The 57,671-nt window shown below is 29.8% G+C and carries 57 protein-coding genes (2 of these 57 cut by a window edge); 6 read left to right on the top strand and 51 right to left on the bottom strand.

The window, feature by feature from the left end:
• From V7Q02_RS04015 to V7Q02_RS03870, 30 genes are all read right to left on the bottom strand, one after another.
• A protein-coding gene (locus V7Q02_RS04015; RefSeq protein ID WP_333859693.1) for a rod shape-determining protein crosses the window boundary here: on the bottom strand, positions 1-406 show its beginning. It extends 626 nt beyond the left edge of the window; only the first 406 of its 1,032 coding nucleotides appear in the window; the start codon lies at positions 404-406; the stop codon falls past the left edge of the window.
• A 97-nt stretch (positions 407-503) separates the two neighbouring features.
• Positions 504-758 (bottom strand): sporulation transcriptional regulator SpoIIID, encoded by a 255-nt coding sequence (gene spoIIID, locus V7Q02_RS04010; protein WP_012104000.1) that lies wholly within the window; start codon positions 756-758, stop codon positions 504-506.
• A 2-nt stretch (positions 759-760) separates the two neighbouring features.
• Entirely contained in the window at positions 761-997 is a 237-nt protein-coding gene (locus V7Q02_RS04005) for a hypothetical protein (protein ID WP_333859691.1), read from the bottom strand.
• A 24-nt stretch (positions 998-1,021) separates the two neighbouring features.
• Positions 1,022-1,753: a M23 family metallopeptidase gene (locus tag V7Q02_RS04000; protein WP_333859690.1), complete on the bottom strand. Its 732-nt coding sequence runs from the start codon at positions 1,751-1,753 to the stop codon at positions 1,022-1,024.
• A gap of 131 nt (positions 1,754-1,884) precedes the next feature.
• On the bottom strand, positions 1,885-2,922 hold the full coding sequence (spoIID, locus tag V7Q02_RS03995) for a stage II sporulation protein D (RefSeq protein ID WP_333859689.1): 1,038 nt from the start codon (positions 2,920-2,922) through the stop codon (positions 1,885-1,887).
• Positions 2,923-3,059: 137 nt separating this feature from the next.
• The gene (gene murA, locus V7Q02_RS03990) at positions 3,060-4,319 is read right to left on the bottom strand and encodes a UDP-N-acetylglucosamine 1-carboxyvinyltransferase (protein ID WP_333859688.1); all 1,260 of its coding nucleotides are present in this window, start codon (positions 4,317-4,319) and stop codon (positions 3,060-3,062) included.
• Between the two features lie 458 nt (positions 4,320-4,777).
• Positions 4,778-5,512, bottom strand: coding sequence for a hypothetical protein (locus V7Q02_RS03985; protein ID WP_333859687.1), 735 nt, complete (start codon positions 5,510-5,512; stop codon positions 4,778-4,780).
• 292 nt (positions 5,513-5,804) lie between these two features.
• Positions 5,805-6,203: a F0F1 ATP synthase subunit epsilon gene (locus V7Q02_RS03980; protein ID WP_333859686.1), complete on the bottom strand. Its 399-nt coding sequence runs from the start codon at positions 6,201-6,203 to the stop codon at positions 5,805-5,807.
• A gap of 50 nt (positions 6,204-6,253) precedes the next feature.
• Complete coding sequence (gene atpD / locus V7Q02_RS03975; protein WP_333859685.1) at positions 6,254-7,648, bottom strand: F0F1 ATP synthase subunit beta; 1,395 nt, start codon at positions 7,646-7,648, stop codon at positions 6,254-6,256.
• A 12-nt stretch (positions 7,649-7,660) separates the two neighbouring features.
• Positions 7,661-8,512: an ATP synthase F1 subunit gamma gene (gene atpG / locus V7Q02_RS03970; protein ID WP_333859683.1), complete on the bottom strand. Its 852-nt coding sequence runs from the start codon at positions 8,510-8,512 to the stop codon at positions 7,661-7,663.
• A 26-nt stretch (positions 8,513-8,538) separates the two neighbouring features.
• Positions 8,539-10,053: a F0F1 ATP synthase subunit alpha gene (atpA, locus tag V7Q02_RS03965; RefSeq protein WP_333859682.1), complete on the bottom strand. Its 1,515-nt coding sequence runs from the start codon at positions 10,051-10,053 to the stop codon at positions 8,539-8,541.
• Between the two features lie 4 nt (positions 10,054-10,057).
• Positions 10,058-10,603 carry a F0F1 ATP synthase subunit delta gene (locus tag V7Q02_RS03960; protein WP_333859681.1) on the bottom strand — a complete coding sequence of 182 codons (546 nt, stop codon included), beginning with the start codon at positions 10,601-10,603 and terminating at the stop codon, positions 10,058-10,060.
• Positions 10,604-10,607: 4 nt separating this feature from the next.
• Positions 10,608-11,087 (bottom strand): F0F1 ATP synthase subunit B, encoded by a 480-nt coding sequence (locus V7Q02_RS03955; protein ID WP_333859680.1) that lies wholly within the window; start codon positions 11,085-11,087, stop codon positions 10,608-10,610.
• A gap of 61 nt (positions 11,088-11,148) precedes the next feature.
• A complete protein-coding gene (gene atpE / locus V7Q02_RS03950) occupies positions 11,149-11,394 on the bottom strand; it encodes an ATP synthase F0 subunit C (protein WP_333859679.1) in 246 nt (81 codons plus the stop codon).
• A 48-nt stretch (positions 11,395-11,442) separates the two neighbouring features.
• Positions 11,443-12,126 carry a F0F1 ATP synthase subunit A gene (locus V7Q02_RS03945; protein WP_333859678.1) on the bottom strand — a complete coding sequence of 228 codons (684 nt, stop codon included), beginning with the start codon at positions 12,124-12,126 and terminating at the stop codon, positions 11,443-11,445.
• A gap of 29 nt (positions 12,127-12,155) precedes the next feature.
• Positions 12,156-12,530, bottom strand: coding sequence for an ATP synthase subunit I (locus V7Q02_RS03940; RefSeq protein WP_333859677.1), 375 nt, complete (start codon positions 12,528-12,530; stop codon positions 12,156-12,158).
• Between the two features lie 547 nt (positions 12,531-13,077).
• Positions 13,078-14,253 carry an acetyl-CoA C-acetyltransferase gene (locus tag V7Q02_RS03935; RefSeq protein ID WP_333859676.1) on the bottom strand — a complete coding sequence of 392 codons (1,176 nt, stop codon included), beginning with the start codon at positions 14,251-14,253 and terminating at the stop codon, positions 13,078-13,080.
• A 906-nt stretch (positions 14,254-15,159) separates the two neighbouring features.
• Complete coding sequence (locus V7Q02_RS03930; protein WP_333859675.1) at positions 15,160-16,335, bottom strand: acetyl-CoA C-acetyltransferase; 1,176 nt, start codon at positions 16,333-16,335, stop codon at positions 15,160-15,162.
• Positions 16,336-16,761: 426 nt separating this feature from the next.
• Positions 16,762-17,910: a non-hydrolyzing UDP-N-acetylglucosamine 2-epimerase gene (gene wecB / locus V7Q02_RS03925; RefSeq protein ID WP_333859674.1), complete on the bottom strand. Its 1,149-nt coding sequence runs from the start codon at positions 17,908-17,910 to the stop codon at positions 16,762-16,764.
• Between the two features lie 51 nt (positions 17,911-17,961).
• Positions 17,962-18,990, bottom strand: coding sequence for an MraY family glycosyltransferase (locus V7Q02_RS03920; protein WP_333859673.1), 1,029 nt, complete (start codon positions 18,988-18,990; stop codon positions 17,962-17,964).
• Between the two features lie 150 nt (positions 18,991-19,140).
• Positions 19,141-19,557: a deoxycytidylate deaminase gene (locus tag V7Q02_RS03915; RefSeq protein ID WP_333859672.1), complete on the bottom strand. Its 417-nt coding sequence runs from the start codon at positions 19,555-19,557 to the stop codon at positions 19,141-19,143.
• A gap of 193 nt (positions 19,558-19,750) precedes the next feature.
• Positions 19,751-20,380 carry a uracil phosphoribosyltransferase gene (gene upp / locus V7Q02_RS03910; protein WP_333859671.1) on the bottom strand — a complete coding sequence of 210 codons (630 nt, stop codon included), beginning with the start codon at positions 20,378-20,380 and terminating at the stop codon, positions 19,751-19,753.
• A gap of 75 nt (positions 20,381-20,455) precedes the next feature.
• On the bottom strand, positions 20,456-20,905 hold the full coding sequence (gene rpiB / locus V7Q02_RS03905; RefSeq protein ID WP_333859670.1) for a ribose 5-phosphate isomerase B: 450 nt from the start codon (positions 20,903-20,905) through the stop codon (positions 20,456-20,458).
• A gap of 97 nt (positions 20,906-21,002) precedes the next feature.
• Positions 21,003-21,461 (bottom strand): low molecular weight protein arginine phosphatase, encoded by a 459-nt coding sequence (locus tag V7Q02_RS03900; protein WP_333859669.1) that lies wholly within the window; start codon positions 21,459-21,461, stop codon positions 21,003-21,005.
• Positions 21,462-21,481: 20 nt separating this feature from the next.
• Positions 21,482-22,534 carry an L-threonylcarbamoyladenylate synthase gene (locus V7Q02_RS03895; RefSeq protein ID WP_333859668.1) on the bottom strand — a complete coding sequence of 351 codons (1,053 nt, stop codon included), beginning with the start codon at positions 22,532-22,534 and terminating at the stop codon, positions 21,482-21,484.
• Between the two features lie 65 nt (positions 22,535-22,599).
• Entirely contained in the window at positions 22,600-23,310 is a 711-nt protein-coding gene (locus tag V7Q02_RS03890) for a ZIP family metal transporter (RefSeq protein WP_333859707.1), read from the bottom strand.
• Between the two features lie 84 nt (positions 23,311-23,394).
• Positions 23,395-24,030: a hypothetical protein gene (locus V7Q02_RS03885; RefSeq protein WP_333859667.1), complete on the bottom strand. Its 636-nt coding sequence runs from the start codon at positions 24,028-24,030 to the stop codon at positions 23,395-23,397.
• Between the two features lie 61 nt (positions 24,031-24,091).
• On the bottom strand, positions 24,092-25,165 hold the full coding sequence (gene prfA, locus V7Q02_RS03880) for a peptide chain release factor 1 (protein ID WP_333859666.1): 1,074 nt from the start codon (positions 25,163-25,165) through the stop codon (positions 24,092-24,094).
• A 105-nt stretch (positions 25,166-25,270) separates the two neighbouring features.
• Positions 25,271-26,134 carry a peptide chain release factor N(5)-glutamine methyltransferase gene (gene prmC / locus V7Q02_RS03875; protein WP_333859665.1) on the bottom strand — a complete coding sequence of 288 codons (864 nt, stop codon included), beginning with the start codon at positions 26,132-26,134 and terminating at the stop codon, positions 25,271-25,273.
• On the bottom strand, positions 26,134-27,021 hold the full coding sequence (locus tag V7Q02_RS03870; protein ID WP_333859706.1) for a DUF1385 domain-containing protein: 888 nt from the start codon (positions 27,019-27,021) through the stop codon (positions 26,134-26,136). Before V7Q02_RS03870 ends, prmC begins: the two co-directional genes overlap by 1 nt.
• Before the next feature lie 311 nt (positions 27,022-27,332).
• Here V7Q02_RS03870 and V7Q02_RS03865 point away from each other — a divergent pair, with 311 nt between their 5' ends.
• On the top strand, positions 27,333-29,333 hold the full coding sequence (locus V7Q02_RS03865; RefSeq protein ID WP_333859664.1) for a methyl-accepting chemotaxis protein: 2,001 nt from the start codon (positions 27,333-27,335) through the stop codon (positions 29,331-29,333).
• Between the two features lie 125 nt (positions 29,334-29,458).
• Positions 29,459-29,671 (top strand): 50S ribosomal protein L31, encoded by a 213-nt coding sequence (gene rpmE / locus V7Q02_RS03860; RefSeq protein ID WP_012104031.1) that lies wholly within the window; start codon positions 29,459-29,461, stop codon positions 29,669-29,671.
• 60 nt (positions 29,672-29,731) lie between these two features.
• Here rpmE and rho read toward each other — a convergent pair whose 3' ends face one another.
• From rho to ypeB, 6 genes are all read right to left on the bottom strand, one after another.
• Entirely contained in the window at positions 29,732-31,159 is a 1,428-nt protein-coding gene (rho, locus tag V7Q02_RS03855) for a transcription termination factor Rho (RefSeq protein ID WP_373844392.1), read from the bottom strand.
• A gap of 219 nt (positions 31,160-31,378) precedes the next feature.
• Entirely contained in the window at positions 31,379-31,723 is a 345-nt protein-coding gene (locus V7Q02_RS03850; protein ID WP_333859662.1) for a hypothetical protein, read from the bottom strand.
• Between the two features lie 237 nt (positions 31,724-31,960).
• The gene (locus V7Q02_RS03845) at positions 31,961-33,574 is read right to left on the bottom strand and encodes a CTP synthase (RefSeq protein WP_333859661.1); all 1,614 of its coding nucleotides are present in this window, start codon (positions 33,572-33,574) and stop codon (positions 31,961-31,963) included.
• A 246-nt stretch (positions 33,575-33,820) separates the two neighbouring features.
• Complete coding sequence (locus V7Q02_RS03840; protein WP_333859660.1) at positions 33,821-34,129, bottom strand: ribose-5-phosphate isomerase; 309 nt, start codon at positions 34,127-34,129, stop codon at positions 33,821-33,823.
• A 122-nt stretch (positions 34,130-34,251) separates the two neighbouring features.
• Entirely contained in the window at positions 34,252-34,665 is a 414-nt protein-coding gene (locus V7Q02_RS03835; RefSeq protein WP_333859659.1) for a DUF1934 domain-containing protein, read from the bottom strand.
• A gap of 470 nt (positions 34,666-35,135) precedes the next feature.
• Positions 35,136-36,506 carry a germination protein YpeB gene (ypeB, locus tag V7Q02_RS03830; protein ID WP_333859657.1) on the bottom strand — a complete coding sequence of 457 codons (1,371 nt, stop codon included), beginning with the start codon at positions 36,504-36,506 and terminating at the stop codon, positions 35,136-35,138.
• A gap of 270 nt (positions 36,507-36,776) precedes the next feature.
• On the opposite strand from ypeB, the gene V7Q02_RS03825 reads away from it, so the two are divergent.
• Positions 36,777-37,985: an MGDG synthase family glycosyltransferase gene (locus V7Q02_RS03825; protein ID WP_333859656.1), complete on the top strand. Its 1,209-nt coding sequence runs from the start codon at positions 36,777-36,779 to the stop codon at positions 37,983-37,985.
• Between the two features lie 164 nt (positions 37,986-38,149).
• On the opposite strand, the gene spoIIR is transcribed toward V7Q02_RS03825, so the two are convergent.
• From spoIIR to V7Q02_RS03770, 11 genes are all read right to left on the bottom strand, one after another.
• Positions 38,150-38,785 (bottom strand): stage II sporulation protein R, encoded by a 636-nt coding sequence (spoIIR, locus tag V7Q02_RS03820; protein ID WP_333859654.1) that lies wholly within the window; start codon positions 38,783-38,785, stop codon positions 38,150-38,152.
• Positions 38,786-38,850: 65 nt separating this feature from the next.
• Positions 38,851-41,094, bottom strand: coding sequence for a Ger(x)C family spore germination protein (locus V7Q02_RS03815; RefSeq protein WP_333859653.1), 2,244 nt, complete (start codon positions 41,092-41,094; stop codon positions 38,851-38,853).
• 51 nt (positions 41,095-41,145) lie between these two features.
• A complete protein-coding gene (locus V7Q02_RS03810; RefSeq protein ID WP_333859652.1) occupies positions 41,146-42,603 on the bottom strand; it encodes a spore germination protein in 1,458 nt (485 codons plus the stop codon).
• A 15-nt stretch (positions 42,604-42,618) separates the two neighbouring features.
• Positions 42,619-42,798: a CLC_0170 family protein gene (locus V7Q02_RS03805; RefSeq protein ID WP_333859651.1), complete on the bottom strand. Its 180-nt coding sequence runs from the start codon at positions 42,796-42,798 to the stop codon at positions 42,619-42,621.
• Between the two features lie 158 nt (positions 42,799-42,956).
• Positions 42,957-43,799, bottom strand: a complete 843-nt coding sequence (ispE, locus tag V7Q02_RS03800) for a 4-(cytidine 5'-diphospho)-2-C-methyl-D-erythritol kinase (RefSeq protein ID WP_333859650.1) — start codon at positions 43,797-43,799, stop codon at positions 42,957-42,959.
• Between the two features lie 120 nt (positions 43,800-43,919).
• Positions 43,920-46,544: a cyanophycin synthetase gene (gene cphA / locus V7Q02_RS03795; RefSeq protein ID WP_333859649.1), complete on the bottom strand. Its 2,625-nt coding sequence runs from the start codon at positions 46,542-46,544 to the stop codon at positions 43,920-43,922.
• Positions 46,545-46,837: 293 nt separating this feature from the next.
• Positions 46,838-47,638, bottom strand: coding sequence for a cyanophycinase (locus tag V7Q02_RS03790; protein ID WP_333859648.1), 801 nt, complete (start codon positions 47,636-47,638; stop codon positions 46,838-46,840).
• Between the two features lie 283 nt (positions 47,639-47,921).
• On the bottom strand, positions 47,922-49,475 hold the full coding sequence (locus tag V7Q02_RS03785; RefSeq protein WP_333859647.1) for a DUF3794 and LysM peptidoglycan-binding domain-containing protein: 1,554 nt from the start codon (positions 49,473-49,475) through the stop codon (positions 47,922-47,924).
• A 489-nt stretch (positions 49,476-49,964) separates the two neighbouring features.
• Positions 49,965-50,201 carry a Veg family protein gene (locus tag V7Q02_RS03780; RefSeq protein WP_333859646.1) on the bottom strand — a complete coding sequence of 79 codons (237 nt, stop codon included), beginning with the start codon at positions 50,199-50,201 and terminating at the stop codon, positions 49,965-49,967.
• Positions 50,202-50,405: 204 nt separating this feature from the next.
• Positions 50,406-51,293 carry a sporulation peptidase YabG gene (gene yabG / locus V7Q02_RS03775; protein WP_333859645.1) on the bottom strand — a complete coding sequence of 296 codons (888 nt, stop codon included), beginning with the start codon at positions 51,291-51,293 and terminating at the stop codon, positions 50,406-50,408.
• 121 nt (positions 51,294-51,414) lie between these two features.
• A complete protein-coding gene (locus V7Q02_RS03770; RefSeq protein WP_333859644.1) occupies positions 51,415-52,422 on the bottom strand; it encodes a CotS family spore coat protein in 1,008 nt (335 codons plus the stop codon).
• 113 nt (positions 52,423-52,535) lie between these two features.
• Between V7Q02_RS03770 and V7Q02_RS03765 the strand changes: the two genes are divergently transcribed.
• Positions 52,536-53,663, top strand: a complete 1,128-nt coding sequence (locus V7Q02_RS03765) for a glycosyltransferase family 4 protein (protein WP_333859642.1) — start codon at positions 52,536-52,538, stop codon at positions 53,661-53,663.
• A 235-nt stretch (positions 53,664-53,898) separates the two neighbouring features.
• A complete protein-coding gene (locus tag V7Q02_RS03760) occupies positions 53,899-54,156 on the top strand; it encodes a GLUG motif-containing protein (RefSeq protein WP_333859705.1) in 258 nt (85 codons plus the stop codon).
• Between the two features lie 103 nt (positions 54,157-54,259).
• Here V7Q02_RS03760 and V7Q02_RS03755 read toward each other — a convergent pair whose 3' ends face one another.
• From V7Q02_RS03755 to V7Q02_RS03740, 4 genes are read right to left on the bottom strand one after another with little or no spacing between them, the layout of a single operon-like run.
• Positions 54,260-55,306, bottom strand: a complete 1,047-nt coding sequence (locus tag V7Q02_RS03755) for a CotS family spore coat protein (RefSeq protein ID WP_442882154.1) — start codon at positions 55,304-55,306, stop codon at positions 54,260-54,262.
• Between the two features lie 3 nt (positions 55,307-55,309).
• A complete protein-coding gene (locus V7Q02_RS03750) occupies positions 55,310-56,068 on the bottom strand; it encodes a spore coat protein (RefSeq protein WP_333859640.1) in 759 nt (252 codons plus the stop codon).
• Between the two features lie 34 nt (positions 56,069-56,102).
• Positions 56,103-56,300, bottom strand: a complete 198-nt coding sequence (locus V7Q02_RS03745; protein WP_333859639.1) for a hypothetical protein — start codon at positions 56,298-56,300, stop codon at positions 56,103-56,105.
• A gap of 22 nt (positions 56,301-56,322) precedes the next feature.
• Positions 56,323-57,330, bottom strand: a complete 1,008-nt coding sequence (locus tag V7Q02_RS03740; protein WP_333859637.1) for a CotS family spore coat protein — start codon at positions 57,328-57,330, stop codon at positions 56,323-56,325.
• A 182-nt stretch (positions 57,331-57,512) separates the two neighbouring features.
• Between V7Q02_RS03740 and V7Q02_RS03735 the strand changes: the two genes are divergently transcribed.
• Positions 57,513-57,671 carry the 5' end (the start) of a glycosyltransferase family 4 protein gene (locus V7Q02_RS03735; RefSeq protein WP_333859636.1) on the top strand. 960 nt of this gene lie beyond the right edge of the window, so the window shows 159 of its 1,119 coding nt (coding positions 1-159); the start codon lies at positions 57,513-57,515; its stop codon lies off the right edge, out of view.

Below are 57,671 nucleotides of genomic sequence, written 5' to 3'. Positions count from 1 at the left end.
AGGGTTCTTCAATCAGGAACACCTTCTTTGCCCCTGCATTCTTAGCTGCATCAATTACAGCTCTTTTTTCAACTTCAGTAGATTCACAAGGAACACATACCACTATTCTAGGTGCTGACATTCTCTTTTTCCCACAAGCTTTACTTATGAAATACTTTAACATTTTTTCTGTTACATCATAATCAGATATGACCCCTTCTCTTAGTGGACGAATGGCCACAATATTTCCTGGTGTCCTTCCAATCATCTGCCACGCTTCTTCTCCTACAGCAAGCACCTTATTTTTAATCTTATCTATAGCCACAACTGACGGTTCCTTTAAAATTACTCCCCTCCCTTTAATATAAACAAGTACTGTAGCTGTTCCCAAATCTATACCCATATCAGTTCCTATATTAAAAAACATTCCTTTTTCACTCCTAATCTTACTAGCTTTTCATAATAAAAATATAAAATTATCATATTTATTATCATATCATATTCTAATTGTAATGGGAATGTTTTTACCCTTCAATGGCCTTATATTTCATCTTTGTTGCCTTTCCACCCCTTATATGCCTTTCTGCCTTATTATAATCCAATATATTTTTAGCTTCTTGGGCAATTTGCGGATTTATCTTTGGTAACCTTTCTGTCATATCCTTGTGTATAGTACTCTTACTTACTCCAAAAACTTTAGCGGTTTTTCTTATAGTAGCTTTAGAACCTATTATATATTTGGCAACTTCTAAAACTCTTTCTTCAATATAATCTTTCAAATTCATTCAACTCCTTTATAACACTCACCGCAATAAATAAAGAACTTATCCAGGTGTGTAGCAGTGCTTATCTCCCACTTTGAAGAAGCTGGGGGTATTAGCAATGGTACCATTGGGATAAACACTTTATATCCATATAATTTACGTTTTTGTAATTCTTCACAATTGCTCGTCCCCCTATACTTATAAATATGCTCATTAACATTTTTAAATTCATGATGTATTAGCCATTTCTCCATAAAATAGTGAGAAATGGCCTAGTACTAATACTTTATATATTTAGCTGGATCTACAAACTCACTGCCCTTTAAAATTGCAAAGTGTAGATGATCCCCATATTTTTCATAGGCTGCTCTTAATGTACTTCTTCCTACTATTCCTATAGCAGTTCCCTTTTTCAATGTTTGACCCACGCTAACTTCTACATTGTCATCTAAATTAGAATAAACAGTTTTTAATCCATTTTGATGATCTATAATAACTTCCACTCCATCTTGGGTAGCTTTATTTACTTCTTCTACTTTCCCATCCATAGCTGCAAATACAGGTTTCCCTAACTTTGTTTGTATGTCGTATCCTAAATTAGGTCTATAGGTACCTGTAGAATCCCAATATACCGGATCCTCTGAATATGCTCTTGCAATATTTCCTTCCACTGGTTTTTGAAAGGAAGTACTAACTGCGCCAGATACACTTTTTGAAGTTTCTTCAGATTGATTAGTATTTGTTTTTTCATTAGTATCTGCCTTTTCACTCTTTTTTACCTGGAGAGCATTATCATAGCTGGACGAAGGACTTTCATCTGCCTTGGCCGTCTCTTTAGTCTGCTTTTGTTGTAAACTTACACTTTTTTGCAGTTCAGCACTTTGATTTTTATTATTTCTAGCAGTAATTACTGCAACTGTAGCCACAACACAAAGACAAACAAATAAAATTATATAAAAACCCTCCTTTTTTAAAAAGTTAAATGCTCTACTAAAAATTTTTCTGTCCATATGAACACCTCCTTTTTGTAGTTTGTCCAGACAATTACAAAAAATACATATTTTATAATCTTTTCTTTATAATTTTTTGTAAAAAATAATAAAGAGATAAAATAAAATTTCATCTCTTTATTATCTAAAATTTATTTATTATAAAATGCTTCTAAATTTTCAAGTTCTGTTTTATTGTAATAATGAGCCAATATTTCTTTGTAAGTTTTCCCCTGTTTAGCCATAGCATTTGCTCCCCACTGACTCATTCCCACTCTGTGCCCGTATCCAATACACTCAATAATGACACTATCTTTAAAATAGATATTAAAATCTGAAGAATTTAATGACAGAATAGTTCTGAATTTTACTCCAGATATGGTAACCGAACCTAATTTAATTTCTTTAACAGAACCGCCTTCATTTCTGGATTGTATAGTTACCTGGTTAGCTAAATTCTTTACAGACAATCTTGAATTGGGATACTTAGAATTTACTTTATCTATAAAATTAGCATAGGATAATTTTATAGAAGTTCTATACTTAGATGCACTTTCTTCACCAGGACTTTCTACACTTTTTAAATATTCTTCTCCTTTTCCAAATACATCCACTGCATTTTCTGTTTTTCCTCCACTTACCGCAAAATAATAAGGTTCCATAACCAATTTATCTTTATAAGCTAGCACTTGTCCCGAAGTATCTTTTACTGCACCTACTATCTTATTCCAATATTCTTCTCTTTTAGATTGGGGCCAGTTCTTTATCCTATCTTCTTTACTTGTAAATACCTGACATTTCACTGTATCACATACATCTGCCCCTGTATTACTTTCATATTCTTTTCCCCCATATACCTGCATATGAGCTGCTGCAAAAGTTCTAGCTGCTACAGCTTGAGCTTTAATTGCTTCTTTTGAAAATTCTGCTGGCATTTCAGCCGCCACAACTCCCACTATGTATTCTTCCAGATTCATTTTTTCTATTTTATTCTTTTCAGTTATATACACTTTTATATACTGTGAATTATAATTATAATTTTTATTTATGGATCTCATTAAAAATTCAGGTAAAGTGTGTTGGCTAATTTTCATATAATTTATCCCAAAGGAAAGTACTATTATAAATGCCATACTCATGAATATTAAAATAACAAATTTTTTAAAAAAGTTCATAATGTATCTTTTCATTTTGCTCTCCCATATTATAGCTTAATATATTTTTATTACGCTAAAACTGAAATTATTCCATGGGATACCTTTCAGGTATTAAAAAAGAAGAAAACTTTTAGTATACTTTTCTTCTTTTTTTATTAATAATATAAAAATTATTCATTCACTCTTTCAATATCAGCTCCCAATGCTTTTAGTTTTCCTTCAATATTTACATACCCTCTATCTATATGATATATATCTGTAACTTCTGTTTTTCCCTCTGCCGCTAATCCACAAAGTATAAGTGCAGCCCCTGCTCTGAGATCTGTAGCTTTTACTTCTGCTCCTGTAAGTTTATCAACTCCTTCTATAACTGCACTTCTTCCATCTATTTTTATATTTGCTCCCATTCTTTTCATTTCCATTACATGCATAAATCTATTTTCAAAAATAGTTTCTGTTATAATACTTGTACCTTTAACTGTACTCAACAAACTAGTTATCTGTGATTGCATATCAGTGGGGAACCCCGGATAAGGCATAGTTTTAATATCTATAGGATTTAGCTCTCTATTTCCGTCCACAATTAAGTTATTTCCCTGACATTTTATATAAACCCCAGCCTCAGTAAGTTTAGCAATTATGGGTTTCAAATATTCCTCATTTATGCCATTTATTTTTATTTTGCTTTTAGTTATAGCTGCTGCTACCATAAATGTTCCCGATTCTATTCTGTCACATATGGGACTATGATTACTACCTTTTAATTTTTTTACCCCTTGTATATGAATAGCTCTAGATCCTGCCCCAGTAATCTTTGCACCCATACCGTTTAAAAAGTTTGCCAAATCTTTTATTTCTGGTTCTTCCGCCGCATTTTCTATTATAGTTTCTCCTTCTGCAGTTACTGCTGCCATCATTATATTTTCTGTAGCTCCCACTGATGGAAAATCCAAATATATTTTATTTCCCACTAACTTTTTAGCTTTTGCTTCTACAAATCCATGTTCTACATTTACTTTTGCACCAAGAGCATCGAACCCTTTTAAATGTAAATCTATTGGTCTGGTTCCAATATTACATCCTCCCGGAAGACATAATTTAAATCCTCCAAATCTAGATATCATGGGTCCCATTATGAGAAAGGATGCCCTCATCTTTTTCACTAGCTCGCTACAGGGATCACAATAACTTACATTAGAAGTATCTATAATAATTCTATTTAAATTTTTATCTATAACTACATCTGCAGATATACTCTTTAATATATCACTTATCACAAAAACATCCTCTAGCATAGGAACATTATCTATAACACACTTATCCCCACTTAAAATGGAAGCCGCTATAATGGGTAATACCGAATTTTTAGCAGCACTAATGTTAACTTCTCCATGGAGTTTATTTCCCCCTTTAATTACTATCTTACTCATAGTGTTCCTCCATTCTATAATTGCTGATATGCTAATTAATTTCTACCAACTCAATAAATATTTTTTAACCTAAAATAATATTTATTTTTACGTTAAATAATATCAAGTGATTCAGAAATTCAAATGGAGTTTGCTTATAAAAAATTCCTCTCCATCTGAATCTTAGAAGAACTTATCCATTTGCGTATCAGTGCCTATCCCCTACTTTACAGAATATAGGAGTACTATCCATGGTAGCATTTGGATAAAAATAAATCACAAGCCGAAGATGGTAAACTTGTTTCACTTAAAAATAAGAAAACAAGCTTCTCTGATAGTTTTTATCACATAGGATCTTGTTAACAAAATATTATGTACAATAATTTATCAGACAATTATTTTAGAACACATAATAATATACGACATGGTATCTATGCTTAAGATTAAAATCATATTATAGCCTAATAATTTACATATAACTAATATGTTACCATTATCTGTGGAGTTCCTATAATTATATAGGTATCCCTTCCATATTTCATAACTGCATAATTAAAATCTATTTTTTCTCCACCATTTTCTACACTGTTATACCTGCCAGTATACGCTGTATTAGTATATCCCCCTTGTAAAGTTACAGTTTTAATGTCACACGCATGACAATAGGTTAAAATTTCTTTTATCTGTTCATTTAAAACCTCTGTATTTCCATTTTCAACCCTTGCCTTAACATACTGAAAATATCTATATTTTTTTATTTTCTTTGGTATGCATTTATTTAAGGTATTTTTTATGTTTTTGAATTCATACATATTACTTCTTTGTATAATATTAATCGTTACAACGTTATAATTTTCATATTTCACACTTTGCACATAGCCTTCAACATACCTATTGTTAAAATCCAAAGAATATATTTCAGCATTTTTATACACTTTTTTATTTAACTTGTAATATTCATTTAATTTTATAAATATATCCTCTACTGTTTTTTGCCCACAATTATCAGTGGTAAAAATCAACATACCTCCACATTCTTTAGGACAACCATGAGTTTTGTCCAATATATACTTAAATAAATCTACCTTTTCTAAGGAAACTGTATCTCCTTGAAACATATATTTATCGCAATAACCATTTACTGGTATCCCCAAATAACATCGAAAAGACATTAAATATATTATCAAAAAAAATATTATTCCTGGTTTCTTCATAATAATATAATTCCGTAAATATTATACAGAATATTTCACCTCCCTACCTCTACTTTAAAAATTATGGACAACTTTTCTGTTACTATTCTTAAAAATTTTCATTTCATATTATTTTTAATAAAATTAAACATAGTAGATTAATTTTTACTTTCAAAAAATAAAGATTTCATAGGGAAGGTCTTATATTAATATATAAATTTACATAATAGAATGTGCATGTTCAAACTAAAAAAACACCATCAAGATTTATCACTTGGTTAGTGTTCTTGATAGTGCTTTTTACTTTAATAAACTATTTTAATAGATTAATTCTGGCTAAGGCCCTATTTAATGCCAGTTGTGCTCTTTTTACATCTATTCCATCTTTATGAGCCAATCTTTGTTCTGCTCTTTCTTTGGCCTCTTCTGCTCTTTTTAAATCTATTTCTTCTGGCCATTCACAAACATCACATAATATTTTTAACTGATTGTTTTTTACTTCCAATATTCCATTTGAGGTAAATGCCTTTAATTCTTTGCCGCTCTTTTCTACTATGCGAGTATCTGCACATCTTAAAGTAGTAATTAAAGGCATATGTCCCTGAAGAATAGTTATATTGCCTTGAATGCTCTCTGTTGTTACCTCTAATACCTCTCCTTCATAAAATTCTCTATCAGGAGTAAGGATAGTTAATTTCAGAACTTCTGCCATATTAATTCTCCTTTTTAAAATACCTACACTTTATCCTTTTTGAGACACATTTAACTTTTTGCCATGTTTTTAGCAGATTCAACTACTTCATCTATACTTCCTTTAAATAAGAACGCTGTCTCTGGTAAATCATCATATTTGCCTTCAAGTATTTCTTTAAAACCTCTTATAGTTTCTTTTATAGGTACATATTTTCCTTCATATCCTGTAAATTGTTCAGCCACAGAAAATGGCTGTGACAAAAATCTCTGTATTCTTCTTGCTCTTACAACTACCAATCTATCTTCCTCTGATAGTTCATCCACGCCTAGAATTGCTATAATATCTTGAAGTTCACTATATCTTTCAAGTATATGTTTAACATCTGAAGCTACCTTATAATGTTCCTCACCCACAATTCTAGGATCGAGTATTCTTGATGTTGAAGCTAACGGATCAACCGCCGGATAAATACCAATTTCTGATATAGATCTTGAAAGTACCGTAGTGGCATCAAGATGTGTAAAAGTTGTGGCCGGTGCTGGATCTGTTAAATCATCTGCTGGAACATATACTGCCTGAACAGAAGTAATAGATCCTTGTTTTGTAGAAGTTATTCTTTCTTGAAGAGAGCCCATTTCCGTAGCAAGTGTGGGTTGATATCCAACAGCACTAGGTATTCTTCCAAGCAATGCAGAAACCTCCGAACCCGCTTGAGTAAATCTAAATATATTATCTATAAACAAAAGTACATCCTGACCTTCGTCTCTAAAATGTTCTGCCATAGTAAGCCCTGTAAGTGCAACCCTCATTCTTGCACCAGGTGGCTCGTTCATCTGACCAAATACCAAAGCAGTTTTATTTATAACTCCAGATTCTTGCATTTCATAATATAAGTCATTACCTTCCCTAGTTCTTTCTCCTACACCTGTAAAAACAGACAATCCTCCATGTTCTTTTGCTATATTGTTTATCAATTCCTGTATAATAACCGTTTTACCTACACCTGCTCCTCCAAACAATCCTATCTTACCACCTTTTTGATAGGGTGCAATAAGATCGATAACTTTAATGCCTGTTTCAAACATTTCAGGTTTAACAGATTGATCTTCAAAGCTTGGTGCAGATCTATGAATAGGAGAATATTCTTCCGCTTCCACCTCTCCATTTTCATCAATAGGTTGCCCTAACATATTGAAAAGTCTTCCTAAAACCGACTTTCCAACAGGCACAGATATAGGTGCTCCAGTATCCAGAGCATCCATACCTCGCATTAATCCCTCTGTACTCTCCATAGATATAGTCCTTACTATATCATCACCCAAATGCTGGGCTACTTCTGTAACAATTTTTGTATTTCCCGATTCTATATTTATAGCATTATATATATCTGGAAGGTTTTCTTCATCAAATTTTATATCCACTACAGGTCCTATAACCTGAACTACTTTGCCTATATTAGGCATGAACATCCCTCCTTACTTTAGAGCTTCTGCTCCTCCAACTATCTCAGTTATTTCCTGCGTTATAGCAGTTTGTCTTTCTCTATTATATTGAAGATTTAATTCATCTAACAAATCATTTGCATTTTTAGTAGCCCCATCCATAGCAGTCATTCTAGAAGATTGTTCACTTACTTTTGAATTTATCATACAATTAAGTACTTTTTGCCTTAAATGAAATTCTATTATATCTTCTATCATTTCATCTGCAGAGGGTTCAAATTTTACAATAAAATTTCTTTTTTCTACTTCTCTGACCTCCAGTGGAAGTAACTTTTCAACAATCACATTTTGTTTGATAGTTGAAATGAACTTAGTAAATACTATATTGATTTCTCCAATCTCACCACTTCTATAAAGTTCCAATGCCTTATATACAATATCTTCTGTTTCCTTTATTGTAGGGACATCTGGAATATCTGTATATTCTGATTCTATATTATAATTAAGCCTTTTAAAGTACATCTTTCCTTTTTGTCCCATAGTCATCAAAAGGAAATCTTCACTTCCCTTTGACTTTATAGAATTTAACTCATTTACCACATTAGCATTGAACCCCCCACACAATCCTGTGTCAGAATTCAAAGCTATATATAATTTTTTATTACTTTTATTGCCTTTTACATAAATATTATTCTGCTGAGCTTCTATTGCAAATTCATTTACAATAGAACTAAAAAGCTGGCAATATTTATTATTTGCCTCAAGTTTTTTTCTCACTTTTCTAAGTTTAGAGGTGGCAATAAGTCCCATGGCCTTAGTTATTTTTTGAGTACTAGTTATTGATTTTATTCTTCTTTTAATTGTAACAAGTCCTGCCCCTGCCATATTTCACCTCCCTGAGATAAAAATAACTATCCCTCTATCAAGAATATTTTTTTGAATTCTTCTATGGCATTTCTAAGCTTATCACTTAATTCATCAGATATAACTTGCTTTTCCCGTATTTCATCTCCTATTTCTCTGTGATGGATATCCATATAATTAAGAAATTCTTCTTCAAATTCCGATATCTTCTCTACGGGTATATCCATTATGTAATTTCTGCTGGCTGCAAATAATATCATTACCTGCTTTTCCACAGCCATTGGCTTATATTGAGGCTGTTTTAATATCTCCGTTAACCTTTTGCCTTTTTCAAGAGTTCTTTTTGACTCCTTATCCAAGTCAGATCCAAACTGTGCAAAAGATGCAAGCTCCCTGTACTGTGCCAAATCTATTCTAAGAGTACCCGCTACTTGTTTCATAGCTTTAATTTGAGCATTACCTCCAACTCTAGATACAGATATACCTGCATTTATAGCTGGCCTTTGCCCGGAATAGAAGAGTTCTGTTTCTAAAAATATCTGCCCATCCGTTATAGAAATAACATTAGTAGGTATATATGCAGTAACATCTCCTGCCAGTGTTTCTATTATAGGCAGTGCTGTAAGTGATCCTCCTCCTAATTTATCTGATAGTTTGGCAGCTCTTTCTAAAAGCCTTGAATGGAGATAAAAAACATCCCCGGGATACGCTTCCCTTACCGGTGGTCTTCGGAGTAATAAAGACATAGCTCTATATGCCACTGCATGTTTGGATAAATCATCATATACTATAAGCACATCTTTTCCTTTATTCATAAAATATTCTCCCATGGAGCAGCCTGCATAAGGAGCAATATATTGAAGTGGTGCTGACTCAGAAGCAGATGCAGATACCACTATAGTATAATCCATAGCATTTGTCTCTATCAAATTATTTACTATATGTGCTACTGTAGATTGCTTTTGTCCTATAGCTACATAAATACATATTACATCTTTTCCTTTTTGATTTATTATGGTATCCATGGCAATAGCAGTTTTGCCAGTTTGTCTGTCCCCTATTATAAGTTCTCTTTGTCCCCTGCCAATTGGTATCATAGCATCTATAGCCTTTATTCCTGTTTGGAGAGGTTCTTTAACTGCCTGCCTGGTTATAACTCCTGGTGCCACAAGATCTACAGCTCTAGTTTCAGTAGTATTAATAGCACCTTTTCCATCAATAGGATGTCCTAATGAATTTACAACTCTCCCTATAATATTTTCCCCTACGGGTACTTCTACAACCCTACCTGTTCTTTTTACTGTATTCCCCTCTTTTATTCCTTCCTGAGAACCTAAAAGAACACATCCTACATTATCTTGTTCAAGATTTAGAGCCATAGCATAAACATCATTGGGGAACTCTAAGAGTTCTCCTGCCATACACCCATTAAGGCCATACACTCTAGCGATACCATCACCAATTTGAATTATTGTACCTGAATCAACTGTTTCTATTTTTTTTTCATATTTTTCTATCTGACTTTTTATAATTGAAGTTATTTCTTCAGGTTTTACGTTCATAGGCTCACCTCTGTTCTCCTTTAAGCATTATTTTTTTCATTTCAGAAAGCTTTGACTTTACAGTTCCATCAATAACCATATTATCTACCTCTACATAAACTCCGCCTATTATTTCAGGATCTAACTCCTCTTTAATCAAAACCTCTTTATTAAATTTTTTCTTTAATTTTTCAGTTAGAGTTTCCCTTTCATCATCTTCTAAAGGAATAACAGTTTTTACTGTAGCAATAACTGTATTATGATTTTCAAGATATATCTTTCCCATTTCTTTAAGCTTGCTATACAATTGATTAATTCTTCCTTTATCAATAAGTATTAACAAGAATGAAAGCACATCTTCACTTATTTTACCTTTAAAAACATTTATAAAAGTTTTTTTCTTTTCAGCAGTACTAATTTCAGGATGTTCTATAAATTCTAGAAATTGATTATTATTATTTATTATATCTGCAATATCTTTCAATTCCTCTAAATATTCTTCAACTTTTCCTTTTTCCTCTCCGATTTTATAAAGTGCGAGAGCATATCTTCTATCTAAATATTCATACATATCTTTAGATACCTACCTTAGCTATAAAGTCTTTAATAAGTTTTCTATGCTGTTCTTCATCAATAGATCCTTCTAAGGCTTTCGATGACACTAAAATAGCTAAATCTACCACTTGGTTTTTTATGTCATCCTGGGCTTTTTCTCTTTCTTTATCTGCTTCATTTTTTGCCCTGTCTAATATTAACTGTGCTTCCCTACGTGCTTCATTTAACACATTTTCTGAAACTTGTTCTGCTTTATTCTTATAACCCTCAACAATATTTCTGCCCTCTTCTTTTGAGCCCTTTAATAATTCCTTATGTTTTGTAACCAATTCTTTGGATTTTTTTTCATTTTCGTAGGCATTTTTAATTTTTGAATTAATTTCTTCCTGTCTGCTGGTAAGTATATTATCAACTGGTTTAAAAAAGAAATGTCTTAAAATAATATATAATACAATAAAATTTATTATTGTTATGACAACTGTAACCCAATCAACTTGCATATTAAACTTCAATCCTCCCCTCTAAAGTATATGTTTGAGTTTGGTGAGGTATATAATAAAATCAAACTTTAAATACTAAAATAAGAGCTATCAATAAAGAATAAATAGCTGTTACTTCTGATAAAGCTGCACTTACAAAGAATGTACTTAATATCTTACCACTTGCTTCTGGCTGTCTTGATACCCCTTCCACTGCCTTTCCTGCAGCAGTACCAACTCCTATACCTCCTCCTAAACATCCTATAGCAGCTAGCCCTGCTCCTATTGCTGCCATGCCTGATATAAATGACTGTGAATCTAAATTCATAATAAAATCCTCCTTAAGAATAAATTAAGTATTAAAAACTAAATATATTTAGTGTTCAGCAATAACTTTTATATTCATTATTGTTAGCATAACAAATACCAACATTTGTATTGAGCCATCAAATAAATCGAAGAAAGCATGCAAAGGAATAGGTATTAACAACTGTGAGAACCATGCAATATTACCCAATCCTTTATATACCATTCCAATGATAACAGCTCCTGCAGTTAAATTTCCAAATAATCGGAGACTCAAAGAAACTGGAAGAACTATTCTTTCTACAATATTAAGGGGCACTAATACTACATTAGGTTTAGCGTAACCCAGAAAATAACTCTTTAATCCAGTTCTCTTAATAGCATTAAACTGAACTAACACAAAAGTTATAAGAGCTAGACCAACTGCAACACTTAAGTCCTCTGTAGGAGCTTTTAAGCCTATAATTACCGGTGCGATATTCATTACTAAAATATATATTGCAAGAGTTCCTACATAGGGTACAAATGATATGTACTCTTTTCCCATATTATCTTTAACTAAATTTTGTACTGCCTCAACAATCATTTCAATAACATTTTGTCTCTTATCCGGTAGTCTCCTCATATTTCTTGTAAAAATCTTAGCTAAAACAGCTAAAATTAAGATTATAACCCATTGTATCACAACACTGGAAGTTATACCAAATTTAAATGTTCCTATATGTATTGAAAACAATGGTGAAAATTCTTCCACTCCATCACATCCCTTCTTTAAAAATATTGTTATACATTATTCTTACCACTTTCAAAAGCTGAATATATATATATACCTAATAGATTGGATGTATAACCAAATAAATATGCTATTACATCATATTTATTGTATCTAAAGGTAATATATCCCATTCCAGCAGCAATCACAATCCTAATAATGAAACTTATGAGATACAACAACGAAGATGAATTTTTAAATTTATATAACATTACTGCTCCTAGTATACTATTAAGGAAAAAATTAAACATAGCTATACACATTCCAAGTAGAATAAATAATCCATAATTTTTTAAAAATAGCTGTGATAATCCTGCCAACAATACACCTATCAGAGCATTAATTAAAAATACCATCTTTGTCATGCGTAGAATATTTTTATCCATCAATTCCTCCCTTTACAAATGATATATCATAAATCAGATTGCTACTTTATTTAAACACATTTTATCATAATATATAAAATTTCAAAAGCTTATTATATACTTTTCCTAAAGTACACAATAAATTTATCCGAAAGCTACCATTGCTAACCCCCCCCCATCTTCTTCAAAGTGGAGGATAAGCACTGCTACGCCCCTAGATAAGTTCTTCTAAGGCTCAGATGGAGATAAGTATTTCTCTATAGCAAACTCCACCTGAACCTAAGAATCACTTGATAATACCATTTAATCCTTTACAACTAATATAATACACAGCTTTTGTTAACACACAATTTTAATTATATACCTTAAAAATTCAATCTAAAAGTCTGATTTTTCTCTAAATTATTTATTTTTCTTCAATCTAAGTAAATTAATGTTATATCTTGTAGTAATTACTCATTAAATCTGCCCATAACCCCTAGTAATGAATATTTAATAACACATAAGAAATAAAGAAAGCATTAAATTAACACTTTCTTTATTTCTTAACTATTAAAATATGTTTAAACTATCTTTCAACTATCAGCGCAGTTCCCATTCCTCCACCTATGCAAAGTGTTGCAAGGCCTTTCTTTGCATCTCTTTTCTCCATTTCATAAAGTAATGTAACAAGTATTCTTGCACCTGAAGATCCAACCGGATGTCCAAGAGCTATTGCTCCACCATTTACATTTACTTTGCTCATATCAAATTCTAAATCTTTAGCTACTGCCAAACTCTGTGCTGCAAATGCTTCATTTGCTTCTATTAAATCTAAATCTGCAACTGTCATATTAGCTTTCTCAAGTGCCAATTTAGTTGCATAGAAAGGTCCATATCCCATTATCTGTGGATCTAATCCCTTACTTCCATAAGAAACAATTTTTGCAAGTGGTTTAATCCCAAGTTCTTTTGCTTTATCTGCACTCATTACAACTAATGCTGCTGCGGAATCATTTATTCCTGATGCATTACCTGCTGTAACTGTTCCGTCTTTTTTGAATGCTGGTTTTAATTTTGCTAATGATTCTACAGTTGTTCCAGACTTAGGATATTCATCAGTATCAAAAACTACTTCTTTCTTTCTCTGCTTAACAGTTACTGGAACTATTTCATCTTTAAATCTTCCTGATTTTATAGCTGCTTCTGCTTTTTGTTGTGATGCTGCTGAAAATTCATCTTGCTCTTCTCTTGTTATTCCCCATTTTTCTGCTATATTTTCAGCTGTAATTCCCATATGATAATTGTTGAATGCTTCCCATAGTCCATCTTTTATCATTCCATCAATTAATTTTCCTTCTCCCATTCTATATCCCCATCTAGCCTTTGGAAGTAAATATGGTGCGGCAGACATATTCTCTGTTCCGCCAACTACAACAATATCATCATCTCCAATCTTTATGAGTTGAGCTGCCAAACTTACTGTTCTGAGCCCTGAACCGCAAACCTTATTCAACGTAAATGCTGGTACTTCTACAGGAATACCTGCTTTCACAGCAGCTTGTCTTCCTGGACTTTGTCCAAGACCTGCCTGTATTACGTTTCCAAATATAACTTCATCTACTTGTTCTGGTTTGATATTTGCTCTTTTTACTGCCTCTTTTATAACTATTGCTCCTAAATCTACAGCAGAGACATCTTTTAAAGTTCCACCAAAACTTCCTATAGCTGTTCTTACTGCACTTACAATAACTACATCCTTCATAAAATGAACCCTCCTAAAAATAAATTTATTTAAACTTAAATACTTAGTAAAGTTATAAATCATTTAAATTTCGAATATTTCAAATCTTAGTACTCATATTTTAAAATATAAGCTACGTCAGTTTATTAAAAAGTTTTTATAAGTCACGAAATTGTATGATATTACTTCATAATTATTTAAGTTTATAGCTTGAACGTTATTATTCAAAATAATTTAATTAATTCATACAATTCTAATATATATTAATTATACTAACTAATTAAATTTTTATCAATATGTATTGTTAAAAAAAACACAAAGTCTGGTAAAGAGATATTTATAGAAAGCATTTGCTCTATTTTTAAAGCTATTTAATCATATATGAAAATATTAACTTAAAATAGGCAAATATGCTCTATTTTAAAATATTTGAGATCTATTAAATGAATAAATTGTTATTAAATACTTAATTTTACAATACATATATTTCAAAATATGCCTTAAATGTAATTAAATTAATAGTGATTATTTCATTTTTAAAGTAAATGTGTATATAAGATTATTATGTTATTTGTTGTATGATTTATTATTATATTATATTTTAGTATTAATTATAAATTTAAGTTATAAAATGTATTTTTAATTGTTATATTTTTATTTAATAACTAAGTCATATATTAATAAGTACTGTAATTTATTTTTAGTAATAAATTGTAAGCTCTACTAGTATTTTTTATTAATACAATTATATTTTAATAAAAATATAACTTACAGTTTTATCATGTGAACAATTGCATATTTACATTTTCTATTTAATTTATATATAAAAGCTCAATATCTTTTTTATACAAATCAAAAGACTACTGGTAAAATTTACCAGTAGTCCAAATAACCTATTCTCTATATCTAAATCACTACTTTTTTATCTTATCTCTCTACTATTAAAGCAGTTCCCATTCCTCCACCTATGCAAAGTGTTGCAAGGCCTTTCTTTGCATCTCTTTTCTCCATTTCATAAAGTAATGTAACAAGTATTCTTGCACCTGAAGATCCAACCGGATGTCCAAGAGCTATTGCTCCACCATTTACATTTACTTTGCTCATATCAAATTCTAAATCTTTAGCTACTGCCAAACTCTGTGCTGCAAATGCTTCATTTGCTTCTATTAAATCTAAATCTGCAACTGTCATATTAGCTTTCTCAAGTGCCAATTTAGTTGCATAGAAAGGTCCATATCCCATTATCTGTGGATCTAATCCCTTACTTCCATAAGAAACAATTTTTGCAAGTGGTTTAATCCCAAGTTCTTTTGCTTTATCTGCACTCATTACAACTAATGCTGCTGCGGAATCATTTATTCCTGATGCATTACCTGCTGTAACTGTTCCGTCTTTTTTGAATGCTGGTTTTAATTTTGCTAATGATTCTACAGTTGTTCCAGACTTAGGATATTCATCAGTATCAAAAACTACTTCTTTCTTTCTCTGCTTAACAGTTACTGGAACTATTTCATCTTTAAATCTTCCTGATTTTATAGCTGCTTCTGCTTTTTGTTGTGATGCTGCTGAAAATTCATCTTGCTCTTCTCTTGTTATTCCCCATTTTTCTGCTATATTTTCAGCTGTAATTCCCATATGATAATTGTTGAATGCTTCCCACAATCCATCTTTTATCATTCCATCAACTAATTTTCCGTCTCCCATTCTCTGTCCCCATCTAGCCTTTGGAAGTAAATATGGAGCAGCGGACATATTTTCCATTCCACCAGTTATAACAATATCATTATCTCCAGCTTTTATAAGTTGTGCTGCCAAACTTACTGATCTAAGTCCTGAACCGCAAACCTTATTCAATGTAAATGCTGGCACTTCTACAGGAATGCCTGCTTTTACAGCAGCTTGTCTTGCTGGACTTTGTCCTTGACCTGCCTGTATTACGTTTCCAAATATAACCTCATCTACTTGTTCTGGTTTGATATTTGCTCTTTTTATTGCTTCTTTTATAACTATTGCTCCTAATTCTACTGCAGGAACATCTTTTAAAGTTCCGCCGAAGCTTCCTATAGCTGTTCTTACTGCACTTACAATAACTACTTCTCTCATAGTAAATCCTCCTAAAAGTTTATTTTCTTTTAACTGAAATGTAATCTAAACGATGTCAATATCCTATTTCCTATATAACAAGTTCATTATACTAAGTAATTACAACGTTGTCAATGTTTTTGTTAAAAAAAACACAAAGTTTTTACAAATAAAAATTTATATTACTAATAAATACACTTTATCAATATTTTTATTGATTTTAAGATAAATAAATTCACCTAAAATAGATCATAATATAACAACATATAGTCTAAAATAACAATATCTAATACAACCTTACAAAGTATATACAATTAATATATTTAAAGTATATATCTACTTAAAAAATCTTTGTTAAATCCATCACTATACCATTATATATTAAAGCTAAATTATTATACGGTATATTCTTAACAAAGTATTTAACTTAAATTTAAAAACATATACTCAAATAAACTCTTCATACTCTGACTTTTCTATATTAAAATATTGTAAAATAGCCGCAACTATTCTGCCTGACGCCTTACCATCTCCATAAGGATTTATAGCTCTACTCATAACATCATACTTACTGGAATCTGATATAAGTTCACTTGCCTGCTTTATTATATCACTCTTATTTGTTCCAACTAATTTTACTGTACCTGCTTTTACAGCTTCTGGTCTTTCAGTTACATTTCTGAGTACCAATACCGGTTTGCCAAGATGTGGTGCTTCTTCTTGAAGTCCCCCTGAATCAGTCATAACCATATAACATCTGTCCATTAAATTGTGAGTTTCTTTAGTATCTAACGGATTTAAAAGGTGTACTCTGTTAACACCTCCAAGTATCTTATATACAATATCTCTCACTTTAGGATTTAAATGTACAAGATAAATTACTTCTACTTCTTTATTTTCCTCTACTACTTTTTTTAATGCATTACAAATATTTTCTATGCCTTCTCCCCAGTTTTCTCTTCTATGGGCAGTAACCATTATTACTTTACTTTTATTATAATCTATATTATTTAATTCATCAGTATTAAACACATAATCTTTATCCACAGTAAATTTCATTGAATCTATCACTGTGTTTCCAGTAACAAATATTTTTTCCCCTGCTATACCTTCCCTAAGTAAATTTTCTCTAGAGCCAGATGTAGGTGCAAAATGCAGATCAGCTATAGCTCCTGTAAGTTTTCTATTCATTTCCTCTGGGAAAGGAAAATATTTATCATAAGTTCTAAGGCCTGCTTCTACATGACCAACTCTTATTTTTTTATAAAAAGCTGCTAATGCCCCTGCAAATGTAGTAGTAGTATCCCCATGAACAAGTACAAGATCCGGATTTTCTCTATCAAACACTTCTTCAAGTCCTTGAAGCACCCTACTGGTTATACCTGTCAATGTTTGATTACTCTTCATTACATTTAAATCACAGTCAGGTGTAATATTAAAAAGCTTTAAAACTTGATCTAACATTTCTCTGTGTTGGGCTGTAACACATACCTTATTTTCTATATTATGTCTTTTTTCAAATTCTTTAATTAACGGAGCCATTTTTATTGCTTCAGGTCTTGTTCCAAATATTGTAACAATCTTAAGTTTATTCATATTAAAACCTCCATTTTTTAGGTGTCTATAAAATTAAATAGCCGGGATACTTTAATCTCTATGTTGAAAAAACCCCGCTCTCCAAGCTATAAAAACTAAAGCCACCATAATTATAGCCAAAAGAAAATAAGAGAGCTGTGCATTTATCTCCATGGCTATTATAGAAAAACTGCCTAATACTGCACTTATAGCATACATTGTTCCAACAGCTTGTTTCTGGCTGAACCCCATATCCAAAAGCCTATGATGAAGATGTCCTCTATCAGCCTGCATAATAGGTTTGCCATTTATCTTTCTTCTTATCATTGCAAAAAGAGTATCATATATTGGTATTCCAAGTGCAAGAATAGGAACTGCTATAGAAAATGCTGCCGCAGATTTTATAGCTCCTTCAATAGATATAGCTGCAAGTAAAAATCCGAGTAATTGTGCTCCTGTATCGCCCATAAATATAGAAGCAGGATTAAAATTATAGGGTAAAAATCCCAGTATGGCTCCACATAGTATAATAGCAAGTACTGCAGCTTCATATCTATTATTTAACAACGCTATAATTAAAATAGTCAAAGAAGATATAAATCCAATGCCTGACGCCAGACCATCCAAGCCATCTATCAAATTTAAGGCATTAGTAATACCAACCACCCAAATTATGGTTAATGGAATAGACATCACTCCTACATTAGTAAATTGATATACACTGCTAAATGGGTTAGTAATTATTACTATTTTTACTCCATAAATAATTAAAATTAGAGCAGCTGCAATTTGAAATATCAATTTATATCTCGGTTTTATATCAAATTTATCATCTAAAAACCCACCTATTACTATTATTGTAGCTCCCAATACAAGTCCCATCTCTGGCCTTGTAAAATCCCCTTTTTTAAGTAATAATGTAATTATAAAAGAAAAGTATATAGACAATCCCCCTAAAAGAGGCATAGGTTTGTTGTGTATTCTTCTATCTTCCTCCGGCATATCTATAACCTGTAACTTTAAAGCAATCCTTTTAACAATTGGTGTAAATATAACTGAAAGCACTGTTGATACTATTGCAAATAGATATAAACTATTCATATTAACCTTCCTTAATCATATCTTTTGTTTATTCTGACACTTCCAGCATTACTACTCTCCTTTTCTTTAAAGAGATATTATCACTGTTATTAGCCTGAATAAGTTCTTCTAAGGTTCAAAAGAATAAAAACATTTTATCCATATATTGTATTATTTTACTCTTTTTATACATATTAATTCAATTTCAGGTACTTTTTTAAACCAATTAATCTCTGGTGTATACTCCTCACAATATATAACTCTTTTAACTCCACAGTTAATTATTAATTTTTGACATTCAGGGCAAGGCATATGGGTTACATATAATGTAGAATCTTCCCTATCATCCGGTGATACTTCAAGCAAACAATTCACTTCCGCATGAATGGTCCTTATACAATGATTATCTTTCATATAACACCCTGCTTCATCACAATGTTCCAAGCCTCTGGGACTTCCATTATATCCCGTACCTTTTATCCTTCTATTCTTAACAAGAACTGCCCCTACATGCAATCTAGGACATGTACTCCTTTCTGCAACCTGAAAGGCAATATCTATAAAATAATTATCCCAATCTTTTCTCATAGTTAGTAACTGTCTCCTTAAATATATAATAATACATTATATATTATAAACCATTAGATAATGTTTGGGAATAATTCCTTTTCTATTATAGTCATATATTAAAATTTTGCCGACTTAAAAAGAATTATTAAAAAGCATTTTAAGGAAAGTCCACTACAAGTTGGACTTTCCTTATTAAAAATTAAAACAATCTTTATTTTGTCCCATATAATCTGTCACCAGCATCCCCAAGACCTGGAACTATGTATCCGTTTTTATTTAATTCTTTATCTATGGCTGCTGTATAAATATCAACATCCGGATGTACTTCTGTAACTGATTTTATACCATCTTCTGCAGCTATCAAACACATAAGTCTTATATTTTTAGCACCTTTTTGTTTCAACATAGTTATGGCATCTATAGCTGAACCTCCTGTGGCAAGCATAGGGTCAGTTACAATTACTTCCCTCTCTCCTATATCTTGAGGCAACTTACAAAAATATTCTACAGGTTTTAAGGTAGTTTCATCCCTATAAAGCCCTATATGTCCCACTTTTGCTGCAGGTATAAGCTTTAGCATTCCTCCTACCATTCCAAGTCCTGCCCTCAATATAGGCACTATTGCCACCTTTTTACCTGAAAGCATCTTACAAATTGTTTTACATATAGGAGTCTCTATCTCTACTTCTTCTGTCTGAAGATTCCTAGTTACTTCATAAGCCATAAGCATAGCTACTTCTTCTACAAGTTCTCTAAAGTCTTTAGAACCTGTTTGTTTATCCCTTATCAAAGCTAATTTATGCAATATAAGTGGATGTGTTATTTGTACTACTTTACTCATTAAATATATCCTCCAATTCTATTAGGGTATTCCATTATAATCTTCAGTAAACAATCATAGTTAATTAATTGTATATTATCTGCTGTATTTTTTTTCTATTTGTTCTATTTTATCTATTCTTCTCTGATGTCTGCCTCCCTGAAATTTAGTAAATAAAAAATTATCTACTATATCAAGTGCAAGTCCTACACCTACTATTCTTTGCCCTATAGACAATATGTTAGCATTATTATGTTCTCTACATGCATGAGCACTGAAAGTGTCACCACAAAGTGCAGCTCTAACTCCTGGTATTTTATTTGCTGCTATACTTATTCCTATACCGGTTCCACATACTAAAATTCCAAAGTCACAATTTTTATTTGCAACCTGTTCCCCAACCTTTAATGCATAATCTGGATAATCACAGGACTCTTCTGAAAAAGTTCCAAAGTCTTCAAACTCTAAGCCTTTGTTTTTCAAATGTTCTATTATTTCTTTTTTTAAAGGAAAACCTGCATGATCACTACCTAAAGCAATTTTCATAAAAAATACCTCCAAAAATATATAATATATTATTTAAAATTATATTGCAAATAATTTAGCTAGGATATACCCTCACAAAAAAAGAAGATAACGACATTTAAATAATGCTCATATCTTCCTTTAATTTCTTTATCAGCAATGAAATACTACTTTCCAATTCAGTATAAGTTATTCTATATTCATGTACATCCTGTCCAAAAGGATCTTTTATGTCCCCCTTCAATAAAATGAATTCATTTAAAGTATATATTTTATTCCTATAATTTATAAAATTTTGTTTTAATATGTCTCTCATATAAGCGGTCATAGTTAGAACAATCTTTGAATTTTCTAACATTAAACTATTTAACTGCAACGCTTTTCTACCACTTATATTTATATTTATATTTTCTTTTAAAACTATTACTGAATTTTCAGAGGCAGCACTATTTGGTACTACTGACAATCCTGCAGAAATAGCTCTTATATTTTTTATATCGGATTTAAAATTAAATATGGCTTCTGCCATACAGCTTCTACAAGTATTTCCCGTACAAACAAATAATATATTTTCCACCAACTGACCTCCTTAGGGAATTATACCTTTATAATATCAAAACCAGCCGATTTATTCAATCTATTCATTATAGCTAATCCAATACCTTTTTCTTCAAAAGCCTCTGATATTATAACATCCACTTTATTATCATCAAAAATTCTAAGTGTTTCAAATAAATTTTTAGATACACTCAAAAGATTATGTCTACTCCCTACAGATATTATCAATGCATTTTTATAAAACTCTCTTGTCTCATCTGTAGCAATTATTCCCACAATTTTATTTTCACCTATATAATTTTCTACCATTTCATTAATTTTTGCAATAGTTTTATTCAAATTTCCTTTAACTATTTTTACAGGAGCATTAGGAGCATAATGTCTATACTTCATTCCAGGAGACTTAGGTTTATTATTTCCCTCTACTTTTTTCATTACGGCAGGATCAATATAAACTTTTTCTTCTATCTTCTGTAACATCTCAAGAGTTATGCCCCCGGGTCTTAATACACAGCAAGGATTTACAGTACAATCTATAACCGTAGATTCTACCCCAACATCACATATAGTTCCGCCTAATATAAGATCAACTTTGCCATTTAAATCTTCTATACATCTATCTACATCCGTAGGGCTTGGTTTTCCTGATATATTTGCAGAAGGAGCCGCTATTGGAACTCTAGCTGCCTTTATTAGTTCTCTAGCTATAATATTAGAGGGCATTCTAATTCCCACATTGTCAAGAGAAGCGCTGGTAATATCAGGGACAACAGATGATTTGGGAAGAATTACAGTCATAGGACCCGGCCAAAAATTCTGTATAAACTTAAAAGCTGTAGATGATATATTTGTAACCAAGGATTTCATTTCTTCTATTTCAGCTATATGTATAATCAGGGGATTGTCCTGTGGTCTTCCTTTAGCTTTAAATATCTTTTCTACTGCTTTGGGATCAAGAGCATTTGCTCCAAGTCCATATACTGTTTCCGTAGGAAAAGCCACCAGTCCTCCATTTTTTATTATATTTCCTGCTTCTCTAATAATTTTCATATCTAAATTATCTTCATCTAAAATTTTTACTTTTGTATTCATAAAAACATATCCCTTCTTAAAATTAAAACAAAATTTAAATATAATCTTCTATGAGACCTTAAGGTTTATAATACCTGTACTATTATAAGCCCCAAAATAATACCACTTAAGGTTCCAAGTGTACTTGTTATCCCTTCCCAAAGCTTTGAAGATTCTGGTATCATCTCCCCACATATAACATACAACATTATTCCAGAAGCTATAGAAAGACACATACCTAATATATTAGGAGAAATATTTGCTATATAAGTACCTGTAAAAGTTCCTATAGCAGTTGGAAAAGCTGTAATAAAAGCATAAAAAAGTATCTTTGAACTTTTAACTTTAGATGCTACAAGAGGTGCTGCTACCGCAATACCCTCTGGTATATCATGAATTGTAATTATAATACTCATTTTTATTCCAAGTGTACTACCTGCAGCAAAGCCACATCCAACTATTATTCCCTCCGGGAAATTATGAAGCATAAGCCCTAAAGAAGCCATAAATGCTGTCCTAATATGTTTATTAGAATTATTTATATTTATTTTATCATCAACTATAGCAATAATTATAACTCCCAAAACTACAAATAATACGGTATATGGAAAACTCCACTTATTAGTGGCCTCTGGAATTAAATCAAATACTACTACTGATAACATTACTCCCCCTGCAAAACCAATTATGAACCCCAGTAACTTATCGGAAGGTTTTTTCACTGCTGCTCCTAATGAAGCTCCTATCATAGTTCCCAAAAGGGATACTATACTTCCCATTACTACTATATAAAACATATCTATATACAAAATAAGACTCACCTTTATCTATTATTTATAATATAGATTATTGCAATAATCTATATTATATGAATCATATTTTTAAATAGATATATTTTTTCTATACAGATTGTAATTTTCTGAATTTTCTCTATAATATTTTATCTTTTCTATAGTCTGTTCAGTATAATAAGCATAAACACAACTTTTGTAAACAGCATCTAAAAAAAGATATTTATTTAATCTTCCATTCTTTACTATAGTATAATAAAATTCTACATTAGGACGTAATATTTTAAGTTTATTATATTGATGGGCTAAATAAGGATGTTTTTTCAAAAATTCATTATTTATAGGGATAATTCTATTATTTCTAGATTTGGTTGTAAATAAAAAAATAATTCTAAAGTCCGCTGTATTATTATTTTTTACTACATAATTTTCTACATGTACTAATATAACCTTATTGCATATTATATTTAATTTAACATTTCTAACTCCCATATTTACCTTTAGCCTATACCCATCATACTCAAATTTTAAAAACTCATTATTAGTTATAGCAATAATTGCCAACAAAATAAGTACCTCTAAAACTATAAGATAAAACATATAAAATACATAAAACTTTCTGTTTAAAATGAAAACTATTGGTAAAAGAAAAAAAATAAAAACCATTGACAGCATAAATATCTTATAAGATTTTTTTTGCTTTCTAATGGCTTTATCTATATTCATACTTTCCCGTTAGTATAATTTAACGGTTTCCATCTCCTCTCTAAATTCCTCTGATACCTTTTTATCTAGTACCTATGTCTTTCATTTTCTGAGCTTGATCTTCTGTTATCAGTGCATCTATTATTTCATCTATATCTCCATTCAAAAATGAATCAAGCTTATATAAAGTCATTCCTATTCTATGATCTGTGACTCTTCCCTGTGGATAATTGTAAGTCCTTATTCGTTCACTTCTATCTCCTGTACCTACTTGATTTTTTCTATCTTCTGCAATACTTGCATTTCTTTCTTCCTGGGCTTTTTCATAAAGTCTTGACTTAAGTACCTTCATTGCCTTTTCTTTGTTTTTCAGTTGGGATTTTTCATCCTGACAGGATACCACAAGTCCTGTTGGCAAATGAGTAATTCTTACTGCTGAATCAGTAGTATTTACACATTGTCCTCCATGACCTGATGCCCTGAATACATCTATCCTTATATCACTGGGATTAACCACTATATCCACATCATCAACTTCTGGTAATACAGCCACTGTAGCCGTTGATGTATGAATTCTTCCACTGGATTCTGTATCTGGAACTCTCTGAACTCTGTGGGTGCCACTTTCATATTTCAACCTGCTATAAGCACCCTTCCCTTTTACCATAAATACGATTTCTTTAAATCCTCCTATATCCGTAGCACTTAAACTTATAGTTTCTATCTTCCATCCCTTAATCTCTGCATACCGTGTATACATCCTTGTAAGATTTGCTGCAAATAAAGCTGCCTCTTCGCCTCCTGCACCACCCCTTATTTCTACAAATACATTCTTATCATCATTTGGATCTTTAGGAAGAAGTAATATTTTCAGCTCACTTTCTGTCTTTTCTATAACCTCCCCCAACCTTTTTATTTCCTCCTGTTCCATTTCTCTCATATCTTTATCTGTTTCTTCTTTCAGCATTTCTTTATTATCTTCCAAATCCTGTAGTGCTTCTTTATACTCTCTGTATTTTATAACTATTTCTTCTAATTCTGCATGTTCCCTACATAACTTCTGCCACTTTTTTTGATCTGCTATAATCGTAGGATCACTTATTTTTATAGATAATTCTTCATACTTATTTTCTATGAAATTAAGCCTTTCTAACATAATTTTATCACTCCGTATAAATATTTTCACAGCTTATTATTATATCATATCATTTTTACTTATCACAATAAATGTTGTACTCCTAAAAATAATATCACTTAAATCTTAAGAAATTACTGCTTTAATGACTCTATCTTTCCCCGCTAAATCTTTTATGCAAGTTATATCTTTAAATCCATACTTTGCAAGTATGCTTATAACGTCTTTTTTCTGTTCATGTCCTATTTCAAATATAAGCATACCACTTTCAGTCAAGACTTTTAAACTTTGTTTAACTATCTTCCTGTAAAATTCTAATCCATCTTCTCCCCCATTTAAAGCTTCATAGGGTTCATAATTTTTTACATCTTCCATTAAAGTATCTATAATACTTTCTTTTATATAAGGCGGATTACATACAATCATATTAAACTTTATTTTATTTAAAATAAAATACTCCATTAAATCACTTTTAACAACTTTTACTCTTTTATCTAACCTGTACCTTCCTACATTCTGTTCTGCCACTTCACAAGCTGTATCTGATATATCACAACATACTATATCTATATACTCCTTAAATTTAGCTAGTGATATTCCAATAGCTCCTGTGCCACAGCACAAATCACATATATTATAACACTCATTATTATCTATTTCTTCTAGGGCCTGTTCTACCAAAGTTTCAGTATCTGGTCGTGGTATTAATACTCCAGGCTTTACTATAAAATCCATTCCCATAAACTCACATTGTCCTAATATGTATTTTACAGGCATTTTTTTTTCTCTCAATTTTAAATAATAATAATATTTTTCGACTTCTTCTTCAGTAACTTTATAATCTCCATTTATAAATATAAATAATCTATCCTTATTTATAGCCTTTCCTAATAAAAGCTGAACATCTAAAATGTAACTTTCAATTTTTTTATCTTTCAAAATTTTATATCCCTGTTTTAAAAGTGTATTAACATTATAAAATTTATTCATTATAGTATTTCTCTACTTTCATCTTGTTCTCTATTTATCCCCTCTGCACCTTTTAATGCTCTTATTGCCACTTCCAATTGTTTATAATCTGGCTCCCTTGTTGTAATTTTCTGAAGCATAAGTCCTGGATAAGATATAATTTTAGATAAAAAATTATTACTTTTTCCTACCCATTTTATAAGTTCATAGGTAACTCCAGAAACTACAGGTAATAAAATTATTCTATATGAGATTCTCTCCCAAATATTTCCCCAGCCAGTTAATGAAAAGAGTATTATACTTATTATCATAACCAAAAACAAAAAATTAGTACCACATCTTGGATGGAGTCTGGTAAACTTCTGTGCATTCTCTGGTGTAAGTTCACTTGAATTTTCATAACAAAAAATAGTCTTATGTTCCGCACCATGATACTGAAAAACTCTTTTTATATCCTCCATATTCCCTATTAAGAATAAATACATAAGGAAAACAATTACTCTAATCACTCCCTCAATTACATTAAGAATTATACTATCATACACTGATAATTTTTTAAATATATTTGCTACAAAGGTAGGAAATATAAAAAACAAAAGTGTAGCAGTAACTAAGGATATAGATAAAGTTATTACCATAATTACACTTTCAGTTTTTTCTCTAAATATATTTTGAAACCACTTATCAAATTTAGATGGCTCATCATATTCCTCAAAAAAAGAAGCAGAATAATTTAACGAACGCATACCTATAATCAAAGATTCTATTAAGGATACAAATCCTCTTATAATAGGCAATCCTAAAAAAATATTTCTTTTACTGTAGGGTATACTTTCTTCCACATTAACAATAATTTCACCATTTGGTTTTCTTACAGCTGTGGCTATACCCTGTGTCCCTCTCATCATAACTCCTTCTATTAGAGCCTGTCCTCCAACAGATGTATTTTTCACTACTTACATACCTCCTTTTAAAAGCTTTTAAGTCACTAAATATATTTTAACAAAGTCATATCATATATAAAAGTAGATATTTTTACATTACTTTTCTTAAAAATCAATAAAATCAAAATATATGTGATGATTTTTCAAAAAATCAATATATAATATATTAAATTACCAAAACAGTCTCCGATATATAAATAATATCAATCATAATTGCCACACGGAATCACTTTTACAATATTTTATTTTTTATTATAACAAAAGGAGGACTTATTGTGAAAAGTATTAAAAGCAAAATAACTTTTTTAACTCTATTATTAACTATACTACTGTTACTTTGTTCATCTATAGGAAGTTATTTTATATCTAGAAATATTATTATAGATCAGTATAACAATAAAATGATTATATCTTCACAAAACTATTCAAATTTAGTAAACAGCTGGTTAGATAAGGAAACCGCTTTATTTAAACAAATTGTACAGACTATGCAAGATAATGATATTGTAGATGATAATGCCAAGTTACTTGACTATTTTAAAGAAAAACTAACATCAAATTCTAACATATCTGATGTATATATGGGACTTCCAAAGGGAAATATCTTAGATGGGGGAGGTTGGGTGCCTCCAGACAATTATGACTGTACAAAAAGATCCTGGTATAAGAATACAATAGAACAAAATAAAATATCATATATACCATATTTTGATATGTATACTAAAAAAATAGTTGTATCCATAACAATACCTGTAAAAAAAGACGGTAAACTTATAGGAGTAATGGCAGAAGATTTAAAAATGGATGTTATTACAGAAGTAATCGAAAAAGCATCTCCTGTTGAAAATAGCTATGGTTATCTGTTAAATGAAGAGAACAATGTGCTTGTTCATCCATATAAGGAACTTAAACCTTCTGGGGAAACACTTAAAAATTTAAATACTTTCAGCGGTGGAAAATATATTGAAATTGCAAATAAAAATAATAAATTGGTATCCTTAAAAGATTATGATGGTATAGATAAATATTTTTTATCTTCTAAAGTTAAAATATCTAACTGGACTGTTGGATTTGCAGTACCTAAAAGTGAATTTACTAAAAAATTAAGTTCACTCATAATTTTAAATTCAATTATCTTTATCGCATGTATAATTGCTGCTGTTATAGTTTCTAGATATATTTCAAACATTATATCTAACCCTATAAAAAACATAAGATATGTTATATCTGAAATAGAAAAGCTAAATTTTAAATATGATAAAAATGAATTAAATGATACAATTAAAAACAAAGATGAACTGGGCAGGATAGCTGCAGATATAAAATCTCTATCAAATACTTTAATTACCGTAATTCAAGATATTAAAAACAGTTCTAACAATATATCTACTCATTCGTCCAGTATAGCCACTTCATTATATGAAACATCCAAATCAATAGATGAGGTTTCAAAAACCACAGAAGAAATGGCCAAAGGCTCCATTATCCAAGTAACCAAGGCTAGTGATGGGGTAAATAAACTGGAGGATTTAGCCTATGAAATTAAAGATGTGTCAAATGCTGTTGAAAAAGTTAAAGATTATTTTTATACTACTAAAGATGCAACTTCTCGTGGAGTAAAAACTATAAACATGTTAAACTCAAAATTAAAAGACAATAACAAAGCTTCCAATCAGGTATCGAAAAGTATGAATAATTTAACACAAAAATCCCAATCTATAGGTGAAATAGTAAGTACCATAACATCTGTATCAGAGCAAACTAACCTCCTAGCATTAAATGCTGCTATTGAAGCTGCCAGAGCTGGAGAAGCCGGAAGAGGATTTTCTGTAGTAGCAGATCAGGTAAGAGCTCTTTCAGAGCAAACTAAACAAGCTATAGATAAAATTTCAAAGGTAATAAAAGAAATACAAGATGAAATAGAAATGGCACAAAAAAATGTTATTGATTCTAATAAAATTAATGCCGAAGTAAATGAAAATATGGAACAATCCAATAAGTTATTTTTGATGATTGAAAACTCTATAAAGGATATGTTAACAAATGTAAATATACTGACTAAAAAAATTAATCAAGTAGAATCAAATAAAAATTCAGTCATACAAGTTATAAAGAATATATCTGATATTTCACAGGAGTCTTCTGCTGGGAGCCAACAATTGGCCGCTTCAGTAGAAGAGCAGAATAACTCTATAGAAAATATAAGCGAAAATATGCAGGAACTTAAAAATATCCATGTTGAATTAAATAATATAGTAAATAGATTTAATTTATAACTTGAATATAGTTTCTAATATTAGCAGTATTGCGCAAAACTAAAATTTGACTTAATTTTAGGGATATGTTATAATACAGAGGTTAAAATTTAAAGTTCTCTTTAAACTTGAAAGAGGTGAATATTATGAAAAAAGGCATACATCCAGAATACTATCATGATTCGGTAGTCAAGTGTGCATGTGGAAACACTTTTACAACTGGTTCAACACAAAAAGAATTAAAAGTGGAAATATGCTCTAAGTGCCATCCTTTCTTTACTGGTAAACAAAAATTAGTAGATGCTGGTGGAAGAGTTGATAGATTCTTGAAGAAATTCAATTTAAAAAATGAAGAATAAGGTTCCTTAAACTTTACTTATAAACCTGTCTTTTAAAAGACAGGTTTTTATCTTTCTTATTTATTTTGCATATTTTCCCATATCCATTTTATTTGCAATATTAATAAGCTGCATATTATTCTTGGTTTTTGACATTAAACTTATTAACTGTTCTAAAATATTCTGATTATTATTTTCATCATATAATACTTTTCTTATATTGAAAGCAGTCTCCCTTTCTGCTCTATTTTCAAAAAGCAAATCATCTCTTCTTGTACCTGATTTATATACATTTATAGCAGGGAATATTCTTCTTTCCTGGAGTTTTCTATCCAGATGGACTTCCATATTACCCGTTCCCTTAAATTCTTCAAATATCATGTCGTCCATTCTACTGCCTGTTTCAATAAGGGCAGTGGCAAGTATAGTGAGACTTCCCCCTTCTTCTATATTTCTAGCTGCACCAAAAAATTTTTTAGGCATTACAAGTGCTCCAGGATCTAACCCTCCTGAAAGAGTTCTCCCCGTTGGAGTTATAGTCAAATTATAAGCTCGTGAAAGCCTGGTAATACTATCTAAAAGTATTACTACATCCTGTCCTTGTTCTACCATTCGTTTTGTTCTCTCAAGTACCATATATGCTACTTTAGTGTGATGTTCTGGTTCTTCATCAAAAGTTGAATAGATTACTTCTCCATTTATAGATCTTTGCATATCTGTAACTTCTTCTGGTCTTTCATCTATAAGTACAACTATAAGTTTTATTTCTGGATGATTTTTTGAAATACTTTGGGCTATTTTTTTTAGAAGAGTAGTTTTACCTGCTTTAGGAGGGGCAACTATAATTCCTCTCTGACCTTTTCCTATAGGTGAGATTATGTCCATAAGTCTAGTGGATAAATCTGAACTGTTAGTTTCTAGCCTTAGTCTCTTATTGGGATATATCGGGGTGAGAGTTTCAAAAGGTTTTCTTCCTACTGCTCTTTCCGGATTTTCTCCATTTACTCTTTCAACATATAATAGTGCTTTAAATTTTTCTCCTTCTTTTGGAGTTCTAACCTTTCCACAGACCTCATCTCCAGTCTTTAAGTTAAATCTTCTTATTTGTGAAGGAGATACGTATATATCATCAGGACCTGTTAAATAATTTTTTCCCCTTAAAAACCCATAATTATTATTTTCAATTATCTCAAGTACTCCCCTTGCACTATCTGATTCACTTATCATTTCCTTAAGTTTCTCTTTCTTTTCACCACAGTTTATTTTTGATTCTTCTACTTTGGTTTCTTGCAATTTCACCTCATCTAATCTTAAAGTATGTTCTGCTTCTTTAAATTTCCCTGTTGATTCATTTTTGGGACTTATCTTTTCCCGCAGAATAACCCCATCTTTTTTTATGTGCGCTGGAGAAACTTTTTTTATTTCTTCAATTAATTCAACTTTCTTATATCTTGATATGTTTTTTATTTGTAAAGCCTTGGCAACTTCTCTTAACTCAGTAACTGTCATGTCATTTATATCTTTATCCTTCAAAAGGTAACACCTCACAATTATTTAAATTCAAATCATACTATAATTAAATTAGGGAATACTAAAAATAAATTTTGAATACATGCATGAATATATTTAATCAACTAAAAAGATTTTATACAGAAAGGATACTTTTAACATACATTATACCCCTTTTTTTTAGTTTAATCCATATTTTTTGCATAAATAATAAAAAAATTATATCATTGCATATATTCTAGTATTAACTTTATTATATTTTACAATTTCCTTTTCTATAATTTCACAATTACCTACATATAATATAGGTAATCCTAATACATCACATCCTCCAATTATCATGCCCTTTCTAATAAGTTCACGTATGCTATATTTATAATGATGTATACTTTCACAGAATATACATTTTACTCTTAAAGACAATATTTTATTATTTAAAAAGCTCACATCTAAGGAAGTAAAATCTTTATTAATTTTATTTAGATTAAAAAGAGAAAAACTTTTAAAAGCATAATTTCCCTCTAAGGTTTTTATGGCAATACCCATATTGGTTTCAAATATCATAAAACTCACCTCCTAAATTATATCTGGAACTTTTTATAAAACAATATGATAATCATTTAAACAACCGTTTATATATTTAATTTCTATAAATATCATCAAAATCCTTCATAAAATTCTCCATATAAACTATAATCATATTATTTTTTTCGACAAAATACTATATAATTACAGTATGACCCCTAAAAACAAACAACCAGCCCAAGTACATTAATGTGGCCAGTTGTTTACTCTTAGATATTAATCAAATTTATACTTATTATTTAAAGATGCTTTTATAAAATCTCTAAATAAGGGATGAGGTCTATTAGGTCTTGATTTTAATTCTGGATGAAATTGCACACCTACAAACCATGGATGTTCCTTTATTTCTATAATCTCTACTAACTTTGAATCAGGACTTGTTCCTGAAAGCACTAAACCTTTTTCTATTAATTCATCCCTATAAACATTATTAAACTCATATCTATGCCTATGTCTTTCATATACAACATCTTCTCCGTAAGCTTTAAAAGAAATACTGCCTTTTAAAAGTTTGCAGGGATATTTCCCAAGTCTCATAGTACCTCCCTTTTCATCTACATCCTTCTGATCCGGCATTAAATCTATAACAGGATATTTGGTTTCAGGATTTATCTCTGAACTATGAGCCCCTTCGTATTGAAGTACATTCCTGGCAAATTCTATTAAAGCACATTGCATCCCAAGGCATATACCAAAAAAAGGAATTTTGTTTTTTCTTGCCCAACCTGCTGTTAATATTTTACCTTCTATTCCTCTATCACCAAAACCTCCCGGAATCAGTACTCCATCTATACCTTTTAAACATTCTTCTATATTATCTTTTGTTATATCTTCAGAATTGAACCATTTTATATTTACATTTGCATCATTGGCATATCCTCCATGGCTCAATGCTTCCACTACAGATATGTATGCATCATGAAGTTCTACATATTTTCCTACTAAAGCTATATTAACATTTTTAGCTAATTTTTTTATTTTATCTACCATACTAATCCATTCAGCATTATCTATTTCATCACATTGCAATTTCAACTTTTTACATACCAGATTATCCAATCCTTCTTCATGAAGCATTAATGGAACTTCATACAAATTTTCTGCATCCAAATTTTGTATTACCGAATCTCTTTCCACATTACAGAATAACCCTATTTTTTCTTTTAAGTCCTCGGAAATCAATTTCTCTGAACGACATACTATTATGTCTGGTTGTATGCCTATACTTCTTAATTCTTTAACCGAATGCTGGGTAGGCTTGGTTTTTAATTCTCCTGATTTTTTTAAATAAGGTACTAATGTAACATGTATGAAACATACATTTTCAACACCAACATCATATTTTATCTGTCTTATAGCTTCTAAGAAAGGTAATGATTCTATATCTCCCACAGTACCTCCAATCTCTGTTATAACTACATCTATGTCTTTTTCTTCTGCAACTTTATATACTCTCGATTTTATTTCATTTGTTATATGGGGAATTACTTGAACCGTACTCCCTAAATAGTCTCCTTTTCTCTCCTTTGATATAACTGACCAGTATATTTTTCCTGTAGTAATATTGTTGTTTTTACTTAAACTTTCATCTATAAATCTTTCATAATGCCCTAAATCCAGGTCTGTTTCTGCTCCGTCATCTGTAACAAAAACTTCTCCATGTTGATACGGACTCATAGTCCCTGGATCTATATTTATGTATGGATCAAATTTCTGAATTGAAACCTTCAATCCCCTATTTTTTAATAATCTCCCTAATGAGGCAGCTGTTATCCCTTTGCCTAATGAAGATACTACTCCCCCGGTTACAAATATATATTTTGTATTCATAAAAATCCCTGCTTTTAAAAGCAGCGTCACCCCCTACATTTTTATCATAATAATTTATCATAGTAAGCTTTTAATTACATAATTCAAAATTAAATTTTGAAAACAATTGACAAAATATTTAATTAGTCTTATAATTAAAAGTACCCTTATAATACGAATAGTATGTTTTTTATAAAAAACATACTTAATATAATATCATATTTTTTGTTTATATTCTAGTTTTTTTATTTTTTATTAGAAAATTATTTATTTTACTTTGTTTAATATTTCTTCTGCCTCAAAATACATTTCTCTTATATGTTTATTTAATAACAATTTTTCTTCTGCTTTTCTTACATTACTTCTTATATTATCCTTATTTAATAGAGGGAAATCTTTCTTAATCAAATCCAAATCGCAACATTTATATTTTTTAATAAGTAAAAAATATAAATGTTTACAGGATCTATCTTTTAATATTTGGAACAAATCCTCCTTATCTAAACCTTTATATTCACACAATATATTGATTATTCTATAATATACTTTTTCCTTATTCGTAAAATATTTTTTCATATTCATTCTCCTTTTAATCTTACCTCAAGGTTCACATTGACAATACTTTAATATAATAGTGGTCTAATATTTAATTAATTGCCAAATATTAATATTTTTAATCATAAATAAACACAGGAAGTTTAATCCTGCGTTTTTATATTTATCTTTAATTGTGTATCTTGAGGGACTTGTCCTGCAGCACTCATACTATAATTGACAAAAACATCTCCCCCTGTTTCATTTATATTTATATTTAATTTACTAGTTTCTATCTTTAATTCTATTGTACCATAAGGTGTCTTGTAAATTGAACTGCTTCTTTTATCTTTGTTAAAATCCATTTTAGTACTAGTACTTCCCATTCTTATAAGGCAAAATTTATCATCCTTTATTCTTAATGTAGTAGTAGTTCCCTCCATCCCAGAAAGTTCAGTTTCTTCATAAACAGCATAATAAGAATCATCTTTTCTATAAAAATTACCCGGAGTAACAACTTCTATAATTTCATTATCAATTTGCTTACTGGATACAGATATAATAGCCTTTTTTTTCATAATATACTTATATTTTACTAAGGTATAAATACTATACTGCATATTTAAAATTACATATGAAACTGACTCTTAGTAAACCTATAAGACTTTTCACCTTCCTTTCATAAAAATACCTTTTGTAATCTCCAACTTATCCAAACGCTACCATTGCTAACGCCCCCATCTTCTTCAAAGTGGGGGATAAGCACTGCTACGCCCCTAGATAAGTTCTTCCCCTAAAGGATATGTATTCTAAGTGCTAAATACACTAAGAATACTGTTAATAAAGTTCACATTACGATGCATATTCCTTCTGAGCCTAAAAATCACTTGATAAGCCTTTTTAATTTCAGTAGTTAATATCTATTAATACGGTATCTTAATTATACCAAAGTAATTTTCATATTTAAAATACATTTTAAAAAATCACACTCATTTGTAATATAGCGTGAGCAACCTACGCTATATTACAAATGAGTGTGATTTAATACTTATATAGTAAGCTGACCATTTGGAGTATTAATTATTTGAATTATCCTTTCTTCATATCCAGTTTCTGCATTTATATAAACTTTAAAATCATCATCATTATAGTTACCAGAAAACTCATAGCATAATACTTCCTTATTAGCATCTGTAGGAATTACAACAATCCTTTTATTAGATACATTCAGTCTGCTTCCCACCTTTTCTTTAGCCTTTTCATAACTTATTTTAAGATTAGATATTTTTCTCACATCTTCATGTGCCACCAAATATTTTTCTGACTCCACACCTATAATCTCTCCATTATCTAAAGCTATTTTTAACTTTATCTGATCTGGATACATAATAATTCCATCCTGACTATATACATAATTTACGACTGCTACATTACCGTATTTTAAAGAATATGTAGAATTCATATTATGATACCCTAAACCATCTAAATATTTCAACCCAATATCTACTGCTTTTGTAACATTTATTGAACTATTATTTATACTTCTATCATTTATCAAATAAACTATTTTTCCTCCATTTTTACTTATTTCACAAACCACTCTATCTTCTTTTCTAGTTCTACCTTTAAGTGCTGCTGTAAATCTATAGGTTTTTATATCCGTCTTTCCATTAACCTCTGACACTTCAAGATTTTCTATTTTACTTTTTCCTATGACTTCCCTCGCTATTCTCTCCGCCTCACTCTTTGATATTTCTTTCTGTGAATTAACTTTAGGCGTTATTTCAAGTACATTATCTGAAAATGGTCCATCATAAATTAACGCAGGATACTGAACTATTTGTTTTTGTATTCCTTCAAATTGGTCAGATATGGATGTTGTATTACTTTTTGCAAGGACTCCAGTAATTTTTTTTCTTATTTCTCCCCAACCTACTTTTCCTTGATTTATATTATCTGATACAGATTTCAATTGGTTCTCTAAAACAACAGCTTCCTTTTTTAATTCTTCTATATTTTTATAATCTTCATCAGTCAATTGGTTACCTTCTGTAGAAGATTTAGCTAAACTATAGCAGAAATCTCCAGTTTGAGTTAAAAATTTACTGGTATCAGATATTGTTGGCTGTGACACCGGCAACGAATGCAACTTATCACTTGCTACAGTAGAATGTCTGAATATTTCTTCAAAAACAGCTATCTTTTGTTCCTTTGAGCCCACTATAGCGGCTTTGGTTAAATTCACCCTTATATTTTCAACTGCATCTATCAATTCATACATACTTTTACCATATTCACCTTGCAAATAATTTCTATAATCATTTCTCTCAAGAGTCATTAAAACTGCAAAAGTACTTGAGAATACTACAATAAGTGTTACCAATGCAGTATATATTATTCTCTTTTTAGTAGTTCTCATAGATTTACACCTCTTTCTTACAAGTATTTTTGTAGCAATTATAATAAAAACTAATATATCTACTGTTAGTCTATATGTTATATTATCTGCATTTATATAATTGTTATGTATTATTGATTAATATATACATATACGCTAATACTACTATTGTATTTAACCTTTACTAGTATTCTTTATTATTAATTTTTTCTTAAATGTTCGTTAAACTAGTTTATTATTTTTGTCACATTCTATATAATAAAATTACACATTGAATCAGAAGGTGATTAAATGAAGGTTTTAATTCTTTCAATTTCTGCTGGTGGTGGTCACGGCACTGCTGCAGAAGCTCTAAAAGATTACATAGTTTTAAGAGCACCACAATCAGAAATACAGATTATAGATACTCTTAAATACATAAATCCTATAATAGACAAAGTCGTAATAGGAGGATATTTAAAATCTTTGAAGGTGTATCCTGATTTATACGGGAAATTATATACATATTCGGAATATGACTATAAAATTACAAGTGTTATAAGCTCAAGACTTATTGAAGCCATGACTTGTAAGTTACTTCCGCTTATTAATGATTTTAATCCGGATATATTAATATCCACTCATTCCTTCTCTGCTGAAATGTTATCAGTACTAAAATCAAAATATAATATGACTATACCTTGTATGTGTATAATTACTGACTATTATCCTCATAATTCCTGGCTTCATCCTTATTTAGATGCCTATGTAGTTTCTAATAAAGACATGATTGATAAAATGGTATCAAAAAATATTCCAGAAGACACCATTTATAGCTTGGGCATACCTGTTAAACCTGAATTCAGCATAAATTATTGTAAGGAAGATATTTTAAAAGGTTTACATCTGTCTCCATCGAAATTCACCATATTAATAATGGGTGGAAGTTTAGGTATGGGAAAGATATTAAACATATATAAACAACTAAATAAAGTTACTGCAGATATTCAAATAATAATAATAACAGGTAAAAATAAAAAGCTTTACTCAGAACTTTTCAAAATTAAAGAAAATTCTTTAAAGAATACAATAATTATAGGTTTTACCCAACATGTAAATAAATATATGCAGGCCAGTAATCTTCTTTTGACTAAACCCGGAGGACTTACTATCACTGAAGCTTTGATATCTAAAATACCTATAGGCCTTCTTTCTCCTATACCTGGTCAGGAAGAAAAAAATGCAGAATTTTTACTGAAACATAACCTTGCTGTAGATTTAACTGATATAGAAAAATTCAAAAAAAATATTGAGGATTTGTTAAATTCTAAAGATATCCTCAATACTATGAGTGAAAACTGTTATAAATTTTCTAAACCTTATGCTAGTAGCGACATATTTAATTTAATTGATAAACTTATACAAAAAAAATCTATTGAACCTTATTTTTCAAACACAAAAAAATCTATGTTAAAAGTTACATTAAAACATTTTCTAAATGCGGAGAAAAATATTTTCTAAAAATTGTGTTAAAAATATTTTATAATACGTAATATTTAATTAAGCAGCATGTTCTATATATAAATTTTCATTTAAATTAATAATCTATTTTAAATTTAGAATTAAGAGTAACTATGTGAAACCATAAACAATGAATTATAACTCTTAATTCTAGAATTAAATTTTCATATTCCCATACTTTTTAATAATTCTAATATTTTAAACTTAACCTTTATATTATCCTTATTATTTATATTCAAGGTATTATTATTAATCATATCATATTCTTCTGGTGTTAAAACTTTCTTCATTTCATCTGATACTTTTTTATAAGATACTTGTCCTTTTGTAATGTCCACAAAACACAAAGGAGGAAACATAACACACCACCAATTCTGACCTTTTCCATTACCTATAATTATCCTATAAGCTTCATAGGTACCCTGTGGAAGAGTTATGTTACCATAACTCTTTATAGGAAAATTAACCTGAGACAAACTTCCTTTAACTTCATAATCATATCCTTGTTCTTTTATTACTTTATTTGCTACATTTAATATACTTTCATTATTCTCTTTTATAACTTTTCTGGAATCATCTATATTTTTACAATTTTTTAATTTCGGTGTCATATATTTCAATACTTCATCTCTAACTTTTAATTTAAGATTCTGATCATATTCTAAATCACTATTCGCTATAACATGAAACCTTATGATTTTAGAGGCCACATCACTTTGTATATTGCTACTCTTTACATTAATCAAATAAGAACATATAATACATATACTTATAATAAATACTAATACAAATTTCTTCATAGATTATACCCCCATTTCCAATCTTATATTAGTAATTATTACCATATATTTCTTTTATATTCATGTTATTTCACTGTACCAATTCTTCTTATTTTCGTATTTACATTTACATCTACAACCGCATTTTTATATATTTCCTCCCAGTTATTTTTAATTTGTTTCCACATATAGGGGTGATATTTTTCAATATATTCTTTAAATCCTACAGGATCAATTTCTAGATCCCTTTGGGTAAATTTTATTACTTGTTCACATTCTTTTGATATAACCTCATTAAAATTGTTCTCAATATAATTTAATTTATATACAGATAAAAAATTATTGTTAGTATAATAATTTTTTATCTGTCCTTCTATATCTAAATCTATATAAAATAATAATTTTCCTTTACTTTGGCTCATTCTCATTTTTTTCATTATATTATCCATTTTTATATCTACAGGATGATTATCTATATATATCATCCTTTTACCACTCTTTAAATTACCTCTTAGTAACTCTATATCAGCAGTTTCTACTTCATTCAAACTTCCTTTTTGCTTAAAATCTTTGATTGCAGTTGTACCTGCAACCTTTATATTCTTATTATCATCATCAATAACAATCCTAGGCAATATACTATTTCCGTTTTCACTCATTTGAATTAAAAAATCATTTAAAGTAACAGGTACGATCTCACTGCCTTTAGCATCATTCTCTATTAACCCCAATATATAGTTTTCTACACTGTTTTCTACTGAAGTCTTAAATTCCACATACTTCTGTGAACTTCCCTGTGAAGTAACTATATACATATTTCTGTTTAAAGAAGGTTCTCTCTGAAGATAATCAATAACCTCTTTTACCACATCAGGATACATCATCAAATTTTGTCCTAATACTAGTAATTTTGTATGACTAAACCTCACAGTTCTACTACTTTTAAGCATGGCTTTACTTATTGCATCCTGTATTGAATATGAATCCACATCTATATATTTATCTTCAGATATGCCACCCTTATCCGGCCCTAATTTACTCAGATCAGGAGTTCCAAAAGTAACATGAAGCTTTTTTAATTCTATATCTGTTGGTTTAATGTTCTTAGATTCTTTTCTTTTTCCTATATCCTCCCCTGCATCTATTCCTACTACAGAAACTAAATCAGTATTTTCTATTTCAACTTTATCCCAGCATCCAGTTAAAAGTACACAAATTAAAAGTAGAGAAATCACCTTTCCCCTATGAAACCTTTTTTTAAATTTTCCCGACAAAAGTATAATTATAGGAAGTATAACTAAACTATATAAAAATAATACAGGTATAAATCTATCTCCCATATTATATACTTCTGCTATATTTTGCGGATATAGGGATATTATATATACAATAGGAGCTATTATGGCAGATGAAAGCTTTATATCATCCAATCTAAATATATCCTTTACTATATCTGAAGATAAATAATATACATTGGAAAAAGTAGTAAAATAAAATATAATCCAAATAGCCATTATTATGCCTTCCCATCGCTCTATGAAAGCACCTTTTATATTTATAGAATTTATCATGGTTATTGTAGGCCATAATAATATTTTCGTCTGTTCTTTAGAAAAAATAGCTAGAGAAAAAATAATAATTATAACATAAAATAAGGTTATAAACACAATACTCTTTAAAACTGTCTTGCCTATATTCGATTTATTTTTTACAAAAGGTCCTATTAAATATATTATTTCCATACCAGCAAAACTGTATGTGGAAATTTTTAATGCATCTAGATAATTGTAAATACTGCTATTAAATACAGGTAGAATATTAGTAAAATCGGTTTTATTCAAAGCACACAATAAAACCAGTATTACAGGTATAAACATTATCCAAAAACAAACTTCATTAAATTTTATCAAAGTTCCCAATTCATTTCTTACAAGATAAATTCCTGTGAATATAGTTATGATTATTAAAAATTCTGTAGGAGTTCTTTCAAGCAAATACATTTTTATAACCTCTGCAAATATCCTCATACCCAAAGATATAGAAAATATACTGTATAAAACAAAAATAAGAGCTAAAATGCCTCCTAATATCTTGCCAAAATTTTTTTCAAGTATAATGTTAAATTTATTATATTCATTGACTTTTATGCTTTTATAGCAAATGTAAAATATGAAATAAATTACTATTCCACCTATTATAGCTACAATCCATCCATCAGTACCTATTTTACTTGCTAATTGCCTTGGATAGGAGAATATTCCCACTCCTACAATAGTTGCTATAATGGTACTAAATACACCAAATTCCTTTATAAAATTCTCATGCTGCATCTAATATATCCCCCTCCTTTTTCAATTTAAAGTCTGTATGATTAAATTTTTCTACCTTTGTCTTACTTTATCTTGAGTATTCATATACTTGGGTCTTCTTTTTAAAAAATTAATAGGAACTCTTATATACATATCTTTAAAGTCATTGGTATTTTCATTTACCATTGGAGATAAATAGGATACTCCAAAACTTTTAAGTCTAACTAGATGTATTAAAGTAACTATAAGTCCAATCATAATTCCATAGAATCCTGCTATGGCAGCAAGAATTATAAGTAAAAATCTAATGATTCTAAATGCCGAAGTCATTTCATAATTAGGGGTGGTAAAGCTAGTTATGGCAGTAATAGAAACTATAATTATCATTATAGGGCTCACTATTCCAGCTTGAACTGCAGCCTGCCCTATAATTAACCCCCCTACTATGCCGGTAGTGGCACCTATGGCTTTAGGTAATCTGGCTATAGATTCCAACAACAATGCCAAGCTGACCTCCATAATTATAGCTTCAATAAATGCAGGGAATGGAACTCCTTCTCTGGAAGCTGCAATAAAATAGGCTAATTTAGTAGGTATTATTCCTGTATGAAAAGAAGTAACTGCTACATAAAGAGAAGGCATTATAAGTGAAATTATAATAGCTATGAACCGTATTATCCTTATAGTTGATCCATATATCCATCTTTGATAATAATCATCCGGTGACTGAAATAAATTTGCCATAGTGGTAGGTACTATAATGGCAAAGGGAGAATTATCTACTAATACTGCAATTCTCCCCTCATATAATGCAGAAGATACCACATCAGGTCTTTCAGTACTTTGAACCTGTGGAAAAAGAGACCACTTGTTATCTTCTATAAGCTGTTCTATGTATCCACTATCTAAAATTGCATCTATATTTATATTGTCTAGTCTTTTCATAAGCTCTTCTAATACCTTGCTATCAACTATATCATCTACATACATCACTACCAAATCAGTCTTAGATCTAACTCCTAAAGGTTTAGATACTATTTTAAGTCTGGTATCCCTTATTCTTCTTCTTATTAAGGCTGTATTAAACCTGATAGTTTCTGTGAATCCATCTCTAGATCCCCTTAAAACAGTTTCTCCTGAAGGTTCTGTAATTCCTCTTGCAGGCCACAGTCTTGTTGAAAGTATATAAAAACTCTTCAATCCTTCAAGTAACATCAGGGTATCCCCTGATAATATTAGATCTATTCCTTTTTTGAAATCTTCTAATTCTTTTACATCAGATATAGCTATCAATTTATTCTTTATACCATCTGCACATTTCACATAGCGCGCTCTAGTCATTAATCCCCTTAATAAATCACTTAAAAGCATTTTATCTGCCATTCCATCTATATATGCCAAAGCACATTTAATATCTCCTATATAAAACTCTCTGAAAACCACGTCTGAATTATCTTTAAATAATTCTTTCAAGTAATTTATATTTTTGTCTACCTGGGGATATATAAAATTCCTTACTTCTTCTTTCACAGTAACCACTTCCTTTTAAAAAGAATATATAGAAAGAATATATATTGTTGCTGAAAATACTACAAAAACTATTCCAATTACTTTAGACTTTAGTGCTGTTTTTTCTAATTTGTCTCTTTTAAACTTTTTAGGATCGATAAATATGAGAAAAACTCCCTGTACTATCATAAGTATAAAAAAGTATTTATTAAACAAGTGAATCAGGTTCACACTTTTTCCTTCTTTCCTTCATTATTTAAAACATTATTTAAGAATAATCTTAAATTATTCTTTACCTATTAAAAGCTATTTATACACAAAAAACTGCTGACAACACAATTGCCAACAGTAAATTAATCCATATTATTAAATATTTATATAGTTCTTGTAATAAATACCTGTTTATACTTAATTTTCATTTTATCATAACATATTTGTGCCTTTAACATATCATCAAAAAAAGCAAATATACTTGGACCACTTCCACTCATCAAAGCACCTAATGCTCCAAAATTAATTAACTCATTTTTTATTTTCCTTAATAGAGGATGTTTTTTTAAAGTTACATTTTCCAATACATTTTTCATATTTTTGCTCACTTTTAACAAGGAATCTGAATTTATTGCATTTATTAACATATCTGTATTGGGGTGAACTTTTATCTTATTTATATCTAAACTTTTATATACCTCTGCAGTACTTACACCAAAGTATGGCTTAACTAATACTAATATATGATTTTTGAAAGGAGAAATAGATGTAACCCTTTCCCCTATCCCCTGACATAAAGCAGTTCCCCCTATCATACAATAAGGTACATCTGCACCTATGTTTGTTCCTAACTTAATTACATCTCTATATTCTAATTCAGGCATGTATATATCTCTCATAACTTTCAATACTGCAGCTGCATCTGAACTTCCTCCTGCAAGTCCAGCTGCTACAGGTATATTTTTAGTTATATTTATACTCACTCCACTTTTTATACCATAGTTACTTACAAATAACTTCACTGCCTTATATGCTAAATTTCTTTCATCACAAGGTATATATTCCTTATTACATCTTACTTCTATTCCTTTTTCAATAGGAATTATATTTAAAATATCATATAAATCTATGGTCTGCATTATCATTTTTAAAAGATGATATCCATCTTCTCTTTTTCCTATTACATCCAACGAAAGGTTTATTTTGGCATAGGCTTTTATTAACATAACATTATTACTCCTTTTAGACATTTCACCTTAATATAATTTAATAAACAAGTACTAAAATAGTATAATACTATTTTAAAATTAAAGCTATACTTTTATCTGCAAAGTATAGCTTTTCTCCTATATCATAGCTATGGAATTCAATTTTTTATTTATTTCATCCAATTTATTTTGTAACAATTTTATCAAAGATTCCATTTCCTCAAAAAATATTATTATAAAATCTCCCTCTTTGGCGGTATTTATGGCCCTTTCCAATGCCATTTTTTCATTTAATATAGTCTCAACTTTTTTTGTACTAAAACCTGTGTTTATTATACCTTTCTTTAAAATAGAAGCTATAGCACCTGACCTTCTGCCTCTTTTATCTTTATCTTCTTTAATGTATATATAATCAAAGTTTCTTCCTGCAATTCTTCCAATCTTTTCTACGCTCTCATCACTTCTATCTCCTGGTACTCCAATTATTCCAACTAACCTTTTATATTTAAAATTTTTAACCGCCTTTATTACTGCCTTGTATCCTTCCACATTATGACCATAATCCAAAACCACCTTTACTCCATTTAAATCATATATATTAAACCTTCCAGGATTAAAAGAAGTATCACAATAAAAACTTTTCAAACCTTCTTTTATTACAGAATAATCTATGTTAAGACCAATTGCAGCTGCACAAGCAGCCATAGCATTTTCTATATTATAAACTAATTTTCCATTTAAGGATACCTTTATATCTTCTGTAGGTATAATAGGTATACTTTCATTTCCTTTCTCTAAGTACATAATAGATTCATGAACATATACGCCATACCCTCCCTTATTTATATTTTCTCTAAGAATCACATTATTCTTATCTTTTGAAAACATTATAATACAACTTTTCATCCTTTTAATTATACTTTTACTTACTAAATCATCCGCATTTAAAACTACATATCCTTCTTTCTTCACAGCCTCTCCCACTAGAGCTTTTACATATGCTAAATCCTCCAGACTATCTATTCCATCCATACCCAGATGATCTTCAGTTATATTGGTTATTACTCCTACATCAGCTAAGTCATAGGCAATACCTTTTTTTATTATGCCACCTCTTGCAGTTTCAAGTACCGCTGCTTCTACTTTGTTATTTTCCAAAACAGTTTTAGCACTTAAATATCCTGTAGTATCTCCCCTGCATATACACTTATTATCTATATATATTCCTCCCGTAGTAGTCATTCCTACTTTATACCCTGCTTTACTTAAAATATGAGCAATAAGCCTAGTAGTAGTTGTCTTACCGTTGGTTCCTGTAACCGAAACTAAAGGTATAGATTTAAATTTAGGAAACATCATATCCAGTATTGCCCCTGCTACATTTCTACTGTTACCTTTTCCTGGATAATGGTGCATTCTAATACCTGGAGCTGCATTTACTTCTATTATAGCCCCACCACCCTGAAATAAAGGTTTGCTAATATCACTACAACAAATATCTATACCACATATATCCAATCCAATAGCATTTGCTGCTCTTTCACAGATATCTATATTTTCTTTACATATAGAATCTGTGTAATCTATTGACTTTCCTCCTGTAGATAAATTCCCATTTTCTCTTAACGTAAGTTTTTTATTCTTTGGCAGAATACTACTTAAAGTATAATTATTTTTATTTATATACGTTTTTAACTCCTCATCTATTTTTATTCTAGTCAAAGGCTTTTCATGGCCTTCTCCCCTCATAGCATCCTTATTTATGTCTTCTATCAACTCCATTACAGTTTTTACTCCATCTCCTATAACATATGGGGGTATTCTTTCAGATACGGCTATTACACTTCCGTTAACCACACACACTCTAAAATCTTTGCCATATATGTTCTTTTCAATCATTATATCTTTAAACTTTTGAGACAATATATTGTACGCTTCAAGTGCTTGCTTTTCATTTTGTATGTTTACAAATACTCCCTTGCCTTGATTTCCATAGCAGGGTTTTAAAACTACAGGATATCCTATCTCTTTGGCTTTTACAAATAATTCTAACGAATTCTTTATTCTTCCACCCATTGCTACGGGTAAACATTGATTTTTCAATATTTCCTTAGTTAACATTTTGTCACAAGATATATCTACACCCACAGCTTTCGTAGTACAGGATATGGTAGCTTCTATTATTTTACTATATTTACCATATCCCAATCTAAACATACTTTCGTTTCCTATTCGAGTTACGGGTATTCCTCTTTTTTTAGCCTCTGACAGTATACATAACGTACTAGAACCTATTCTTTCATATTTCAATACATCTTCTAAATGACACATGGCCTCCTTAAAATTATACTCCGTTCTTTTTATAAAGGAATTTATTAAATTAACAGCTATTTTTCCAGCCTCTACTGCCGTATTTTTATATAAATATTCATATATTATATAATACTTATCTCCTCTTATCTCTCTTGACTTCCCATAGGATACATTTATCCCTAATTTATTTTCCAAAGCAATTATTATGTGCTCACAGACATGAGACAAATAAGTCCCTTCCATCAATCTCTTTTTAAATCCCTGTGCTTCGTTTATACCACACCTATGTTCCTCCAATTCCGGTATGCCCCTTAATAATTTTTCATTGAATTCTGGTATTTTATTGGTTGGAGTTTCACTATATCCTTCCAAATCTACAGATATTTTTATGCACCTTTTATGAGCAAATATATTTCTTCCCTCAAAAACTATAAAATCATCTATTCTCATTTTTGTGTATAGTGCCCGTTACGTAAACAACTCAATTTTTAAATTTTCATAAAAACCTGTTTACTTCCCCCTTCACAGTGTCCGATTTAACACACAATGGCTCTATCGTCTGGTCTGACACTCCAAGGGCTTAAAATCCCGTTCAATTCACAGTATATCAGCATAGGTTCATATGCTATTTACTGATTTAACGGTTTTTTCAGACTCCTCCTTTATATATTATTTGACCTTTTATCAATATATATAATTTAACTTTTTATCAACAACCTATCTGATGTAAATCCATAAAAATATTATGAAGGTAATTTAGTTGTGAGATTAAATTCATTTCCTTGCTTAAGTACATGTACTTTTACATTGAATATAGATAATATTTCATCTGGATATTGTTCTGATACGTTACTGTAACTTATATCAGAACCATCTATCACATATACTGCTCCAGAACCTATCACTTGAAACTTTCCATTATCTTTAACTATGATGGCGGTATCCTCATCTATACCAACACCCAGACTTTGAGGATTTTCTGCTATCCCTACTAAAAGTCTGCCTATTCTTCCTCTTTGTGCAAAATGCTGATCAATAATTACTCCTTTTATAAGTCCCAATCCAGGAGCCATCTTTAAAGTACATTTCTTCGGTGATTCATCATCAGGCCCTGTTATTATCATAGTATCACTCATAATAGAAGCTCCTGCAGAAGTTCCAACAAAAGTACATCCATTTTCATATAATTCTTGAATTTTCAAATATAATGGTGTTCCACCTATGAGACTTGTTATCCTAAGCTGATCCCCTCCTGTGAAAAATATCAATGAAGCATTTTCTAGGGTCTTTATGCTGTTTATATCAAAAGCCCCTTTTCTATCTATTATATTTAATATTCTTATATTTTTTATTCCAAGCTGTGTAAATATTTTACAATACTCATTGCCAAGTTCCTCAGGTATTTGAGATGCAATAGTGGCAATTACAAGTATATCTCTGTCTTTTGTCAATTTATTGCAAACTTCTTTTAATATTTTTTTATCACCAGTTTTATCCTCTGCGCCTCCTATTATTATTAAATTTCCTTCCAATTTTTCTTCCAAAACTATACACCTTCTTTTGTGGATATCCTATATTTTTTCCACATTCTTAATTATTATGCTCAGTATATATAAAATAAAAACTTCAGCAGATTAACTACTGAAGCATAATTTTCTTAAAATATCAAGTGATTTTTAGGTTCAGGTGGAGTTTGCATATAAGGAATACTCATCATAATCTGAACCTTAAAGAATTTATCCAGAAGCGTAGCAGTGATTATCCCCCATTTTCAAGAAGATGGGGGGTTAGCAATGGTAGCCTTCGGATAAATCAAATTTTTTTCAATTATATTATAGCTCTTCCAGGTATAATAAGTTTTCCTCCTACTTTTATAATATCCGGATCCTCTATATTGTTTAATTTTATCAAATTTTCTATAGTGGTATAATACTTTTTTGCTATTTTCCACAAAGTATCATCCTGCTGGATTACATATATAGTCAAACTAGACTTCTTAGCAGGGAACTCTCCTTCAATAGCTTCTATATCTACTAAAAATTCTTTTCTGGTAATATAATTCACCCTTGCATAAACTTCAACTACTGCCTTTATAGCTATGGTATCTATTTCTATACTCGCTTCTATATTTTCTAAAAATATCTTGGACATACATTGCATATCAATTTTACTATCAGGTATATCTACGCTACAACTAAACGGTATTTCATCACAAATCTTATTTATCTGATTATCCGAGTCCTTATATAATACTTTTACATTTAAAACTCCTTCAACGATGACTTTATCTTCTACTATTTTTTTATCCGTAATACAAACATCTCCATAACACATAAGTATCTCTATAGGAGTAGACTTAACCTCTAGTTCTATATTTGACTTAATTATACTAGGAACAGTGTTCTGTCCATGCACTACATTTAATCCGTAATCCTTTCTATCCATTTGCATAAGATTAGATGGTGAATAGGCATCCTCTATTATATCAATATCTTCTTTATACATAACTTTAGCATTAGCTGTTACAAGAGCTTCTACTTCAATAATTCTATTTTCTCCTAAATCATCTTCTCTAATATCCCGTTCCACTTCACTTACATTAAAGTCAATATAGCTTTCCATAGAAGGAAGTGCTCCCTCTAGTGGAAGTTCTTTGTTTACAAGCACATCTTTCTCCACACATGCAATATCCTTAGTATCTTTTCCTCTATAAAGAAATCTTATAAGAACATAAGCTTCTATGGCTACCCTATCTTCCAGTATTGTTATGTTTTTTTTATGCACATTTACATCATATTGCAATATACTTCCCACCTGTGGTTTATCCATAGATACTGGTATCTCAGCTTTTGCCACTAAATCCCCTGAAACCGTTCCTACTATTTTATCTATAGTAGCAGGATTTTTTAACATCTGTACATTTTCAGAACCTGTAATATCTTTTATAACTTCAAAATTATACTTTTTATATACCTCTGCCTTTAATTTTATAATTCCTTCAATAGACACTTTTCTTTCATTTATAGCTGTGCAATTCATATGCTCCACATAACAATTAGAATCACAAGACATTACATGTTCTGCTCCTGGCATTTCCACATAGTTAGAAAAATTCCCAGCATAAATAACACTATGAATACCCATATCCTCATCTTCCTTAGCACGATAAAGTATGGTATATTCAACTTTTCCCTCCAAAAATACTTTATCCTCCATTACTTCTTTATTAGTTATAACAGGTCTTGCCTCAAGAATTAATATATCTGTTACATCAGGGTGAGTATCTGGTATTACATATTCTTCTTTTATAATGGTATCAGAGAAATTTTCAGCCAGCATCTGTTCACATTCTATATTTTCCTTAACAAAATCTATATCCATATTTATTTACCTCCCCATAAGGCCTACTACTTATATATATAAATTGAAATTAAAAAATATGCTAACATTATGAATAATTTTATACTGACCATTAATATTGACATTTATAAAGTTTTGACGTAATATTAAATTGGTTGTTAACCATATAACCTCTCATAAATTCTCAATACCCTTTTATACCATAGAAGAAAGATGGAAACTTGCCATCTTTCTTCTTACCCTATAATATATTTATATCTTAATTTGAAAATTCATAAACAAAAGTAGTATACAGAACAATTTTTGCTCCACATACTACTTCTAAATTAAGCTATAAAATTTAAAATACCATACGCAAATAATAACTATAAATAGCTTTGCATTGATAAAATTTATATCTGAAGATCTAATTAAATTAAATGATTATCACTGGGATAAAAAGAATAGCAACTTCACTAAATTGATTTAATAAATATGGTGAAATAAACTGGCAGTAGGTTAAATACCACTTTATACTGCGAAAACCAATTGAACTGTTTTTGTTAAAACATCTGAATAACTATATGTCACTTTCCTTTGGGTGTCATTTTCTAACCTTATTACAAATATGCTAGGATAAGCTTTTTCTATTATTCCTTTATTTATAAAAACTTTTCGCCTACCTCCATTTGCCTTTAAGGTTACCTTATCTCCTACATGATTTTCTATATTCTCTCTTATAGAAGCTAATACGTTCGAACCATCCATTCCAAACACCCTCTTTCTACAACTTATATTATACACTTTAAAAGTATTTATGTCAACTAAACACTTTAGTATATCCTTAATAAATTACTTTGTCAATATTAAATCTTTGTTAACAGACTCAACTTGCCTTTATTTATATTATTGTATATGATTATTTCTTTAAGTACCTCATATATACAATAATATTTACAATTTTTATAATTTTTATACATATGGTGATTTGGGAAATCCTTCTCTATATTTCCCTCTTGTTTGCAGCCCTCCTATGCCGTTAGTTCTTGTTATGGTATTTTGTAGGGCTTCTTGAATTGATACAACTTTTTCTATATTAGTATAAGCTATTTTTTCACACAAAAACACTGGATCCAAACAATGTATAAGTACCCTGCTGGGTGAACTCGCAAAATTTGCACCTGAATCTAAAATTTTTTCATAACAAGACTGACAAGCTCCTGCAAATATTACCAAATCATCATAGTTAGATTTATAATTTCTGAGTTCCGATACTGTTTGAACAAAATATTTGGAATTTTTATAATTGTTTAAATCCATGTAATCCTGGGTATCTTTTACTATGGCATCATGTCCCGTAATAACAATTATATCAGGTTTAACTTCCTTTACCAATTCTATAACCTTTATAGGCTGTTCCTTTTCTACTATATTTTTACCAACCACATCTAATAAAAGTTGTTTATATACCTTGATACATACATCCAAATATTCTGCATCTCCATCTATATGAAGAATCTTACCAGGTCTTCCAAAAGCCAGTTCATTTTTAGAGTTATGGGATGCAAATTTTGTTACACTGTATTCCTGTCTAAAATTACTCCTATATCTAAATCCACCTCTATTCATTAAAATATTTTTAATTGATTCATTCACTTGTTTATTAAACACTCTCTCTTCCTCCGTAAGGGTATTTTCAGGAATAATTTCTAAGTCATCCTCCTTTGAATCTGCAATTATCCTTAAATTTATTCCTTTTAAACCATATATAACACCTTCTTTAGTATGTTTTACATCTATTATTTTAAAAGTTATATCTTTATTATAGGATTTTCTTACTACCACATCACCTATTTTCATATTACATACATCCCCATATATAAGAGTCACTATATATATTATGATTACATGCCATTTTAAGTGCAAAAAATAAGGCCTATACTGGATTAATTTAAAACCCAGATATAGACTATTTTTAAGTTCAGATATTTTTTTCACTATAAACTTCTTTAAATTTTTTAATAAAGTCAATATATTTCTCCTGTTCAGCTATTAATTCTTCCAATTTTTTATTGAAAGTATTTGTTGGCCAGTTTACCTCATTGTAATAATATCTATTTGCCAGTCTCCAAAAACGCTGAGGGAATAATAAGAAAGCATATATGACTTTATACTCTTCTTCTTTAATGGGACTAACTTCGTTATATGAATCAATAATCAGCCGTGCATTTTCTATATTCCAATTAGAGCGTTTTAAAACTTTAATCATGAAAGAAGAAATATCATAAGAACGTAATTCCCTTTTACAATAATCAAAATCTATTACATTAAATGTTTCTCCTTCATCTACTACTATATTATGGTAAGTAAAATCATGGTGGCAGAATCCTTTTTCCTCTTCAGCAATACTGCATAACTCATCATATTTTGAATCTCGTAACACCTCAATGGCCCTTTTACCAAAATCCTTATAAAATTTAACCACTTTCATGTAATTTAAATCAAAATTTCCTTTATTATTTTTTTTTCTTCCCATATCTCTCATCTTATCTAAAGCTTTAACTCTCTTTTCCATAAGATGATGCCATCTTCCAAGATCAGTCTTTAATTTACTATTTTCCGGTGGTTCATATCCCTTAGAAGCTATATGCATTTTTGCCAAACACTTAGCAGCGTTTATAATATCTTCTTTATTTTTAAAATCACATTCTCTTCCTTTAATCCATTCTGACAATGTATATATATCTTCATTAATAATAGCATATGGATTTCCTTCTATGTTAATAGAATATTTATCCACTTGTGAAAATCCATTTTTTATAAGATGTTCTTTTGCCCCATAAACAAACAAAAGTTTTTGAGTTCCATAGTTTATTTTTTTAAGGCATTTCATTCCTATATCCGTTTTTAACAGATATACTCCTCTACTTGGCTTTATATTTTCAATTTTTACATCAAATTGTCTTTCTATTTCAAATTCTCGCATCATACTAATCACCCCTATATATTTATATGAACTCCCAAATTAATTTAGAAGAACATTAACATTTTTAAGTTTAAATTAATATAATAAACTATATTAATTTAGAGAGGAACAATTATATGAAAATAGGCATTGATGGACGTGCCGCCAAATGGTACAGAGGCACTGGTATAGGAACTTATACTTATCAATTAATAAAATGTTTAAATAATATTGATAGTATAAATAATTATTTACTTTTCATGCCTGAAAGCTTTAAAAATGATATATACCTAAAAAAAAATTTTAAATTAGACAATGCCCCACAAAATGATAAGGTTAATTTCTGGGAAGAAATTATTATACCTAATATAATAAAAAGTAATAAGATAGATTTATATCATGTTCCTCAAAATGGGGTAGGACTTCCTATTGATAAAAATTGTAGATTTATAATAACACTCCACGATGTAATTCCCTATAGAATGCCTGAAACTGTAAGTAACAGATATCTTAAAATTTTCTCAGAATATATACCTAAGATAGTGCCTCTATGCGATGGCATTATTACAGTTTCTAATTTTTCCAAAAAAGACATAGTTAAATCTTTCAACTTTCCCGAAGATAAAATATATGTTACTCATTTAGCTAGTGAAGAAATATATAAACCTATGGATAAAAGAATAAGCAACTATGTGGCTAAAAAATACTATTCTATAACTGAGGATTATGTACTTTATGTGGGTGGATTTAGTCCCCGTAAAAATATATTAGGCCTTATAGACAGCTTTAATAAGCTTATAACTTTATATAAAAAACCTTTATCATTAGTAATAGCCGGAAAAAGAGGAGAATCCTATACTACTTATAAGAAACATAGTGAAAAACTAAATATATCCGACAAAGTCTTATTTCCTGGTTTTATCTCAATAGAGCATCTCCCTTATATATATAATGCAGCTAAATTATTTGTATATCCTTCCTTTTATGAAGGATTTGGACTTCCCCCCATAGAAGCAATGGCCTGTGGAATACCTGTAATAACTTCAAATAATACATCTCTTCCTGAAGTTGTGGGTAAAGGTGCCCTGCTTATAGATCCTCTAAATAGAGATGATTTATGTGAAGCCATGTTGAAAGTGCTTTCAGATAATAACCTTAAAAATAAGCTCATATGTTCCGGCCTAAAGAGAGCTTCTGAATTAAATTGGAAAAAAACTATAAGAAACACTATAAACATATATAACAAAATTATGAATATAAAATAATGTTATAGAATTCTGAAATTCATTTTGTTTTTCAGAATTCTATTATTGAAAAACTATACATTGATATATGTTTTTGCTTGGAAGAAAGAATTGCCCGGGAGGTACAAAATGAAAATAAACAGCTACTAATAAGCAAAGGAGAAACTTTTATCTCCAATAACTTATATGGTATAGGACGAACTTCTTATCCAAACAGGTGAAGATATGCCTACTCCAGTTATAGACTGTTCAGCCAATACTACTTGTCAGCATATCAGAAAACACAACTTGTGTAGGCGGCCTTGTAGGTGGAAGTAGAGAAAGTTCCACTGATCCTGTTCCTTCTTCTTTTACAATTAAAAATTGTACCACTACCGGCACTATCATCGGAGGTTTTCAATCAGTAGGAAGCATTACAGGGCACGCCTACAATTCTACGGTAGAAAATTGTACTAGCACCATGACATGGAATTCTGGTATTCTGGAGCAGATTGGAATTTCAGAAACAATATAAATAAAAAATCAAGCTGTATAAAAAAATTTAAATCAATCAAAAATATACCCATTAAAATAAGGTCTTACACTTAATTATATGGGTGTATTTTTTATTTTATGGATTAACTCAAAACTTTATTTTTGAATTCCTCTAAAAATTCTTTCCTATCTTCTTTATATCTAATTTTTCTTTTTAATCTATCTAAAAATATTTCTTCTTTCCAATCTTTTCTCTTTGTATAATAGTCTCTGGATATAGTGTAAAAATCATTAGGGAAATTTAACATAGCATACAATACTTCTAATTCCCTACTGCTTAATGTGTTCTTGTTACAGTAATTATCTATTATAAGCTTTGCCTTTTCCGTATCAAAAGCAAAACTTTTAATAACTTTATTTATAAAATTACATAAATCATGTACTTTCAAGTCTATAATAGCATAATCAAAATCTACAAAATAAGCTTCATTATTATTTATTAATATGTTATGGTAAGCCAAATCATGATGACATACTACTATTTTATCCTCTTCACTACATAACTTATAATAATAAGATTCTTCAAGCATACTTTCACTCTTTTTTATTTGTTCTATATAATAATCGGAGTTTTTTATAAATATCTCATCAAATTCCGTTTTCTTTTCATGTATATTAGCTATATTCCTGAAAAATTCCATCTCTTGAATTCTCCGATTAAAAGTGTCAATAAGTTTTCCATTATTATATTTATTTTGTATATTGGTTTTAAAGCCTTCAGATGCAAGATGAAATTCTCCGAGTCCCTCAGCTGCTATACTTAAGTCTACAGGATTGCTAAAATTACACTCTCTGCCATAGACTACATCCATTATACAATACATATCTCCATTCCATATAGTATATATATATCCTTCTTTATTTTCCACAAAGTTAACTACTCTTGGAAATTTACTTCTTACATAAGTTAAAAGTTCATTTATAAAATTCAATTCATCTAAGGTATACTCTAGTTTCTTAAATATTTTTTTACCTTTATTCGAAGAAACCATATAAACTTTTCTGATAGGTATAATATCATAAACTTTTAAATCAAATCTATCAAAAAGTTCTACACATAGATCATATTCCGTTAAATATTTTTTTTCACCATATCTATCAATCAATCTAAAAGCCCCCCCATTAACCATTATTTAAATTAAACTTTCTCCATCCTCTTTGATGGATTTATCTAATCTAAGTAAATATTCCTCTTCCGTCCAATTTTTCGTATTATATCTATATCTACTGCAGCATTTCATGAATTGATAAGGATAGGATACTATAGATAACACAAATTGCAAACTATTATCATCTAAAGATTCCTCCTTACAAAAACTTTTTATAAGTTCACTAAAATTTACATCTATACCCTTTCTTTTTATCTTATTAAGAAAATATACTAAATCCATTTCAACCATATTATAGCAGCAATCTTTTATATTTATTACTTGTAGTTCTTTTACCTTCCTAAAATTATCAAAATAAATATCTGTAAGACACATTTCCACTCTGTTCATACTTCTAAGTATCAGATTTATATAATTATTTTCATATAAATTATTCATGCATTTTTCTGCTCTTATTAAATACCCTTCTCCTACTTTATTTAATTTTTCTTCAAAATTGTTCCTATTTCTGTAACCAGCTATCTGCTTCAAATACTTTTTTAATTTCCTTATATATATCTTATAACGTTCTACTGTCCTTCCTATATTGTTGTCTAGTCGCTTATTCATAATCCCTGTATAACCTAAAGTTCTCTTATGAAATTCACTTATTATTGATATTTGCTCTTTTATCCTATCTAAAGTGACCTCTTGTCTTAAATTCCTATTAAATTGCTTTACTACATATATCCCTTTTGATTTTAAGTATTCTACAAAACACAGTTCAACATTGTCACTATACACCTTTAACCCACCTCACCCTCACAATGTCACTATTTCACCTATGCTTCTTCTTCATTTCCTTTAACATACGTCTTCTCTTTTTTTCAAGTTTGGTTACTTCTTTTTTTCTTTTATTAATTTTTTCTAAATGTTTAACAGTTTTCTTAAGGCTCTCCACTCTATTGTCATAATAACCTAGATCCTTATTTTCAATTTCTTCCTCATTTTTACGATGAGATTTTTTATGTGACATGAACAATTCCCCCTTAAAGCTTTCAATTATATTTTAAATTTCTAAATTCATCTATAAATTCTGATTTTTCTTCTTTATCCTTAATTATTTTCCTTAATTTTTTCATAAAGAAATCTTCTCCCCAGGGTTGCTTTTCCATATAATACTGTATTCCAAGCTGCCAAAAATCCTGGGGAAATTCTATAAAAGCAGCCATAATTGCTATATCATCTTTTTTTACATCATTTATGGAATTATAGGTATCCATAATAAAAAGCGCATTATTCATATTCCATCTTCCATTTTTCATTCTCCTTAAAAGCAAACTTGATAGGTCATGCAGATGAGTATCTAATATACAATAATCAAAATCTATTATATTGACCTCTCCTTTAGCATCTATTAAAATATTATGATTTGCATAATCATGGTGACAGAACCCCATATTTTTTATTTCTTCTTTCATATTTTCTATATAGTTTGTTTTATTCAAATTATTTATAGATTTTTCCGCCAATTGTATTTCTCCATCAATATGATTTAAATACACTGTATCAAATTCTGATTTAAGTTCTTTTTCAAGTATTGCTTTTTTAAAGTTTGCCATTTCCCTCTGACGATGCTTAAATGTATCTATCCATTTAAACCATCCTACCCTTGGGTTCATATCTTTAGTAACTTTAAAATCACAACTTTTTTTATGCAATTCTCCTAGTTTAGAACTGGCCACTAAAATATCTAAAGGATTATCATAATTACACTCTCTACAGATAATCCATTCACACAAATAAGCATAGGAATTTTCTATTTTTATATAATCTTTTTCATCCTTAGTCTTAATCATTTTAGGTATACTTCTGAATCTTTTATTTTGGAGATGCTTTATAGCAGAAATTATAAATAAGAAATGTCCATAATCATAATCTATTACTTTTAAACAATATTCGCTGCGGCTGGTATGGATTCTATATATACTTTTTATTTTTTCTATGAATTTAACATGAAGATCATAAGCATCTTCAACACACTCTCGAACTTTTAATATATCCAAAAGCTTTTCCTCCAAAAATTATTATATATGTAGTATATGAATAATCATATATGTATGTGATAAAAGAAGTTTACCCCAGTCTCAATCCAAAAGTTATGGTCACCTTTTTATAGTAATGTTAATAATATATAATATAACAATCTCAATTACTTTAAAGTTACTGGAATGTGGAGGTATGAATAATGAAAATTGCCATAGACGCAAGGGGAGCTAACTGGTATAACGGTACCGGTATAGGAACTTATACCAGTAAAATATTAAAATATATAATAAGAAATCACAAAGAAAATTTTTATCACATATACTGGTCAGGTAGTAATTACAACAAACTTCAGCAACAA

It is taken from the genome of Clostridium sp. (assembly GCF_036781005.1).
Lineage (GTDB): Bacteria > Bacillota > Clostridia > Clostridiales > Clostridiaceae > Clostridium_B.
The sequence above is the reverse complement of the archived record's forward strand: the minus strand, read 5'-3'. Positions and strand labels throughout refer to the sequence as shown.

Excerpts from the sequence above, each read along its gene's own strand:
- V7Q02_RS04005 (WP_333859691.1), bottom strand. The coding sequence starts at position 997 with ATGGAGAAATGGCTAATACATCATGAATTTAAAAATGTTAATGAGCAT.
- V7Q02_RS04000 (WP_333859690.1), bottom strand. The coding sequence starts at position 1,753 with ATGGACAGAAAAATTTTTAGTAGAGCATTTAACTTTTTAAAAAAGGAG.
- spoIID (WP_333859689.1), bottom strand. The coding sequence starts at position 2,922 with ATGAAAAGATACATTATGAACTTTTTTAAAAAATTTGTTATTTTAATA.
- murA (WP_333859688.1), bottom strand. The coding sequence starts at position 4,319 with ATGAGTAAGATAGTAATTAAAGGGGGAAATAAACTCCATGGAGAAGTT.
- V7Q02_RS03985 (WP_333859687.1), bottom strand. The coding sequence starts at position 5,512 with ATGAAGAAACCAGGAATAATATTTTTTTTGATAATATATTTAATGTCT.
- V7Q02_RS03980 (WP_333859686.1), bottom strand. The coding sequence starts at position 6,203 with ATGGCAGAAGTTCTGAAATTAACTATCCTTACTCCTGATAGAGAATTT.
- atpD (WP_333859685.1), bottom strand. The coding sequence starts at position 7,648 with ATGCCTAATATAGGCAAAGTAGTTCAGGTTATAGGACCTGTAGTGGAT.
- atpG (WP_333859683.1), bottom strand. The coding sequence starts at position 8,512 with ATGGCAGGGGCAGGACTTGTTACAATTAAAAGAAGAATAAAATCAATA.
- atpA (WP_333859682.1), bottom strand. The coding sequence starts at position 10,053 with ATGAACGTAAAACCTGAAGAAATAACTTCAATTATAAAAAGTCAGATA.
- V7Q02_RS03960 (WP_333859681.1), bottom strand. The coding sequence starts at position 10,603 with ATGTATGAATATTTAGATAGAAGATATGCTCTCGCACTTTATAAAATC.
- V7Q02_RS03955 (WP_333859680.1), bottom strand. The coding sequence starts at position 11,087 with ATGCAAGTTGATTGGGTTACAGTTGTCATAACAATAATAAATTTTATT.
- atpE (WP_333859679.1), bottom strand. The coding sequence starts at position 11,394 with ATGAATTTAGATTCACAGTCATTTATATCAGGCATGGCAGCAATAGGA.
- V7Q02_RS03940 (WP_333859677.1), bottom strand. The coding sequence starts at position 12,530 with ATGGATAAAAATATTCTACGCATGACAAAGATGGTATTTTTAATTAAT.
- V7Q02_RS03935 (WP_333859676.1), bottom strand. The coding sequence starts at position 14,253 with ATGAAGGATGTAGTTATTGTAAGTGCAGTAAGAACAGCTATAGGAAGT.
- V7Q02_RS03930 (WP_333859675.1), bottom strand. The coding sequence starts at position 16,335 with ATGAGAGAAGTAGTTATTGTAAGTGCAGTAAGAACAGCTATAGGAAGC.
- wecB (WP_333859674.1), bottom strand. The coding sequence starts at position 17,910 with ATGAATAAACTTAAGATTGTTACAATATTTGGAACAAGACCTGAAGCA.
- V7Q02_RS03920 (WP_333859673.1), bottom strand. The coding sequence starts at position 18,990 with ATGAATAGTTTATATCTATTTGCAATAGTATCAACAGTGCTTTCAGTT.
- V7Q02_RS03915 (WP_333859672.1), bottom strand. The coding sequence starts at position 19,557 with ATGAGAAAAGATTGGGATAATTATTTTATAGATATTGCCTTTCAGGTT.
- upp (WP_333859671.1), bottom strand. The coding sequence starts at position 20,380 with ATGAGTAAAGTAGTACAAATAACACATCCACTTATATTGCATAAATTA.
- rpiB (WP_333859670.1), bottom strand. The coding sequence starts at position 20,905 with ATGAAAATTGCTTTAGGTAGTGATCATGCAGGTTTTCCTTTAAAAAAA.
- V7Q02_RS03895 (WP_333859668.1), bottom strand. The coding sequence starts at position 22,534 with ATGAATACAAAAGTAAAAATTTTAGATGAAGATAATTTAGATATGAAA.
- V7Q02_RS03890 (WP_333859707.1), bottom strand. The coding sequence starts at position 23,310 with ATGTTTTATATAGTAGTAATGGGAAGTATAGTATCCCTTTTGGGAACT.
- V7Q02_RS03885 (WP_333859667.1), bottom strand. The coding sequence starts at position 24,030 with ATGAATATAGATAAAGCCATTAGAAAGCAAAAAAAATCTTATAAGATA.
- prfA (WP_333859666.1), bottom strand. The coding sequence starts at position 25,165 with ATGTTAGAAAGGCTTAATTTCATAGAAAATAAGTATGAAGAATTATCT.
- prmC (WP_333859665.1), bottom strand. The coding sequence starts at position 26,134 with ATGAATAAATTTTATAATGTTAATACACTTTTAAAACAGGGATATAAA.
- V7Q02_RS03870 (WP_333859706.1), bottom strand. The coding sequence starts at position 27,021 with ATGATGAGAGGGACACAGGGTATAGCCACAGCTGTAAGAAAACCAAAT.
- rpmE (WP_012104031.1), top strand. The coding sequence starts at position 29,459 with ATGAAAAAAGGCATACATCCAGAATACTATCATGATTCGGTAGTCAAG.
- rho (WP_373844392.1), bottom strand. The coding sequence starts at position 31,159 with ATGACAGTTACTGAGTTAAGAGAAGTTGCCAAGGCTTTACAAATAAAA.
- V7Q02_RS03850 (WP_333859662.1), bottom strand. The coding sequence starts at position 31,723 with ATGATATTTGAAACCAATATGGGTATTGCCATAAAAACCTTAGAGGGA.
- V7Q02_RS03845 (WP_333859661.1), bottom strand. The coding sequence starts at position 33,574 with ATGAATACAAAATATATATTTGTAACCGGGGGAGTAGTATCTTCATTA.
- V7Q02_RS03840 (WP_333859660.1), bottom strand. The coding sequence starts at position 34,129 with ATGAAAAAATATTTTACGAATAAGGAAAAAGTATATTATAGAATAATC.
- V7Q02_RS03835 (WP_333859659.1), bottom strand. The coding sequence starts at position 34,665 with ATGAAAAAAAAGGCTATTATATCTGTATCCAGTAAGCAAATTGATAAT.
- ypeB (WP_333859657.1), bottom strand. The coding sequence starts at position 36,506 with ATGAGAACTACTAAAAAGAGAATAATATATACTGCATTGGTAACACTT.
- V7Q02_RS03825 (WP_333859656.1), top strand. The coding sequence starts at position 36,777 with ATGAAGGTTTTAATTCTTTCAATTTCTGCTGGTGGTGGTCACGGCACT.
- spoIIR (WP_333859654.1), bottom strand. The coding sequence starts at position 38,785 with ATGAAGAAATTTGTATTAGTATTTATTATAAGTATATGTATTATATGT.
- V7Q02_RS03815 (WP_333859653.1), bottom strand. The coding sequence starts at position 41,094 with ATGCAGCATGAGAATTTTATAAAGGAATTTGGTGTATTTAGTACCATT.
- ispE (WP_333859650.1), bottom strand. The coding sequence starts at position 43,799 with ATGTTAATAAAAGCCTATGCCAAAATAAACCTTTCGTTGGATGTAATA.
- cphA (WP_333859649.1), bottom strand. The coding sequence starts at position 46,544 with ATGAGAATAGATGATTTTATAGTTTTTGAGGGAAGAAATATATTTGCT.
- V7Q02_RS03785 (WP_333859647.1), bottom strand. The coding sequence starts at position 49,475 with ATGGATATAGATTTTGTTAAGGAAAATATAGAATGTGAACAGATGCTG.
- V7Q02_RS03780 (WP_333859646.1), bottom strand. The coding sequence starts at position 50,201 with ATGGATGGTTCGAACGTATTAGCTTCTATAAGAGAGAATATAGAAAAT.
- yabG (WP_333859645.1), bottom strand. The coding sequence starts at position 51,293 with ATGAAAATAGGTGATGTGGTAGTAAGAAAATCCTATAATAAAGATATA.
- V7Q02_RS03770 (WP_333859644.1), bottom strand. The coding sequence starts at position 52,422 with ATGATGCGAGAATTTGAAATAGAAAGACAATTTGATGTAAAAATTGAA.
- V7Q02_RS03765 (WP_333859642.1), top strand. The coding sequence starts at position 52,536 with ATGAAAATAGGCATTGATGGACGTGCCGCCAAATGGTACAGAGGCACT.
- V7Q02_RS03755 (WP_442882154.1), bottom strand. The coding sequence starts at position 55,306 with ATGGTTAATGGGGGGGCTTTTAGATTGATTGATAGATATGGTGAAAAA.
- V7Q02_RS03745 (WP_333859639.1), bottom strand. The coding sequence starts at position 56,300 with ATGTCACATAAAAAATCTCATCGTAAAAATGAGGAAGAAATTGAAAAT.